Genomic DNA, 57,525 nt, shown 5'->3' with positions numbered 1-57,525 from the left:
ATCACGCAACGCTTCACGGACAAAGTCGATGGTAATCGGACGTCCGGTGAAATTCGCATTGGCGATAACACGGTTTAACGCTCCTTCCAGCTCACGCACATTCGAACGCAGTCGTTTTGCGATAAAGAATGCCACTTCGTCGGCCAGATGAATCTGGTGATCCTCTGCCTTTTTCATCAAGATGGCGACACGCGTCTCCAGCTCTGGTGGCTCGATTGCGACCGTCAAACCCCAACCAAAACGGGATTTCAGACGATCTTCCACGCCGTTGATCTCTTTTGGATAACGATCCGAGGTCAGAATAATTTGCTGGTTACCTTCTAATAGTGCATTAAAGGTATGGAAAAACTCTTCCTGCGAGCGCTCTTTGTTGGCGAAGAACTGAATATCATCGATAAGCAGCGCGTCGACACTGCGATAGTAGCGCTTAAACTCTTCAATCGCATTGTTTTGTAGTGCCTTAACCATATCTTGAACAAAACGCTCAGAGTGCATATACACCACTTTTGCGTTGGGTTTGTTGTCGACAATGGCGTTGCCTACTGCGTGCAAAAGGTGAGTTTTACCCAAACCAGTCCCGCCGTACAGGAACAGCGGGTTATAGGCCGCACCTGGGTTATCCGCTACCTGACGAGCCGCCGCGAGACCAAGCTGGTTTGATTTACCTTCAACAAAATTATTGAATTTATGCTTGATGTTCACGTTTGAGCGGTGATTGATATCAGAGACTTCTGCTTCATCATCCCAGGTTTTATGCACAGGCTGACGCGCTTGCAGCTGAGCTGGCGCAGACGATTCAGCCGCCACATCGGCTGCAGTTTTTACTGGCTTGGGAGCTGGAGGGGCAGAGACAGGCTTGCTGCCCACTTCAAAGCGGAGATTGGGCACGTCATTACCACAGTATTCTTTCAACAATCGATTAATACTGTTGAGGTAACGGTCACGGACCCAGTCCAAGACAAAGCGGTTTGGCGCAAATAGAGTCAGGGTGTTGTCATTTAGTTCAGCTTGTAGCGGTCTGACCCACATACTGAATTCGGTAGCGGGTAGCTCTTCTTGTAGTCGTTGCGAACATTGCAACCAAAGCGAAGATGACACGGTGCTCTCACTCTATTTATTTGAAATGGAAAAGATTGGTAATTTTACCTGTTGATAACCAAGATCGCCAGTAAATGATCGGTGATCCAGTGAATAAGATCTAAGTTATTCACAATTTTTTCGGTTAAATCGGCTTGATCCGCACAATTTGCCCTGAATTTACTCACAAACAGATACACAAAGCACAGATCTACCCACAAAACGGTCAACTTGATCTAACCTGTGTATAGATCCGTGACCAAGCTGTCATCGGTTTGGATCTAACGAGAATAGCAAGTGTCGAAAAAGCGTTCACTCAACCCCGAGTTTGTTATGGTTAATAACAACTAGTTATTTAACTTATCGACATGTTTGCCAGTAACATCCCACTCCACAAACCCAAGGAGTAGTAAAATGAAAAACTGGATTAAAGGCCTTCTAACCGCTTTAGCGCTTTCTGCAACCGTATCTCAAGCAGCATATGCTGCCACCGCACAAGAAGTGAAAGTCGGCATGTCTGGTCGCTACTTTCCATTCACGTTTGTAAAGCAAGACAAACTGCAAGGCTTTGAAGTCGACCTGTGGGACGAAATTGGTCGCCGCAATGACTACAAAGTTGAATATGTCACCGCGAACTTCTCTGGTCTGTTTGGTCTGTTGGAAACAGGACGTATTGATACGATCTCCAACCAAATCACCATGACCACTGAGCGTAAGGCAAAATACCTATTTGCTGACCCATATGTAATTGATGGTGCACAGATCACTGTTCGTAAAGGTAATGACAGCATTCAGGGTATCGATGACCTGGCTGGTAAGACCGTCGCCGTCAACCTAGGCTCTAACTTCGAGCAACTGCTGCGTAGCTACGACAAGGACGGCAAAATCACTATCAAAACCTACGACACAGGTATTGAACATGATGTCGCTCTTGGCCGCGCTGATGCATTTGTTATGGACCGCCTGTCTGCACTTGAGCTGATCAAAAAGACGGGTCTGCCTTTGCAACTGGCAGGTCAGCCATTTGAAACCATTGAAAATGCCTGGCCATTTGTGAACAACGAAAAAGGTCAGAAGTTGCAACAAGAAGTAAACGCAGCACTGGCAGATATGCGTGCAGATGGTACGCTAGCGACAATCTCTGAGAAGTGGTTTGGCGCAGACATCACTAAAAAGTAAGTGATCACTATTATTACGCCCACTACGCTAGGTAGTGGGCGTTTGTTTTTCTAGAAGTTTGGTAACGTTATGGGATTTGATTTTCAATACATGCTGGAACTGATGCCAATACTATTAAAGTATCTTGGCACCACGATGGAAATGGCAGTATGGGGACTGTTATTTTCACTGATCCTTGCGGTCGTCTTGGCGAATATTCGTGTTTTCAAGATCCCAGTACTTGATCAGCTTAGTCAGCTTTACATCAGTTTTTTCCGCGGCACGCCGCTGTTGGTACAGCTGTTCTTACTTTACTACGGTCTACCACAAATTTTCCCATGGATGGTAGGTCTCAATGCGTTCAGCGCCGCGGTTATTGGCTTGACCCTACACTTTGCCGCTTACATGGCAGAAAGCATTCGCGCCGCCATCATCGGTATCGATCGCAGCCAGATGGAAGCGAGTTTATCGGTCGGAATGACCACCAGCCAAGCAATGCGCCGGATTATTTTGCCTCAGGCAACCCGTGTCGCCCTGCCGTCTTTGATGAACTATTTCATCGACATGATCAAATCGACCTCATTGGCATTCACATTAGGCGTAGCTGAGATCATGGCCAAGGCGCAAATGGAAGCATCATCCAGTTTTCGCTTCTTTGAAGCCTTCTTAGCGGTAGCTCTGATTTATTGGGGTGTTGTGTTAGTGCTTACTCGCGTGCAATTGTGGGCTGAGCAAAGATTGAATAAGGCGTATCAACGATGATTAAACTGGAAAATATCCACAAACAGTTTGGCGATACAGAGGTGCTTAAAGGTATCGATATCGATATCAAGCAAGGGGAAATCATCGTGATTATCGGCTCGAGTGGTACCGGGAAATCAACGCTGCTGCGCTGCGTGAATTTTCTCGAGCAAGCCGATAAAGGCAAGATCACCGTGGATGACGTGGCGGTAGACTGTCAGAACCACAGCAAAGCGGAAGTACTAGCACTGCGCCGAAAAACAGGCTTTGTATTTCAGAACTACGCACTATTTGCTCATATGACTGCGCGTCAGAACATTGCCGAAGGCCTGATTACCGTAAAAGGCTGGAAAAAAGACCAGGCGCTTGAAAAAGCACAGCAAATTCTCGATGACATCGGTCTAGGAGATAAAGGGGATCAATACCCTGCTTCCCTCTCCGGTGGTCAACAACAACGTGTGGGTATTGGTAGAGCCATGGCGCTACAACCTGAGCTGTTGTTATTCGATGAACCAACTTCAGCACTCGATCCTGAGTGGGTTGGTGAAGTACTTAACCTTATGAAAAAACTCGCAACTCAGCATCAAACCATGCTGGTTGTAACCCATGAAATGCAGTTTGCTAAAGAGGTCGCAGATAGAGTGATCTTTATGGCTAACGGTCATATCGTGGAACAAGGGACGCCAGAGCAGATATTCAATGATCCACAGGATATCCAACTTAGAAAATTTCTAAATCAGGTAGGGATCTAATAATGATCCTTGCGCTCTGGCTCACAAAAAGTATAATTCGCCGGCTGGAATTGAAGTTGAACTGATTATTGACTCTTGACGAGTCAGTGATTACAATTCCGCCTCTTTGTTGAGAGGCGTCGGATTTCCTCTCTATCTCTATATAGAGAAAGAAGACGGGAAATATGTCCCACGCCGGGTTCAACGAGAACCTAAAACTACTGATCAGTAAAGGTAATAACCATGTCTAAACGCACTTTTCAACCTTCAGTTCTAAAGCGCAAGCGTACTCACGGTTTCCGTGCTCGCATGGCGACTAAGAACGGTCGTAAAGTAATTAACGCACGTCGTGCTAAAGGCCGTGCTCGCCTTTCAAAATAATCTTCTATTTTGAAAAAGCATGCCTTTATTCGGGAGTTACGCTTGTTAACTCCCGAGCATTACCAAAACGTATTTAAGCAAGCTCATCGAGCTGGCTCCCCCCATTTCACCATCATTGCTCGCAAGAACACACTATCACACCCTCGTCTTGGCCTAGCGGTTCCTAAAAAGCAGATTAAAACAGCTGTTGCCAGAAACCACTTTAAGCGTTTGGTTCGTGAAAGTTTTCGTAACAAACAACATGAGCTTCCAAGCAAAGATTTTGTTGTAATTGCCAAGAAGAGTGCGCAAACTCTAAGCAATGAAGAAATGTTCAAACTTCTAGATAAGTTATGGCATCGCCTGTCTCGCCCTTCGCGTGGTTAGCTATCGGACTCGTCTACCTCTATCGGTGGATAATCAGTCCTCTTATCGGACCTCGCTGTCGGTTCACCCCAACCTGTTCTCTTTACGCTATAGAAGCCTTGAAAGCTCACGGTTTTGTAAAAGGATGTTGGTTATCAGGCAAACGTCTATTAAAATGCCATCCTTTGAATGAAGGGGGATTTGACCCCGTACCACCAGTCCAAAAACAAGACAGAGATAAATAACGATGGATTCTCAACGTAATATTCTGTTAATCGGTTTGGCTTTGGTTTCTTTTTTGCTGTTTCAACAATGGCAATCGTATAAGAACCCAGCACCCGTTCCGACTCAGCAGACGCAAAGCAGTACTCTACCTGCGCCATCTTTCGCTGATGAACTAGATCCTGCACCAGGCCAAGGCCAGGCAGCATCAGAAAAAGTCATTACAGTGAAAACTGACGTACTAACGCTCGGTATCAATACCGTTGGCGGTGATGTAGTAACAGCAAACCTAAACGAGTACGCAACTGAGTTAGAATCTAGCGACCCGTTTGAGCTACTGAAAGACAGTCAAGGTCATCAGTTTATCGCACAAAGTGGCCTGGTTGGCCCTCAGGGCATCGATCTGAGCAGCACAAGTCGCCCAGCATACTCTGTATCGGCTGAGAGCTTCACTCTTGCTGACGGTCAGGACGAACTTCGTGTGCCAATGATCTTTGAAGCCAACGGCATCACTTACACTAAGACCTTTATTCTAAAACGTGGCAACTACGCGATTGATGTTGAATACGATGTAAACAACAACTCTGGCCAGAATGCGACGTTTGGTATGTATGCTCACCTTCGTCAAAACCTACAGGACAAAGGCGGTAGCATCACAATGCCAACTTACAATGGCGGTGCTTACTCAACTCAAGACACTCGCTATAAAAAGTACAGCTTCGAAGACATGCAGGATCGCAACCTGTCTCTTAACCTGACTGACGGTCAGGGCTGGGCAGCAATGATTCAGCACTACTTCGCTGCGGCATGGATCCCTCGTGAAGCACCAGGCACGAACCTTTACACTCGCGTGATTGGTAACCTGGGCGATATCGGTGTTCGCATGCCGAACACAACAATTGCCGACGGTCAAACCGCGACACTGAAAGCCACTCTTTGGGCCGGTCCAAAACTGCAAAACGAAATGGCCGAAGTCGCACCTAACCTAGACCTAGTTGTAGACTACGGCTGGTTATGGTTTATCGCGAAACCACTTCACACGCTACTGTCGTTCATCCAAGGTATTGTGGTGAACTGGGGTCTGGCCATCATCTGTCTGACCTTCCTGGTGCGTGGTGCGATGTACCCACTAACTAAAGCACAGTACACCTCAATGGCGAAAATGCGCATGCTACAGCCTAAGCTGCAAGCAATGCGTGAGCGTATCGGTGATGACCGCCAGCGCATGAGCCAGGAAATGATGGAACTGTACAAGAAAGAGAAAGTGAACCCACTGGGTGGCTGTCTGCCAATCTTGCTACAGATGCCTATCTTCATCGCACTGTACTGGGCACTGATGGAGTCGGTTGAGCTACGTCATTCACCATTTTTCGGCTGGATTCACGATTTATCGGCTCAGGACCCATACTACATCCTACCGCTATTGATGGGTGCAAGTATGTTCCTGATCCAGAAGATGAGCCCAACAACGGTAACGGATCCAATGCAGCAGAAGATCATGACCTTTATGCCGGTTATGTTTACTTTCTTCTTCCTATGGTTCCCATCAGGTCTGGTTCTATACTGGTTGGTATCGAACATCGTGACACTTATCCAGCAAACGCTTATCTATAAAGCGCTGGAAAAGAAAGGACTGCATTCTAAGTAGTCTCAACTGAGTAAATAGAATAAAAGGCGGCCTAAATGGTCGCCTTTTTCATTCACCATGATTACAATTTGGCTAAAGTACTGCGATTAGGCAACACAATGACTACAGATACGATTGTGGCTCAGGCTACAGCCCCAGGCCGAGGCGGCGTGGGTATTATCCGCGTTTCAGGACCTCTGGCTTCAGAAGTCGCACTGCAAGTGACGGGGAAAACATTAAAGCCACGTTATGCGGACTATCTTGCGTTTAAAGCACAGGATGGCAGCGAGCTGGATCAAGGCATTGCACTCTACTTCCCAAATCCACACTCCTTTACCGGCGAAGATGTACTGGAGCTTCAGGGCCATGGTGGTCCTGTCGTGATGGATATGCTAATTAAGCGCATCTTAACCATTCCTGGTGTACGCCCCGCAAGGCCAGGGGAATTTAGTGAGCGTGCGTTCCTGAACGATAAAATGGACCTGACTCAGGCTGAAGCCATTGCCGACCTGATCGATGCCAGTTCAGAAGAAGCGGCAAAATCAGCACTTCAATCCCTGCAGGGTCAGTTCTCAAAGCGTATTCAGGTGCTGGTGGAGTCATTAATACACCTGCGGATCTACGTTGAAGCTGCCATTGACTTCCCGGAAGAAGAAATCGACTTTCTTGCCGATGGCAAAGTCGCGGGTGATCTTCAGCAAATCATCGACAACCTGGACTCAGTCCGTAAAGAAGCCAACCAGGGTGCTATCATGCGTGAAGGCATGAAGGTGGTCATTGCCGGACGCCCTAATGCCGGTAAATCGAGCCTGCTCAATGCGCTGTCAGGCAAAGAATCGGCTATCGTCACCGATATTGCGGGGACCACACGTGATGTTCTGCGTGAGCACATCCATATTGATGGTATGCCACTGCACATCATTGATACCGCTGGCCTGCGTGATGCTTCTGACGAAGTGGAGCGCATTGGTATTGAGCGCGCCTGGGAAGAGATTGAGCAAGCAGACCGCGTCTTGTTTATGGTCGATGGCACCACCACTGACGCCACCGATCCTAAAGATATTTGGCCAGACTTTATTGATCGCCTGCCTCCGTCAATCGGCATCACAGTGATCCGCAATAAAGTTGACGAAACGGGTGAATCTCTGGGGATCTGTCATGTGAATGATCCGACATTGATTCGTCTGTCGGCACGCACGGGTGAAGGCGTCCCTGCTTTACGAGAACACCTTAAGGCCATTATGGGCTTTTCCGGCGCTAATGAGGGCGGCTTTATGGCCAGGCGTCGTCATCTGGATGCACTGGAGCGAGCAGCCGAACATCTTGATATTGGCCAGCAACAACTGGAAGGCTATATGGCAGGCGAAATCCTGGCAGAGGAACTGCGCATCACCCAGCAGCATCTGAACGAAATTACCGGTGAGTTCAGTTCTGACGATCTGCTTGGCCGAATCTTCTCTTCTTTCTGTATTGGTAAATAAGGAATATTAATGATTCACATTATTACGGGGAGTACCTTAGGTGGTGCGGAGTATGTGGGTGATCACCTTAGTGACTTGCTGGTAGAGCAAGGACTGGATACCACGATTCACAATCAGCCAGAACTGTCTGAAGTCGGTACCGATGGCATTTGGCTCCTGATCACCTCGACACACGGTGCGGGCGATTACCCAGATAACATTCAGCCATTTATTGCCGCTTTACAGAACACGCCGCCGCGTATGTCTGATGTAAAGTTTGCCGTTATTGGCATCGGAGACTCAAGTTACGACACCTTTTGCGCCGCAGGTAAACATGCGCACGCACTCCTGGAAGATATAGGCGCCACCCCACTGACCGACTGTCTGGAAATTGACGTCCTCAACGACCCGGTACCTGAAGATGCCGCTGAAAGCTGGCTCAATGAGCACATCGCTAAGTTTCAGTGAAATCCCCCTTACCATCAAAGCGGCATTCGCCGCTTTTTTTACGCCTGTGAGTAACTTCTAATAGCACAAACCGAGCAACTGAACATAAAATAACCACCTAGACTGTGGATAAAAGATGATCTTTCCGGTGAAAAACCTATATTTATCCAAAGAACAAGTTTGCGTCCACCCCAGCCCTGTGCATAAGTAGCCATTTTGATCCCAGATAATACAGCACTAGATCAACACTAGATCACAACAAACGATCTAAATAAGATCCATGGATTTGTTGATCATTTTCGACTTATCCACAGAGATCGTGGATCCTAATAATAGATCTAATAAAAGATCATATATATAGATCTTATCTTTATATTACTTATTTCTTAGATCCAAAAAGTGTGAAAACAGATTTTCTCACCCTAAGAAAAGCGGTAGAATACGTCTCCTTTTTGGTTTGTCTAATTTGTCGATTGAATACTGAGGTCGGTTCATGCTTTATCACGAAACATTTGATGTCATCGTAGTGGGTGGCGGACATGCAGGAACGGAAGCCGCACTCGCATCTGCTCGTACCGGGCAAAAAACACTACTGTTGACCCACAATATTGATACTCTGGGTCAGATGTCTTGTAACCCAGCCATTGGCGGTATTGGTAAAGGGCATCTGGTAAAAGAAGTGGATGCGATGGGTGGTCTGATGGCTGAAGCCATTGATCATGCCGGTATTCAATTTCGCACACTGAATGCTTCTAAAGGTCCTGCGGTACGAGCAACACGCGCACAAGCAGATCGTGCTCTGTACAAAGCGTATGTGCGTCACGCTCTGGAAAACACACCAAACCTGACGCTATTTCAGCAATCGGTCGATGATCTGATCGTTGAACAGGATCAGGTGCGTGGTGTTGTGACGGAAATGGGATTGAAGTTCCGTTCACGATCAGTTGTATTGACGGTTGGAACCTTCCTGGGTGGTAAGATCCACATTGGAATGGAAAGTTCTTCTGGTGGTCGAATGGGGGATCAACCTTCAATTGCTCTGGCTGCGCGTTTACGTGAATTGCCGTTCCGCGTTGATCGTCTGAAAACCGGCACACCACCGCGTATTGATGCCCGCAGTGTCGATTTTTCGGTACTGGAAGTGCAGCACGGTGATAACCCTACTCCTGTTTTTTCTTTCATGGGTAATCGTAGTCAGCACCCGACTCAGATTCCGTGCTTCATTACCCACACGAATGAATCTACGCATGAAGTTATTCGCAACAACCTCGATCGTAGCCCAATGTATGCCGGGGTTATCGAAGGCATCGGCCCGCGCTATTGTCCGTCGATTGAAGACAAGGTGATGCGTTTTGCCGATAAAAACAGTCACCAGATTTTTATCGAGCCTGAAGGGCTGACCACTCATGAATTATACCCAAATGGCATTTCCACCAGCTTGCCGTTTGATGTACAGGTCCAAATTGTTCGCTCAATGAAAGGCTTTGAGAATGCACATATTGTGCGTCCAGGCTATGCGATTGAGTATGATTTCTTCGATCCGCGTGATTTGAAGCAAACTTATGAAACGAAGTTTATCTCAGGTTTGTTCTTTGCGGGACAAATCAACGGCACAACCGGTTACGAAGAAGCGGCCGCCCAGGGTTTAATGGCTGGCCTGAATGCAAGCTTGTACTCTCAGGGTAAGGAAGGTTGGAGCCCACGTCGTGATCAGGCGTACATGGGTGTATTGATCGATGATCTTTCTACCATGGGGACAAAAGAACCTTACCGCATGTTCACTTCTCGTGCTGAATATCGACTATTGCTGCGTGAAGACAACGCCGATATTCGTCTGACCGAAAAAGCGCATGAGCTAGGTTTGATTAGCGAGCAGCGTTGGAGCCGCTTCAACGAGAAAATGAATAATATGGCCAACGAGCGCCAGCGTTTGAAAGAAACCTGGATTAACCCTAAGTCTGAAGGCGTCGATGCACTGAATGCCTTGCTGAAAACACCGATTTCACGCGAAGCCAGCGGTGAAGATCTGTTGCGTCGTCCGGAATTGAATTATGCACAGTTGACCTCACTGGAGGCCTTTTCACCCGCTCTGGAGGATCAACAGGCCAGTGAGCAGGTAGAGATCCAGGTGAAATACGAAGGCTATATCCAACGTCAACAAGATGAGATCACCAAGTCACTACGACATGAAAACACTAAGATCCCAGCCGATCTTGATTACAGTGACGTGCAGGGGTTGTCTAATGAAGTGGTGGCGAAACTGAGTGAGGCGAAGCCTGAAAGCATTGGTATTGCTTCTCGTATTTCCGGTATTACCCCAGCAGCCATATCTATCTTGTTGGTATATCTGAAGAAAAAAGGAATGCTGAAGAAAGGTGAAGCAGCGTGAGCAATAACTTAAGAGCAAAACTGGATCAACTGCTATCAGAGACCTCATTAGAGGTCTCCGACGTTCAAAGACAACAGCTGGTTGGTTATGTTCAACTTCTCGACAAGTGGAACAAAGCGTATAACCTGACCTCTGTGCGCCGACCTGAAGATATGTTGGTGAAACATATTCTGGATAGTATTGTTGTTAGTAGCCACCTGGAAGGTGAACGTTTTATTGATGTTGGTACCGGACCGGGGCTTCCGGGCATTCCGCTGGCTATCATGAATCCCGCGTATTCATTTACGCTGCTCGACAGCCTTGGCAAGCGAATTCGTTTCATTAAGCAAGTCGCCCATGAACTTAAACTGGAAAATGTCACACCAGTCCAATCTCGCGTCGAAGAATTTGACCCCGAAGGTGGCTTTGATGGAGTATTGAGTCGGGCTTTTGCGTCCATGACCGATATGGTCAACTGGTGCGAGCATTTACCAAAAGCGGAAAGTGGTCGCTTTTACGCATTAAAGGGTCAGCTTCATGATCAGGAAGTCTCAGAATTGCCAGCGTGGTGTTCTGTGATCGATATCAAACCTTTGCAAGTTCCTGAGTTGGAAGGTGACCGTCATCTTGTAATCTTATCCAAGAAGGGATAATGGAGAGGTTGTCGTGGGAAAAATTGTCGCTATTGCGAACCAGAAAGGTGGCGTTGGAAAAACAACAACGTGTGTAAATTTGGCGGCATCGATGGCTGCCACCAAACGTAAAGTCTTGGTGATAGATCTCGATCCGCAGGGTAATGCGACGATGGCCAGTGGCGTCGATAAGTATCAAGTAGAAACAACTGCTTACGATTTGCTGGTTGATGAGCTTCCTTTTGAACAGGTAGTTTGTGACAACACCTCTGGTCAGTTTGACTTGATTGCCGCGAACGGTGACGTTACCGCTGCAGAGATCAAACTGATGGAAGTGTTTGCTCGAGAAGTGCGCCTGAAACACGCACTTGCGCCAATCCGCGATAACTATGATTTCATCTTTATCGATTGTCCTCCCTCTTTGAACCTACTTACAATTAACGCAATGGCTGCTGCTGACTCCGTGTTGGTGCCGATGCAATGTGAATATTTTGCTCTTGAGGGACTGACTGCATTGATGGATACCATCAGCAAGCTGGCCGCGGTAGTTAATGAAAACTTGAAGATTGAAGGGTTACTTCGAACCATGTATGACCCTCGAAATCGACTCGCGAACGAAGTGTCTGAACAGTTGAAGAAGCACTTTGGCGATAAGGTTTACCGAACCGTTATCCCTAGGAATGTACGCCTCGCAGAAGCGCCAAGTCATGGCAAACCCGCGATGTATTACGATAAGTATTCAGCGGGTGCTAAAGCTTATCTTGCTCTGGCGGGTGAGATGTTACGACGCGAAGAAGTATTGGCTTAACGCTCTTAAGGAAAATCGATTCAATGTCCAAACGTGGTTTAGGAAAGGGGCTAGACGCGCTGCTGTCTACTAGCTCAATCGCAAGAGAAAAACAGCAGGTAGCCACTCAAAGTCAAACGATGTCTGCTGACGGAGATTTGGCAGAACTCTCAATCAATAGCCTGCGTCCAGGTATTTATCAACCTCGCAAAGATATGGCGTCAGAGGCGTTAGAGGAACTGGCTGCGTCCATTCAGTCGCAAGGCATTATTCAGCCTATCGTGGTACGAAGCGTGGGCCATGAGCAATATGAAATCATTGCAGGTGAGCGACGTTGGCGTGCCGCCAGACAAGCGGGCCTGAAAATGGTGCCGTGTCTGGTGAAAAATGTTCAGGATCGCGCTGCGGTAGCGATGGCGTTGATTGAAAACATCCAACGTGAAGATCTCAATGCCATTGAAGAAGCTCAGGCTTTAGAGCGACTGCAGGATGAGTTTGAACTGACTCACCAACAAGTGGCTGATGTCATTGGTAAGTCGCGTACAGCTGTCAGTAACTTGCTGCGTCTCAACCAGTTGGAGACGCCGGTCAAGAAACTGGTTGAGGATAAACTCCTTGATATGGGCCATGCTCGCGCTTTATTGGCTCTCGAAGGCGACGTTCAGTGTGAGTTAGCTGCAACGGTTGCTAAGAAACAACTGACGGTGCGCCAGACGGAAGATCTGGTGAAAAAGTGCTTAAAACCGAACTCTTCAGAGAAAAAACAGTCAGAAGACCGTGATGCAAAAGAAATTTCGTTGCGTTTAAGTGAAAAATTGGGGGCAAAAGTGTCTCTGGTTCGAAATGCAAGTGGAAAATCTAAAGTTACGATAAGTCTTGATGAACCTCACAAATTGGAGCAACTTATTGCCAAGCTTGAGAGCTAAATGAGATAATTGATGTAGGTCAATTATTTATAAATTGAAATTTTGTGCGAAAGTTATGGTTTTGTGAATAAAATAGCACCTTTTTGGTGCGGTTTGATTGCAATAAGTTTGTCGGAAAGTATAATTTTCGCGAATCTCCCAGCACAGTAGTAATTAGGTGCATTGTGGAAAAGTATATAGGTAAGAATACATGGTAGCAGTGCTAGCTAGGCCAGGACGAGAGCTCGCGAAGCGATTGTTACTGATCCAAGCCTGCGCGGTTACATTGGTAGCTGTTGGAATGGCAGTGGCTGTAAATGCTGAGTGGGGAATTTCAGCGCTCATTGGTGGTGGCAGTTTTGTTATCGCTAATGCGGTTTTTGCATTGTGTGCATTTTTGTTTAGTGGGGCGCGAGCAGCCAAAAAAGTTGCCGCATCGTTCTATGCAGGTGTGACTCTGAAAATCCTCATTACAGTGGCTCTATTCTCAATCGCTTACATGTATATTCAGGTGGAAGTGATTCCCTTGAATCTCACTTTTTTACTGGCCGTCTTAATTAACCTTATGGCACCAGTAATATTCGTTAACAACAAAAAATAGGATGAGTTATGGCTGCGCCAGGTGAAGCGCTAACATCGGCCGGATATATCACTCACCACTTAACCAACCTTTCTTTAGGAAGCCTTGGTCTAGTGGAGGAGACGAGTTTCTGGAACGTACATATCGATAGCCTGTTTTTTTCTGTGTTTACTGGCTTGATATTCTTAGGGGTATTTCGTTCAGTAGCTAAGAAAGCAACAGCTGGTGTGCCGGGCAAGCTGCAGTGTTTTGTTGAAATGATCGTGGAATTCGTTGACGACAACGTGAAAGAAACGTTTCATGGACGCAATGCGCTAATCGCGCCCTTAGCACTAACTATCTTCTGTTGGGTATTTTTAATGAACGTCATGGACTTAGTGCCAATTGACTTCTTACCTTACCCTGCAGAGCAGATGGGCATCCCTTACTTGAAAGTGGTACCTTCTGCTGATGTCAATATCACCATGGCTATGGCGCTAGGTGTTTTTGCTCTGATGATTTACTACAGCATCAAAGTAAAAGGTCTAGTTGGCTTTACAAAAGAATTGACGCTACACCCATTTAACAATCCAATCATGATTCCTTTCAACATGCTGATCGAAGTCGTGTCTTTGCTTTCAAAGCCACTGTCTCTCGGTATGCGTCTGTTCGGTAACATGTTTGCGGGTGAGGTGGTCTTCATTCTTTGTGCTGCAATGCTACCATGGTATTTACAATGGATGGGCTCACTACCATGGGCGATATTCCATATTCTGGTTATTACGATTCAAGCCTTCGTGTTTATGATGCTAACGATTGTTTATCTATCAATGGCACACGAAGACAGCGATCACTAATAAATTAACGCTTTTTATTTGGGCATATATTTTAAGCCAACAACTATAAATTGGAGATAGTAATGGAAACTTTACTGAGCTTTTCTGCAATCGCCGTAGGTATCATTATCGGTATGGCAGCATTTGGTACGGCGATCGGTTTTGGTCTTCTGGGTGGTAAATTCCTTGAAGGCGCAGCTCGTCAACCTGAAATGGCTCCGATGCTTCAAGTTAAGATGTTCATCATCGCAGGTCTACTTGATGCGGTTCCTATGATCGGTGTTGTTATCGCACTGCTATTCACGTTCGCGAACCCGTTCGTTGGTCAGCTAGGTTAATCAGCTTTTTCTCAGACAAGTTTCGGACTTGTCACCTGATTAAACTTTAGCTCGTCAATGAACCATTAGAGGGGTAGCTGTTGTGAATATGAACGCAACTCTGCTAGGTCAAGCAATCTCATTCGCACTATTTGTGTGGTTCTGCATGAAGTATGTATGGCCACCAATCATGAATGCGATTGAAGAACGTCAGAAAAAAATCGCTGACGGTCTTGTAGCGGCTGAACGCGCTGCAAAAGACTTGGATCTAGCACAAGCCAACGCTTCTGACCAAATGAAAGAAGCGAAGCGCACTGCAACAGAGGTCATTGAACAGGCAAACAAGCGTAAAGCGCAAATTATCGATGAAGCTCGTGAAGAAGCTTTGGCAGAACGCCATAAGATTCTTGCTCAGGCTGAAGCGGAAATTGAAGCTGAACGTAACCGTGCCCGCGATGAGCTGCGCAAACAAGTTGCAACTCTGGCTGTAGCTGGTGCTGAGAAGATTCTGGAGCGTACTATCGATAAAGATGCGCAGAAAGATATTCTCGACAATATTACTGCGAAACTTTAAAGCGAGGGGCGCATATGTCTGAATTGACTACAATCGCACGCCCCTATGCTAAAGCAGCATTTGACTTTGCGGTAGACAAGAAAGCACTAGACCAATGGGTTGAAATGCTAACTTTTGCCGCTGAAATTACCAAAAATGAAGACATCGCAAACCTGCTTACGGGTTCTGTGACAGCAAATAAAATTGCTGAAGTTTTTATTGCAGTTGGTGGTGAACAGTTTGATGAATTTGGTCAAAACCTAATTAAGGTGATGGCTGAAAATGGTCGACTAGCAGCCCTGCCTGACGTGTTAGCTGAGTTTCTTGCTCTGAAAAAAGAGTTAGAGAAACAAGTAGATGTAGAGGTTATCTCCGCATCTGAGCTAAGCGATGAGCAGCTTGCAGCGATCAGCGACAAACTTGAGAAGCGTCTAGAGCGCAAAGTTAAGCTGAATTGCAGTGTAGATGAGGCCCTACTTGGTGGGGTTATTATTCGAGCCGGAGATCTTGTAATTGATAACTCAGCACGCGGTCGTTTAAACCGCCTGAGTGATGCATTGCAGTCTTGATGGGGATTGGAGCATGCAACTTAATTCCACGGAAATTAGCGAACTAATCAAACAACGTATCGAATCTTTCGAAGTTGTGAGTGAAGCTCGTAATGAAGGTACTATCGTATCGGTAAGCGATGGTATCATTCGCATTCACGGCCTAGCGGACGTGATGCAAGGTGAAATGATTGAATTACCGGGTGGCCGTTTTGCACTAGCACTTAACCTTGAGCGTGACTCGGTTGGTGCGGTAGTAATGGGCCCATATGCCGACCTTAAGGAAGGCATGAAAGTAACAGGTACTGGTCGTATTCTTGAAGTTCCAGTTGGTCCAGAATTGCTTGGTCGTGTTGTAAACACACTGGGTGAGCCAATTGATGGCAAAGGTCCAATTGAAGCGAAATTGACGTCGCCAGTAGAAGTGATTGCACCTGGTGTAATCGACCGTAAATCGGTTGATCAGCCAGTACAAACTGGTTATAAGTCAGTTGACTCTATGATCCCAATCGGTCGTGGTCAGCGTGAGCTTATCATCGGTGACCGCCAGATCGGTAAAACGGCGATGGCGATCGATGCAATCATCAACCAGAAAGATTCTGGTATCTTCTCTATCTACGTAGCGATTGGCCAGAAGGCTTCTACTATCGCAAACGTAGTACGTAAACTGGAAGAGCACGGTGCACTAGCAAACACTATCGTTGTTGTCGCGTCTGCATCTGAGTCTGCTGCACTGCAATACCTGGCACCATACTCAGGTTGTGCAATGGGTGAGTACTTCCGTGATCGTGGTGAAGACGCTCTGATTGTTTATGATGATCTATCTAAGCAAGCGGTAGCTTACCGTCAGATCTCTCTACTTCTAAAACGTCCACCAGGCCGTGAGGCATTCCCGGGTGACGTATTCTACCTCCACTCGCGTCTACTAGAGCGTGCTGCTCGTGTAAATGAAGAGTACGTAGAGCGTTTCACTAACGGTGAAGTGAAAGGTAAGACTGGTTCTTTGACTGCTCTTCCTATCATCGAAACTCAAGCTGGTGACGTATCTGCATTCGTACCGACAAACGTAATCTCGATTACCGATGGTCAGATCTTCCTACAAACTGAAGCCTTCAACGCGGGTGTTCGTCCGGCGGTTGACCCAGGTATCTCAGTATCTCGTGTAGGTGGTTCAGCACAGACTAAGATCATTAAGAAGCTATCAGGCGGTATTCGTACTGCACTAGCGGCTTATCGTGAACTAGCGGCATTCGCACAGTTCTCATCTGATCTAGATGAAGCAACTAAGCGTCAGCTAAGCCACGGTCAAAAAGTTACAGAGCTAATGAAGCAGAAGCAATATGCTCCAATGTCTGTATTTGACCAAGCGCTAGTTATCTTTGCTGTTGAGCGCGGCTATCTGGAAGATGTTGAAATCAACAAGATTCTAGACTTCGAAGCAGCGCTTCTATCGTATGCTCACAGTCACTATGCTGATCTTGCTGCAGAGATCAACACCACGGGTGCTTACAACGATGAAATCGAAGCTCAGCTTAAGAAACTGGCTGACGATTTCAAAGCAACTCAGACTTGGTAATTGGTGGGTGACCTTTTGGTCACCACTTATGGAGAGTAACGATGGCCGGCGCAAAAGAGATACGTAATAAAATCGGTAGTGTGAAAAGCACTCAGAAAATTACGAAAGCGATGGAAATGGTAGCAGCTTCAAAAATGCGTCGTTCGCAAGACGCGCGTGAAGCTTCTCGTCCATACGCTGAAACTATGCGTAAAGTGATCGGTCATTTGGCTAACGCAAACCTAGAGTACCAACATCCGTACCTAGAAGAGCGTGAAGCCAAGCGTGTTGGTTATGTCATTATTTCTACTGACCGCGGTCTCTGTGGTGGCTTGAACATTAACCTGTTCAAGAAAGCTATCTTAGAGATGCAGGATTGGAAAGATAAAGGTGCTGAAATTGACTTGGCTATTATTGGCTCAAAGGCAACAGCATTCTTTAACAACAGCGGCGCAAAGGTAGCGGCACAGGTGTCAGGATTGGGCGATGACCCAAGTCTTGAAGACCTAATCGGTACTGTTGGCGTCATGCTGAAGAAATATGACGAAGGCGAATTGGATCGCCTGTACGTAGTGTATAACCACTTTGTGAACACTATGATTCAGGAACCAACGATCGATCAATTGCTACCTCTGCCTAAATCTGACAGTGAAGAGATGCAGCGCGAACATTCATGGGGCTACATTTATGAGCCTGAGCCAAAACCACTACTAGACGCACTATTGCTTCGTTATATCGAATCTCAAGTGTATCAAGGTGTGGTAGAGAACCTTGCTTGTGAGCAAGCGGCTCGAATGATTGCAATGAAAGCTGCAACGGATAATGCGACCAACTTGATTGAAGATCTAGAGCTTGTGTACAACAAGGCGCGTCAAGCGGCTATCACACAAGAACTATCAGAAATCGTTGGCGGCGCAGCTGCGGTTTAAGCTTAGGTAAAACGAAATAGATTAGAGGATTAACGATGGCTACAGGTAAGATCGTACAGATCATCGGTGCGGTAGTCGACGTAGAGTTCCCACAGAGTGACGTACCAAGTGTATACGATGCTCTAAACGTAACGGACTCTAAAGAGCGTCTTGTTCTTGAAGTTCAACAACAGCTAGGCGGTGGCGTAGTTCGTTGTATCGTAATGGGTAGCTCTGATGGTTTACGTCGTGGCGTAACAGTAGAAAACACAGGCGCGCCAATCTCAGTACCAGTAGGTACTAAGACGCTTGGTCGTATCATGAACGTACTCGGTGATGCGATTGATGAGTGTGGTGAGATCGGTGCAGAAGAAAGCTATGCGATTCACCGTGAAGCGCCAAGCTATGAAGAGCAATCAAATGAGGTCGCGCTTCTAGAAACGGGTGTTAAAGTAATCGACTTGGTTTGCCCATTCGCTAAGGGTGGTAAAATCGGTCTATTCGGTGGTGCAGGTGTAGGTAAGACCGTTAACATGATGGAGCTTATCAACAACATCGCACTACAACACTCAGGTCTATCCGTATTTGCGGGTGTAGGTGAGCGTACTCGTGAAGGTAACGACTTCTACTTTGAGATGCAGGAAGCGGGCGTTGTAAACGTTGAGAATCCTGAAGAATCAAAAGTAGCAATGGTTTACGGTCAGATGAACGAGCCACCAGGTAACCGTCTGCGTGTTGCACTGACTGGTCTAACAATGGCAGAGAGGTTCCGTGACGAAGGTCGTGACGTACTACTGTTCGTTGATAACATCTACCGTTACACGCTTGCAGGTACAGAGGTATCGGCACTTCTAGGTCGTATGCCATCTGCGGTAGGTTATCAGCCAACTCTTGCAGAAGAGATGGGTGTACTGCAGGAGCGTATCACGTCAACGAAAACGGGTTCTATCACGTCTGTACAGGCGGTATACGTACCTGCGGATGACTTGACTGACCCGTCTCCAGCAACTACGTTTGCGCACTTGGATGCAACGGTTGTACTTAACCGTAACATCGCTGCAATGGGTCTATACCCAGCGATCGACCCACTAGATTCAACATCTCGTATGCTTGATCCTCTAGTTGTTGGTCAGGAGCACTACGATGTAGCACGTGGTGTGCAGCAAACGCTGCAACGCTATAAAGAGCTGAAAGACATCATCGCGATCCTAGGTATGGACGAGCTATCTGAAGAAGATAAGCAAGTCGTATCTCGTGCTCGTAAGATTGAGCGTTTCCTAACTCAGCCTTACCACGTAGCGGAAGTATTTACTGGCGACCCTGGCATCTACGTACCTCTTAAAGAGACTCTACGTGGCTTCAAAGGTCTACTAGCTGGTGACTACGATGACATTCCAGAGCAAGCGTTCATGTACTGCGGTACGATTGACGATGCTATCGAGAATGCGAAGAAGCTATAAGGCTAATTAGGAGGCGATATGGCAGCAATAACCTTTCACCTAGACGTAGTAAGCGCAGAGAAAAAACTTTTCTCAGGTCGTGTTGAAACGTTCCAGGTGTCCGGTAGCGAAGGTGAACTTGGTATCTTCCATGGTCACACACCGCTGCTGACCGCTATCAAGCCTGGTATGGTGCGTATCGTGAAACAGCACGGCCACGAAGAGTTCATATATGTCTCTGGTGGTATTGTTGAAGTTCAGCCTGGCACAGCGACTGTGCTGGCTGATACCGCAATCCGTGGTGAAGAACTAGACGCAGCAAAGGCGGAAGAAGCCAAGCGCAAAGCTGAGGAGCATATCCAGAATCAGCATGGCGACATGGACTTCGCGCAAGCGGCCAGTGAACTGGCTAAAGCCATTGCTCAGCTTCGAGTGATCGAACTGACAAAAAAACGTCGTTAATTCAGTTCAACTGAATTAACCGCGATGAAAAAGGCGACCATTGGGTCGCCTTTTTGCTTAATTTTTAATAGAAATTTATCCAATCCAATTAACACTTCCTTTATTGACCGCTAGAATGACCATAGATTAAATAACGTCAATGGTTTGATAATAATGAAATTCAGTGCAGTTGTTCTTGCTGCGGGGAAAGGAACCCGCATGTATTCTAATAAGCCCAAAGTGTTGCACACTCTGGCAGGTAAGCCGATGGTCAAGCATGTCATCGATACGTGTGAAGGTTTAGGCTCTCAAAATATCCACCTAGTGTATGGTCACGGTGGCGACCTTATGAAGTCGGCTCTTGAGCAAGAAACAGTGAACTGGGTACTACAGGCTGATCAACTTGGTACTGGTCATGCGGTTGATCAGGCGTCTCCACACTTTGCAGATGACGAGAAAGTACTGGTGCTATACGGTGATGTGCCATTGATCTCTGAACAAACCATTGAAAACCTGCTAGAAGCACAGCCGACAGGCGGTATCGCTTTATTAACTGTTGTTCTGGATAACCCAATGGGTTACGGCCGTATTGTGCGCAAGAACGGCCCTGTGGTGGCGATCGTTGAGCAAAAAGATGCGACTGAAGAGCAGAAGCTGATTAAAGAGATCAACACCGGTGTGATGGTGGCAACCGGTGGTGACCTGAAGCGTTGGCTGTCTGGCCTTAGCAATGATAATGCTCAAGGTGAGTATTACCTGACAGACGTGATTGCCGCGGCTCACAATGAAGGTCGTGCGGTAGAAGCCGTTCACCCGGCCAACCCGATTGAAGTTGAAGGGGTCAATGACCGTGCACAACTGGCCAGACTTGAGCGTGCCTTCCAGTCGATGCAAGCGCAGAAACTGCTTGAACAAGGAGTGATGCTTCGTGATCCGGCCCGCTTTGATCTGCGTGGTCAGCTACAGTGCGGTATGGACGTTGAAATTGATGCGAACGTGATTATCGAAGGCAGCGTCACCTTGGGTGATAACGTCGTCATCGGCACAGGCTGTGTGCTGAAAGACTGTGAAATCGACGACAACACGCTAGTGCGTCCATACAGTGTCATTGAGGGTGCAACCGTGGGTGAAGAATGTACGGTTGGTCCATTTACCCGTCTTCGTCCTGGTGCAGATCTGCGTAATGACTCACATGTTGGCAACTTCGTTGAAGTGAAAAATGCTCGTTTGGGTGAAGGATCCAAAGCGAACCACCTGACTTATCTAGGGGATGCTGAAATTGGTCAGCGTACCAATGTTGGTGCTGGTGTGATTACCTGTAACTACGATGGTGCGAATAAGTTTAAGACCGTCATTGGTAATGATGTATTTGTTGGCTCTGACAGTCAGCTGGTGGCACCAGTTACTATCGCTGATGGTGCTACGATTGGCGCTGGCACTACCTTGACCAAAGATGTCGCAGCGGGTGAGTTAGTGATCACTCGCGCAAGAGAGCGCAAGATCACAGGCTGGCAGCGTCCGGTTAAGAAAAAATAACCTTAAATGGTAACTAGAAAGGGTCTTATTGAGGCCCTTTTTTTGTGTCTGATTAATGGCTGGGGATGGCGATGCGTTTTTCCAGCCAGCGAACGGCCTGCGACACCAACAGAATCAACAACAAGTATTCCAGCACCAGAAACGTGTAGATTTCCAAAGGTAAGTACTCGTTAACCACCAGCTCATTGGCACGGCGGGTGAGATCGCTCAACCCGATGACGCTCACCAGAGATGACATCTTGAGAATGTAAACAAACTGATTGCCAAGTGGTGGTAATATCTGCCTAAAAGCCTGCGGTAGAATCACCAGTCGCATTTTTTGCCAGTAGTTCAGTCCCAGCGACTCCGCCGCTTCATGTTGCCCACGCATGATGGCCTGGATACCGCCTCGGAATACCTCCGCCATAAAGGCACTTTCTGCGATAGTAAGTGCTATCACGCCTGCCCAAAAATGGTTTAATGAGATGTCCAGCAGGGTCGGCATGCCATAGTAAACCCACAGCAATAATACCAGTACCGGGATCGACCGTATGACCTCTACATAGAGGCGATTGATAGCTCGTAGCCAGGGGTTTGAAGACAGCGCAGGGAAAGCAACCATCAGGCCCAGTAGCATGGCGAACAACATACTGAGTAGTGATACATAGATAGTATCTTCGAAACCCGCCAGCAAAAAGCTTAGGTTCGTTTTGCCCTGTTCGGTGCCCGGATCAAGTACATACCAGCCCCACTGGTAATCAGAGCAACCTCCCAGAAATGGCAGGCATAAAATGACTGTAACTATTCGGTGGCTCACAAACGTCCCTATTTTTTCCTGAAAATTCCATCTGTTACTGCTATGTTATCAAAGGTTATACATCGAATGTTTACTATTTTTAGGGATTAATCAATGAAGAAGTGGATTCTCGGTTTTATTATTGCTTTGCTTTCTATTGGTCAGGTGGCGGCAGAGACCAGTCGCTTGCAAAAGATCCTCGACTCTGGAGTTCTTCGCGTGGGCACCACCGGTGACTGGAACCCCATGACCATGAAAGATCCGGCGACAAACTCTTACCGCGGTTTTGATATTGATGTCACCACGGAGCTTGCCAAAGATCTGGGCGTCAAAGTGGAGTATGTGGCTACGGACTGGAAAACATTGGTGAATGGTGTCATTGCTGACAAATACGACATGACAGGCAGTGCCTCGCTTAACATGTCACGTGCCAAGGTGGCCGGCTACAGTCAGCCTTATTTTTACCTCGCATTTGTACCTGTGGTGCAGAAGAAAGATCTGGATAAGTTCTCTGATTGGGGAGATTTTGATAAGCCAGAGGTAAGAGTGGCGGCAACACTGGGAACCGTTCAGGAAAAAATGGTCAAAGACTTCTTTCCGCAGGCACAGCACATCGTGATTGAGGCGCCCGCTCGTGATTTTCAGGAGCTTTTAGCCCGTCGAGCAGATGTCTCTGTAACTTCTAACGTCGAGGCGGCCACGCTGGTGACCAAGTTCAGTCAATTGGCGATTGTGCCGGTGAAAGAGCCACGTAAGCCAACTCCAATCTCCATGCTACTGCCACAAAATGATCAGGTCTGGATAAATTATGTCAATCACTGGGTTGAGTTGAAAAAGACCCAGGGCTTCTTTGAAGCCACGGCAGCTAAGTGGGGCTTAAAGAGCCTCTAGTCGATGGAATGGAAAAGGGCGACCATGTCGCCCTTTATTTTAGCTTATTCGTCACTGACCACGCGAGAGTTGTCCGGTAAGGTCAGTTCGCGGGTGAGAGCCGGGGTCGCGATGAGATAACCGAGCCACATCAGCACCAGACAGCCTAATATGACATACCCCACCGCCGACTGAGCGACTACGGCGAAGCCCGCAACAATGGCGCTTGCCAGACTACTGACACTGACTTGCAGACTGTTTTGCAGACCCGCTGCTGTCGCAGAGCAATGCGGCGCACTGGATAGCGCGCGGTTGACCACAATCGGGTAAAGGGCACCGTTGGCGATGGCCAGCAAACAGAAAGGAGCCAGTATGGGCCAAACGCTGCTTAACTGCCACTGGCAAGCGACAAATACCAGCAGGATTGCGACAGTTTCCAGTCCCAGCAGTTGTCTTAGTACCGCTTCATCGCCCAGTTTCGCCACCAGTTTTTTTCCTATGTAACCGCCAAGCATGAACGCAACGGTTTGCGGGATAAAGCTCAGACCAATATCTTTGGCCGAATAACCGAGCTGACTCATGATTTCCGGCATGCCGGTCAGGTAAGCGAAGAACGCCGCGGAGGCCACTGCATACATCATGACGTTGCCAAGATACTCGCGCGAACGGATCAGACTGTTAAGATCGGCCGATACCGAAGAGCGTTGTTTGTCTGAACGGCTGCGATCTTCCATTGACAGGGTGATCACCGCTAAAAGTACACCGGTGATAGCCAGGACAACAAAGATACTGTGCCAACCCCAGATCTCGGTCAGTAATACACCTAGTTGCGGTGCCAAAGCCGGAGAGAGGGCGACCAATGGCATGATGGTGGCAAAAATCTGCTGACTGGTCCGCTTGTCAAACTTGTCGATAACCATCGACTGCCAAATCACGGCTGGGGCGCAAACACCGACAGCCTGCAACAAACGCAGTGACAACAGCTGCCATACTTCCTGGCTCCAGGCGAGCCCGACAGAAGCAACACTGAAAATAGCTAAGCCGGCAAACAGGGTGTTACGGTGACCATAACGGTCACTAGCGAGTCCCCACAACAACTGGCCCAGACCCATCCCGACTAAAAATACGGTAAGAGAAAGCGCGACCTGCTCCGGGCCGGTGGCAAAATCCTGCTCTATCAGCTTAAAGGCGGGTAAATACATATCCGTGGCAATAAAGCCCAACATAGACAGAGCAGAAAGATAGATAAGTTGAATTTTGGTGATTTTCATTGTTATTCCTTGAAATAATTTCACAGGAATGGATTGGCGCCAGCCCATACTGCTGATGAGTTGTATTCTATTTTTGGAAACTGGAAAAATAAAACGCTATATTTTGTAGTTATCTATCAAAAAATTTGAAAGCAAAAATAGTTATGTATTCTCGATCCTCTCTGGAGATGTTGGATGTGGTTGCTCGTCTGGGCAGTTTTAGTGCAGCGGCAGACGTTCTGCATAAAGTGCCCTCTGCGATCAGCTACAGTGTGAGACAGATAGAGCAGGAGCTTGGCGTGGCTTTGTTTAACCGTCTACCTCGCAGGGTGGAACTGACGCCTGCAGGGCAAGTATTTATGGCACAGGCCCGTCAGATGTTACGCCAGATGGATGAAGTGACACATCAAACTCGCCGGGCAGCATTAGGCTGGCAAAGTAGCTTAAAGCTGACTCTGGATAATGTTGTCAGAGTCGACAAACTGTCTGATTTGATTGAAAATTTTTATAAGCAGTTTGAGTTTGCTGAGCTGCAGATCAACATGGAAGTGTACAACGGTGCCTGGGAGGCCATTTCTGAGCAGCGCGCCGATATCGTAATAGGAGCGACGTCAGCGGTGCCCGTCGGTGGTGAATACGGGGTCAAGAAAATCGGTAGCCTGGACTGGGCGCTGGTCATGGCACCCTGTCATCCCTGTGCTTGCCACACGCGACTGGATGAGGCCTTTGTGAGTCAGTTTCCGGCCATTTGCATCGATGATACCTCGCGGGTACTACCCAAGCGGCATACCGAACACTATCCTCAGCAGCGGCGCTTATTGCTGCCTAACTGGTTTACGGCAATTGAGTGTCTGAAAAAAGGGGTTGGGATCGGTTACATGCCCCGACATATAGCACAACCACTCATTGACTACGGTCTGCTAGTGGAGCGGCAACTGGTGGACTCCCAGTTATCAAGTGAGTGTTGTCTGGTGTGGAGAAAGCATGATAATCACAACCTGCTGGAGTGGATGCTGGACTATTTGGGCGATGAAGATAAGTTGTATCAGGACTGGCTCAAAGAATAATGGGAAGCTCAGGCTTCCCATCTGTTGGTCTCAGTCTCAGGACAAGAAGAACTTGTAGGATGGATTGTCCGTTTCATCCTTGCACTGATAGCCCAATTCTCGCAGGTGCGCCGAAAATTCATTCAAATCACTGTCTTCCAGTTCAAAACCACATAGCACGCGGCCATAATCCGCCCCCTGATTTCGGTAGTTGAACAGGCTGATATTCCAGTGAGTACCGAGTGTGCTCAGGAACTTGAGCAGCGCACCTGGGTACTCTGGAAACTCGAAGCTGTATAGACGCTCTTTCAGCGGCTTTGACGGTCTGCCACCAATCATATAACGGATATGCAGCTTCGCCATTTCATCATCGGACAAATCGACTACCGGATAACCGCTGGCTCGCAGATCACTGATAATACCTTCGAGCTCTTCCTGTCCACCAACTAGCCGGACACCGACAAAGATGTTAGCCAGCTGATCATCGTTGTAGCGGTAGTTAAACTCGGTAACAGCACGACCACCAATGATGTTGCAAAACTCGAAGAAAGCGCCCTGACGCTCTGGAATCGTGACAGCCAGAATGCCTTCACGCTTTTCACCCAGCTCACAGCGCTCAGAGACATAACGCAGACCGTGGAAATTGGTATTGGCACCGGAGAGCACAGTACCAAGCTGTTTGTCTTTCAGTTCATTTTGTTCCGCGAACTTTTTCAGCCCCGCCAGTGCCAGCGCTCCTGAGGGTTCGGCAATGGCGCGGGTGTCTTCAAAGATATCTTTGACCGCCGCGCAAATTTCATCGCTTGAGACAGTAATGTGGCCATCAATGTACTTCTGGCACAGCCTGAAGGTTTCTTGACCGATGATTTTCACCGCAACGCCGTCGGCAAACATGCTGACCTGATCAAGTGCGATAGGCTCACCTGCGTCCAGTGCGGCTTTCAGGCAGGCTGAATCTTCCGGCTCGACAGCAATGACCTTGATTTCCGGCATCAGCTGTTTTACCAGTACCGCTACGCCTGCGGCCAGACCACCACCGCCAACGGGAACAAAAATATAGTCCAGATGACCATTTTGCTGCAGCATTTCCATCCCTATGGTTCCCTGGCCTGCGATCACCAGTGGGTGATCGAAGGGAGGGACAAAGGTGTATCCATGCTCTTGTGACAGGCGCTCAGCTTCGGCTTTAGCTTCATCAAAGTTGCTGCCGTGCAGCACTACATGACCACCAAAGCCACGCACCGCTTCAACCTTGATATCCGGGGTGGTTTTTGGCATCACAATGGTGGTGTTGATGCCCAGTTTGGTGCCCGACAGCGCCATCCCCTGCGCGTGGTTACCCGCGGAAGCCGCAATCACACCAGCGTTTTTCTGTGCGTCACTCAGGTTGGCTACCATATTGTAGGCACCGCGTAGCTTAAACGAGTGTACCGGTTGGCGATCTTCACGTTTAATCTGAACCTGATTACCAATGCGGTTACTCAGTCTGGGCATGTCCTGAAGTGGCGTGACGGTTGCCACTTCATAGACCGGAGCTCTCAGTATCTGACGCAGATAGTCTGCGCCAGAAACGGGATGATTATCAGCATCGCTCATCAGCATTAACCCTCGAGCTTGGACTTATCACGAACCGCGCCTTTATCGGCACTGGTTGCCAGATTGGCATAGGCTTTCAGCGCCAGCGATACGGTACGTTCACGATTCGCTGGTTTCCAACCCAACTCGTCCTGTTGAGCGCGACGTGCCGCCAGTTCGTCTTCTGTCACTTCAAGGGTAATCGTACGGTTTGGAATGTCGATGTTGATCAGATCCCCATCTTTCACTAAGCCTATGGTACCGCCGTTTGCCGCTTCCGGTGAGGCGTGGCCGATAGACAAACCGGATGTACCACCGGAGAAGCGACCATCAGTAAGCAGCGCACACTCTTTGCCCAGTCCCATTGATTTCAGGTAGGTTGTTGGATACAGCATTTCCTGCATACCTGGGCCGCCTTTAGGGCCTTCATAGCGAATCACGACGACGTCACCCGCTTTTACTTTGCCGCCTAAGATGCCGTCTACAGCGTCTTCCTGGCTTTCAAATACGACTGCTGGTCCCTGGAATTTTAGAATGCTCTCATCAACCCCTGCTGTCTTGACGATACAGCCGTCCAGGGCGATATTTCCTTTCAGTACGGCGAGGCCACCGTCCTGACTGTAGGCATTCTCTTTGGTGCGGATACAACCATTTTCACGGTCGTCATCAAGGGTGTCCCAGCGACAATCTTGTGAGAAGGCTTGCGTGGTACGAATACCCGCAGGGCCGGCGCGGTAGAAGGATTTCACTTCTTCCGAATCCGTCAGCATGATGTCGTACTGAGCCAGTTGCTCTTCCATTGTCAGACCAAGTACCGTTTTTGTTTGGTTGTTCAATAGACCTGCGCGGTTAAGCTCACCTAGGATACCGATAACACCACCCGCGCGGTGTACGTCTTCCATATGGTACTTAGGCGTTGAAGGGGCCACCTTACAAAGGTTTGGCACGCGGCGAGACATCTGATCGATATCTTCCATATCAAAGTCGACTTCACCCTCTTGCGCCGCGGCAAGTAGGTGAAGAACCGTGTTAGTAGAGCCGCCCATGGCAATATCTAGCGCCATTGCGTTTTCGAATGCTTCTTTGCTGGCGATATTACGCGGCAGCGCTGAGGCATCATCTTGTTCGTAGTAGCGTTTGGTGAGGTCAACAATGCGTTTACCGGCGTTCTTAAACAGCACTTCACGATCCGCGTGCGTCGCCAGCAGAGAGCCGTTACCAGGCTGAGATAAGCCCAGAGCTTCGGTCAGACAGTTCATCGAGTTAGCGGTAAACATACCAGAGCAAGAGCCGCATGTTGGACAAGCGGAGCGCTCGACCTGCTCACTCTGCTCATCAGAGACTGTTGGATCGGCACCCTGGATCATCGCATCCACCAGATCCAGTTTGATGATCTGATCAGACAGCTTGGTTTTACCCGCTTCCATAGGACCACCAGAAACAAAGATCACTGGGATATTCAGGCGCATTGAAGCCATTAGCATTCCCGGAGTGATCTTATCGCAGTTGGAGATACACACCATCGCGTCAGCACAGTGCGCATTAACCATGTACTCAACCGAGTCTGCGATCAGTTCGCGAGAAGGCAGCGAGTAAAGCATACCGCCGTGACCCATCGCGATACCATCATCCACAGCGATGGTATTGAATTCTTTAGCGATACCGCCAGCTTGTTCTATTTCTTGTGCCACTAACTGACCCAAGTCTTTCAGGTGCACGTGACCTGGTACAAATTGAGTAAATGAGTTCACTACGGCAATGATTGGTTTGCCGAAATCTTCTTCTTTCACGCCAGTGGCGCGCCAGAGCGCACGAGCACCAGCCATATTGCGACCATGAGTTGTGGTGGCTGATCTGTATTTAGGCATTGTACTACTTCCTTATTTTGCTGATGCTGGTTTCTGTTCTGGGTATACGTAATCGAGCCAGCCCCACTTATCTTCAATGGTGCCGTTGAATAGGCCAAAATACGCGTCTTGCATCACTTTCGTGATAGGGCCGCGTTTGCCTTCACCGACCTCGATTTTGTCGATGGTGCGTACCGGGACGATCTCGGCGGCAGTGCCAGTCATAAAGACTTCGTCTGCAAGATATAGCGCTTCGCGGGCAATGTTTGCTTCACGCACTTCATAGCCCATGTCTTTGGCCAGAGTCATAATTGAGTCACGAGTGATGCCCGGCAGGATTGCGCTGGTGGCTGGCGGGGTAGTGATTACGCCATCTTTAACCACGAAAATGTTTTCACCGGCGCCTTCGGAGAGGTAACCGTCAACGCTGAGAGCGATGCCTTCATCGTACCCATGACGACGCGCTTCACCACCTACAAGCAGCGATGACAGGTAGTTACCGCCCGCTTTTGCTGCGGTTGGTATGGTGTTAGGTGCTGCACGGTTCCAGCTGGAGATCATGGCATCGACACCATTGGCCAGTGCTTCTTCACCCAGGTAGGAGCCCCATGGGAAGGCCGCGATGATTAGCTCCATCTGCGTGCCTTCTGGTGGGCAGACGCCCAGACCTACATTGCCAACAAAGCCAAGCGGACGGATATAGGCAGACTCAAGCTTGTTCTGACGCAGTGTTTCACGCGTTGCTTCCATGATTTCCTCTTCGCTAAATGGAATAGGGAAGCGGTATATCTTGGCAGAATCTTTCAGGCGCTTGGCGTGCTCTGGATGACGGAATACCACGGGACCATTTGGTGTGTTGTAGCAGCGTACCCCTTCAAAAACAGATGTACCGTAGTGCATTGCGTGAGTTAAGACGTGAACGTTCGCCTCAGCCCATGGAACCATCTCACCATTAAACCAAATAAAATCTGCTGTGTTCTTAGCCATTTAGCATTCCTTCCTTATGCACTTTGTTCTTGTAGGTTGTGATTGGTCAGCTCGTTATGTTTCAGCTCTGTCACTTCAACGGTTCGAATATCCCAAAGCTTTTCGATTTGGTTGATCAGGGTGGTGATAGGGCGATCGCTATCCACAATGATCTCGACACTGGCAATCTTACTTTCGTGGTTTTGTGTGGCCGCCACTTGTTTGATGATAAAGCCACGGTGGCGAATGACGCGTAGAACGCGCTCTAGCAAGACAGGTTTGTCATCGGCTTTGATGTCTAGTAGATATCTGTCCATTAGGTATTCTCCAGCATGTCACTATTTGAGGCGCCCGGTGGAACCAAAGGCCATACGTTTTCTTCTTCATCGATCAGAACGTGAAGCATATAGGAGGTCTTGCTTTCAAGCATCTCTTTCAGTGCAGGCTCGACTTCTTCCTTGCGTGTGATGGTTTTTCCAGGGATGTCGAACGCTTTCGCCAACATCACGAAGTCCGGGTTGTCATCCAGGATAGTTTCGCTGTGTCTGCCATCAAAAAACAGTGATTGCCACTGCCTTACCATACCAAGACGCTGGTTATTTAACAGTACAATTTTCACTGGGATCTGACGGCGTTTAAGCGTACCGAGCTCTTGCACATTCATCATGAATGAGCCGTCACCGGTAATCAGTACCGATTGGTCATCAGGACGTCCTACTGCCGCGCCCATCGCCGCTGGCAGACCAAAGCCCATAGTGCCGAGACCCGCTGAGGTTATAAAGTTCTCAGGCAGTCTTGGCTGAATGTGCTGAGCAGCCCACATCTGGTGCTGACCAACGTCGGTAGAGACGATGGAATTCTCTGGCATCATGTCCGAGAGCTGTTTTAGCAGCAGCGGGGCAAATATCAGATCGCCTGGGTGGTCGTAGCGCCACTTGAAGCCGCTGCGCAGGCTCTCACTGTGATGTGCCCATGCGTTGATGTCTTTTGATAGCTCAAGCTGAGGCAAGATCACATTGATATCACCACGTAGCGCCGCATGCGCCTCACGCAGTTTATTGAACTCGGCTGCATCGATATCGATGTGAATCACCTTAGCGTGCGGTGCGAACGTATCTAGCTTACCGGTCACACGGTCGTCAAAGCGCGCACCGACCACGATGAGTAGGTCACACTCTTGCACCACCAGGTTGGCGGCTTTGGTACCGTGCATACCGAGCATGCCCAGATAGTGAGGGTCGTGTCGGTCAATCGTGCCTAGCCCCTTAAGCGTGCTGACACTTGGCATAGGGTTGATGCGAAGGAACTCGCGAACGGAATTGGTGGCTTTGGCCAGTTGAACACCGCCACCGACATATAAAACCGGGCGGGAACTCTCATCCAACAATTGCTGAGCCAGTTTGAGTTGCGCTTCGCAGGCGACAGGAATAGCCGGCGGGGTGAAGGAAGGCAATACTTCTACCGGAGCATTAGCAAGTTGGACATCCTTAGCGATATCGACGATGACCGGACCTGGTCTGCCTGTTTTGGCAACTTCAAATGCTTCGGCCAATGTTGGGGCCAGATCTTCAATATCGGTAACCAGATAGCTGTGTTTGGTACAGGAGAGGGACATGCCGATCACATCCATTTCCTGGAAGGCATCAGTACCGATATGTGAACTGGCGACTTGGCCAGTGATAGCAACGAGAGGGATAGAGTCGAGGAAAGCGTCGGCAAGGCCGGTTACGAGGTTGGTAGCGCCAGGGCCGGAAGTGGCCATACACACAGCGACATCTTTGGTGGCTCTTGCCATTCCTATGGCGGCCATGGCTGCGCCTTGTTCGTGTCGGCAAAGGATGTGTTCCACACCACCATCATATAAGGCATCGTAGATTGGCATGATGGCTCCACCAGGGTAACCAAACACGGTCTTGATGCCCTGTTGTTTCAATGCGGCTACAACTAATTCAGCACCTGTCATTATAGCCTCCTTGATTGTCACGTTTGTTGTCGTGACGGATTGTCGTTCGACTGCACATTGTGTGCTCCCATTTTTCCTGTCATTTCCGCCTGTCGAGGCTTTAATGAGTGATCACTATCAAATTTGTATTTCGAGTTTGTAAAAAAACCCCCGGACTTTTCAGTGCGGGGGTTTTCTGAATCTCGTGGTTATTTTCCGCCCACATGCCCCCGTGCGGTACCAATCAGGACCACAATAATCAGGCTAATCAGAGTGTGAGAGTGAGCGTTAAAAGTCATTATCTTGTTTATAAATCGTTGTATTGGTTCTAACGAAAATGTTTGCGTCACTAGTGGTATCACAAATTTCTGTTACCTGACAAGCAAAAAATCATACTTTTTTCACATTTACTCAGCATTAAATGTCGCTGTATAACATGGTCTATATATAAAACTCTGACTTTTAACCGCCAAAGTGAGAGAAGTTGGAGGAAAAAAAGGATTTTATGGGATTATCGATTATTTATAGCCGTGCCAGTGTTGGTGTCGAGGCTCCTCAAGTCACCGTAGAGGTTCATATTAGCAATGGTATGCCAGGCTTTACACTGGTTGGACTTCCCGAGACGACAGTGAAAGAATCTAAGGATCGGGTGCGCAGTGCGATCATCAATTCTCGCTTTCAGTTTCCGGCTAAGAGGATCACGGTGAATCTGGCGCCCGCTGACCTGCCCAAAGAAGGGGGACGATTCGATTTGCCCATCGCTTTGGGGATCCTGGCAGCTTCCGATCAATTGCCACACGATAAACTGATGGCTCATGAGTTTATTGGTGAGCTTGCGTTGTCGGGAGAGTTACGCGTGGTCAAAGGGGTACTGCCGGCGGCCCTGGCGGCGAATAAAACTCAGCGTTGTCTGCTGGTGCCGGAAGGGAATGGCGATCAGGCTGCCTTAGTGGGAAAAGACAAGCACAAGTCAGCGTCGGGTTTGCTGGATGTCTGTGCCTATCTGATGGGACAACAGGCTCTGTCACTGGTGACCTCTAAGCCTCGGCGTCCCCTGCCTGAGTCTTCCTATCGTGATCTTCAGGACATTATTGGTCAGCAACAGGGTAAGAGAGCGCTAGAGATCGCCGCTGCGGGCAATCACAATCTTTTGTTTTTGGGGCCACCCGGCACTGGAAAAACCATGCTGGCGTCACGACTGTGTGATTTGTTGCCTGAGATGAGCGAACAAGAAGCGATGGAAACGGCCTCGGTTGCCTCGCTGACGCAGCAGGAAATCAACGAAGAGAACTGGAAAATACGCCCTTTTCGTGCTCCTCATCACTCCAGCTCCATGGCGGCATTGGTCGGAGGTGGCTCTATTCCCAGGCCCGGAGAGATTTCTCTGGCCCATAATGGTTTGCTGTTTCTGGATGAAATGCCGGAGTTTGAGCGCAAAGTTCTCGATTCTCTGCGAGAGCCACTTGAATCAGGAGAGATCATTATTTCCAGAGCACAGGGCAAAACCCGGTTTCCGGCCAGGTTTCAGTTGGTGGGGGCACTCAATCCGAGCCCTACGGGGTATTATGAGGGGGATCAGGCTCGAACCAATCCACAGCTCATACTGCGCTATTTGAGCCGCTTGTCAGGTCCATTGCTGGACCGGTTTGATATGTCGATAGAGATCCCTGCATTACCCAAAGGGACTTTATCTGAGGGGGGAGAGCGGGGAGAGGCGACGAAAGTGGTGAAGCAGCGGGTATATGTGGCACGCGAAATGATGTTGGCTCGGTCCGGAAAGGTGAATGCCTTGTTGCAGAGTCGCGAAATAGAGCAGTACTGCCAGCTGCAAAAGCCCGATGCTGAGTTTCTGGAGAATGCATTGCATCGTCTGGGGCTGTCGATACGGGCCTACCACAGAATCATCAAAGTGGCCCGAACCATCGCGGACTTAGCGGGAGAGCCCGGTATTAACAGAGCCCACCTTGCAGAGGCGCTCGGCTATCGGGCTATGGACCGGCTACTTAAGCAACTCAGTGCCCAAGCAGTTTAGAACGCATAGTTCATGCCGACCGTGGTGATCCAATCCGCAGATTCATAAAATGCGATTGAGGAATCAGTGGCATTGTAGCCTGACAGTGAAATCAGTGATAAGGCGTCGATATTCCAGAGTGACAGGTATTCATAGGCCAGAAATGCGCTGTATTTTTCATCGATGCGTCCACTGCGGTTGAAGATGACATCGTGGCCGCGAAACTCATGGTTCATGTAGCTGAGTGTGGTGGCAAAACTGTGTTGGTTATAGGCAAAAAGTGCCGTCAGTTCTGCGCCGGCACCCTGATTTCTGACGGCTCGACCTTTGGCATCATCAATCAGGTAGATCAAGGATGGAAACAGAGTCCATGCGTCGCTTATGGGCAGGGTATAAGAGCCCTTTGCGTAGTAAAACTGGCTATTGCGATCATAGTGGTGGGTGTCAGAGGCCGTAATGTTAGTTGCTGAGCGTTCTTCTGAAATCAGTCGGGTACCGTAGGCCATATCAAGAGTGAATGGAGATCCTGCGATGCTCTCTATCTGTATACGAAACGCGTCACCACCGGCTTCTGATAGTTCTAGATCGGTTGCACCGACATACGGATTCTTCCAGATAGGCTCACCCACCAAGGTCGGAAGATAAGAAACGCTCCATATCGAGCCGTCCTGCAATTGTTGACGATAGCCGCCTTCCATAACAAAGGTGCCTACGGCGATGTCGTTGCGAGAGGTACCCAAAAACCACTGTTTGTCTTGCTGTGCACCAAACGTGTATGTGAGAGTGCCTAATGGCAGCCAGAGCTCATCGTGCGCCTCCTGACTAAAAATGACGCCAGGGTGATCGCCACTTACAAGATTGGCCTTTTCTCCCACTTGGGCATGACTGACGGAAATCTCGCCACTGAAGCCATTTGCTGGCGACAGAGCCGCAAAACAGAAGGGGCTGTGCAGGAGGAAAGAGAGAACCGTTAAATAGGTCATTTTTGGCGTCATGGTACATCCGTTGTTTAGCTCTTTGGTGTGCTTCCGGGACTCAATTTTGCTATTCCGCCGTTGGAGCACACTGTCGGGGAGCATACTCTAGCGATAAAAAATGGCTTAACAAACTGTGTTGTTAAGCCACATATTATTGAACTCAATGGGTGGATGATTGACCTATTAAAAGCTCCAGTTCACGCCGACCGCGCTGATCCAGTTTTTTTCATCGTAGAAAGTGATATTAGAATCGCTGTCGGTCACGCCAGCAAAGGCCACCAGAGAGACATTGTTGGAGTAAAAGATCCCCGGATACTCGTAGGCAAGAAATGCCTTCCACTCATTATCGGCGCGGGTCGTGTTGTCAAACAGCGGGTTGGCGGAATCGTACTGACGGTTCAGGTAGGTCAGTGTCAATGCAAACTGATGATTGCCCGCTGACATAAACGAAGAGAGCTCAGCACCGTAAGACTGATTTTTCATGGCGCTGCCCTGTGCGTCCTGTTGAATATAAATAAGCGAAGGATACAGCATGACGCCTTTGCTCACAGGCAGCATCATCTTGAACTTGCCATAAAGGATATCGGCGTTTCGATTTAGCAGTTGCTGTTGCTGCTCGGTCAGAGAAGAACCGGCGCCTGAGCGCTCTTCATCCACTTCCTTTTTACCATAGGCGAGATCGACGCTGAATAGCGAGCCGGCGATGTTGTTGAGCTGAAGACGATACGCAGTGCCTTTCTCGTCAGTGGTGCTTCGTGCGGTGTTGAGCAAATAGGGGTCCTGCCAAACTTCCCCTTCAAGAATGGTCGGTAGCAATGACAGACTGATTTTAGTGCGGTCGGCAAACTGATAACGGTAGCCTGCTTCCAGCGCCAGCGTACCCACTGCGATGTCGGCTCGTGATGTACCTATAAACAACTGGTGGTTGGAGGCCTGACCAAAGGTATATTGCAAGTTGCCCAGTGGTAGCAGCAACGCACTGCTGTCTTGCTGTGCTTCACCGGTGTAGGTCCGGTAATCATCATCAGTGTTGGATAAGTTTGAGGTTTTACTGGCGTAGGCGGCATTTAAGGCGATTTCGCCGCTAAATCCATTACTTTCTGATAACTTAGCGGTTGCCGTCTGGGAGACGAGTGCGAGAGCTAAGATTGTGACATTCCATGCCTGCTTCATAACTGTTCCTTATCACATTCTGAATATCGGGGTAACGTATGTAATTATATGTTTATGTTATGTTATTGGTTCAGCATAGGCGTGTTTTTTATGAGTTACAACACAAATCAGACCAATGATAAAACCATTGCACATGGCAAATCGCCTTGTACAATTAACCGCCATCAAATTGTCACAAATACATCATAGATAGTGGGTTATGCTTGGATACCTTCTTTTTATAATTAGTGCCTCGCTTGTAATTATTAATACAGCATTTTGTTCGATTCCCATCCTTGGTTTTGGGCTACTGAAGTTGTTGTTTCCAGTCCGTCCTTTACAGAAGTTGTGTACCGCGCTGGCCAACCGTTTTATGTGGCTTTGGGCGACGATTAATCATGGCATTCTGCATCTGGTTAATCCAAAGGTAGAGTGGCAGATTGAGGGCATGGAGTCCCTAAGGAAGGATGGTTGGTATCTCATGATCAGCAATCATCTGAGCTGGACCGATATCGTGGTATTGTGCAGTGTCTTTAAAGACCGCATCCCTATGCCGAAGTTTTTTCTGAAACAACAATTGTTGTATGTTCCTTTTGTTGGCATGGCGTGCTGGGCCCTTGATATGCCATTTATGAAGCGTTATTCACGCGAATACCTGATCAGACATCCCGAGAAACGTGGACAAGATCTGGAAACCACGCGTCGCTCTTGCGCCAAGTTTAAGGACACACCTACAACAGTGGTCAATTATGTTGAGGGAACCCGTTTTACGGCGCAAAAGCAGAAAAGCAGTCGCGCAGGTTATCAGTACCTGTTGCAACCCAAGTCTGGCGGTATTGCTTATACATTGGCAGCCATGGGCGATCAGTTTGAAAACATAATTGATGTAACGCTGGCCTATCCTGAGAACACTGACCAGCCCTTTAAAGCGGTACTGATGGGTAAGATGAAACGTATTGTTGTTAAGGTGCGAATCCTGCCCGTTGATGAGAAAGTGTTGGGGGACTACTTTAACGACAAACCCTACAAACGAGAGTTTCAGCAATGGTTAGGGGAAGTCTGGCAGCAAAAAGATGAGACCTTGAAAGACATTCATTCAAAGTAAAAAAACCGAGCCAGTGGAGTACCCCCCAGGAGCTCGGTTTTTTATTGGGGAAAGATTACTTTTTCAACAGGAAGTTAACCAGTTCAAAGTACTCTTCCAGAGACTGGATGCTGCCTGCTTCGACCTGATATTTATTATTGACGATCACTGCTGGTACCCCAGTTAACCCGCTGTCTTTGAACTGCTTGTCAAAGCGGCGAACCATAGAGTCGACGGCAAAGCCATTAAAGGTCGCATCAAACTTTTTCGCGTCTACGCCTTCATCCAGAAAGATTTGACGCAGTTCGTCGTCATTACGCGGTGGCTTGTTCATGTTGTGAATGCGATTAAACAGCACGGGCACCATCTTGTCTTCTACTTTGAGCGCGACCATCGTAGCGTAAGCTTTGCTCATCGACATACCCATGTTTCCGCCCATGAAAGATACGTGGTTTTTCTGGAATTTGGCCTCTGCTGGGATCTTTTTCTTTAATTGAGCAATGATAGGCTCAAAACTATTACAGTGCGGGCAATAGAATGAGAAATACTCAGTAACCACTGGTTTGGAAGATTTCTCAAGCTCAAGGACTTTGTAGTGGGTGCCTTCTTGGAATTGTGCTGCATTGACTCCCAGGCTGACCATAAGCGTCGCAAACAGTGCGATGATTCTTTTCATTATTTTCTCCATGTATAAAACCAAATCCTAGTGAGGACGATGGGTAGTTTGTCACCACTGGGGCTGTAAAGAAAGGGGCTTCTCATTCAGAGCCGCTATCTGTTCTTTAAATCCGAGAACCTGGCCTTCCCAGTATTTAGCATCATTGAACCAGGGAAATGCCTGTGGAAAGGCCGGATCTTGCCAGCGTTTTGCCAGCCAGGCCATATAGTGCACCATACGTAGACCGCGCAAAGGTTCAATAAGTTTCAACTGATTGGTAGGTAACTCACTGAATTCTTGATACCCCTCCAGTAATACGTCCAGTTGCATCAGTTTATCCTGACGTTCACCGTTTAGTAGCATCCACAAATCCTGAATAGCGGGACCGTTACGTGCATCGTCCAGATCGACGAACAAGGGACCGTCGCGCCAAAGGATATTTCCCGGGTGGCAGTCGCCGTGCAAACGGATCGTGTCCGAAGGTTGCCAGTGGGTTTCGATTTGCGAAATTAACATATCAAGATCGTTAAAAAACGCATTTTCCAGATGTGCGGGGATAAAGTTTGAGGCCTGTAACAGCTGTCTTGGTTGGTAAAGATATTCATCCAGGCCTATGGTAGGGCGGTGGACAAAGGGTTTGCTGGCCCCGACTTTGTGGATGCGTCCCATAAAGCGTCCCACCCACTCCAACTGCTCCAGATTGTCCACTTCAAATTGTCGCCCGCCCTCACTGGCAAACAGGGCGAACAAGTATCCCTGATATTCGTGAATTGTGTGGCCATTGATATTTAGCGGGGCGGATACCGGGACCTCATGTGCCAGCAGTTCGTGGGCAAATTCGTGTTCTTCCTGAATTTGTGCTTTGGTCCAGCGTTGCGGGCGATAGAACTTGACCACGTAGCGTTTTCTGTCTTCGTCGGTAAACTGGTACACCCGGTTCTCGTAGCTGTTGAGCGCTAGCAGGCCTGACTCGGCTCTGATCCCGATGCTCTCCAGGGCATACCACATGAAGTCCGGGGTTAAGGCGTCAAAGTTAAACGCTTTATCTGTCATTTTGATACCAAAAGGGCTCATTACTGAGCCCTTTCCTGTTATGAATCACCCAAGCTCTGTCAGAGCTTCTTAATAAATCGACTTTCTACCTGTAAGGAGAAATCATTACTGTCCCTCAGTATAAACTGAATTGTCGAGACAGGTGAACTGAGTTGCTGCGGATCGGCACCAAGGCTCATCGGTAGGTTAAACACCTCACCAGGCTCGACGATAATCGTTTGTCGGCCATACCAGGTCGCTCCCTCAAGGCCAGACACACTCAGTGAGTATTTCTGCTCGGTTTGGGTTTTATTGATGATTTTCAGGGTGTAGGTGTTTTCAACCAGACCATCGCTGTTGACGCGGAACAACTGATTGCGATCCCTAAGGACACTCAGTCCTGCTGGGTCGACGGCTGAGACCTGAACAAAGAACAAGGCTATCATGACCAACAGTACCGCGCCGTAACCGAGCAGCTTGGGACGCATCACTTTGGTATGTTTACCCGAAAGGCGGTGCTCTGTGGTATAGCTGATCAGGCCTTTCTTATAGCCCATTCGATCCATGGTTTTATCACAGGCATCAATACAGGCTCCGCAGTTGATACACTCGTACTGCAACCCGTCGCGAATGTCGATGCCTGTTGGGCAAACCTGAACACAGAGATCGCAGTCGATGCAGTCGCCGAGGCCGAGTTTTTGCGGATCGGCCTTTCGTGAGCGAGGGCCTCTGGTTTCTCCACGTTTGCTGTCATAGCCAACAATAAACGTGTCCTTATCGAACATGGCCGACTGGAATCGGGCGTATGGGCACATGTGAATACACATTATAGAGCGCATCCAACCGGCATTGGCATAGGTACAGGCGGCAAAAAACAGCACCCAGAATACCGGCCAGAAATTGGCGTTGAAGGTAAAGAAGTCACTGACCAATGCGCCGATAGGCACAAAGTAACCGGTGAAGGTGAATCCTGTAGCCAGTGCAATGGCGAGCCAGGCAATGTGCTTGAGTGTTTTACGCATTAACAGGTTACTGGTGAGCTTACCACTGTCTTGTTTGCGCCTCTTATTTGCACTGCCTTCAAGTTTTTCCTCGAACCAAATGTACATGAAGGTCCAGACTGTTTGTGGGCACAAGTAGCCACACCAGACCCGACCAAGGAAGGTAGTGATAAAGAACAGACCGAAGGCAGCTACCATAAACAGCAGCGCTAATAATGTGAGATCTTGCGGGTAAAGGGTGGTACCAAAAAAGTTGAATTGCTGGTTACCGATATCCAGCAACACCGCTTGCCTCTCACCATAAGGAATCCATGGCACCAGAGCAAATAACAACAGCAGAAACCATCCGCCATAGCGCCTCAGTTTCTGAAATGTGCCTTTACTCTCGCGCACATAGATGCGATTACTGGGGTTAAACCGGTCACCACCACCTTTATGGGTTTTCGGGTTGAACGTTTTAGGCGTGATGTCCTTAACGTCGATTTTGTCCTGACTCATGTGAGACTGTCCTTCTTGGGCTGACGGTGCGTTTAAGACGCACTCTATCTTTTCCGACATTGCTGTATAACGCGATACTATTCAGTACGCAGTATTAAAACCCAAGGATTATAACCTTGATAACAAATTCATTTCTTTAAGGCTATCAACCTTTAACAACAAAATCGGTTCAAGCTCATATAAAAAACGACCCTTAAAGGGCCGCTTTTATAACCAGTGGTTATTTGATGATTCCACGCGCCTTGAGCAGTGCGGTTTTGAAATCGTCTTCCTGATCTTTGGCTAAGCCGGGAATCATGTCTTCTTTCTGGCTGTTGCGCATTTTTAGGTGATAAATGAGAACATCGTCAGTGAGCTCCTCGAGTTTGCCTTCGTATCCGGCTTCCTTTGACAGCTTTACGATAAATTCCAGCAGGTTAAGATCAGAATCTTTCTGCCATTCAGGATGAATAAGCTCGATAAGCTCATTTACGCGGTGACACTTCATAACTTTCTCCACAAAATTTATAGGAATTTTTGAGTAAAAGTACCAAATATAATAGCTAATACCAATATGTGGGGAAATTTGACACAAAAAAAAGCGCAGGAACATCTGCGCTTTTTATTATGCTGCTTTAACAACTCTGGTTGGAGCCGGTGCCAAGAGAACACTTTTTTCAACAAGCGTCATCGAAGGAGCGACTTTTTTTGCGACCGGTGCAGAAACGAAACCACTGCGACGACGCATGAACGCACTGCGGTTTGCCGAGTACGAAAACCTGACGGGTGTTGGGCGCATTTTGTTACCTAACAAGTCAGGCAATTCCATTGCCAATCTAATGGCCTGATTGCTTATGAGTACACCGAAGTGAACTTCAGTATCGCTCTTTTTTGACTTATGCCACTCCAAATAAACAATCAGGAATACCGATATGCATGCATATCACGCATAGAATACCACCAACTTTGTGTGGATACGATAGATTGTGGGAAATATTTGCTCATTATTTATCCAGAATATTTGTGCATCGCGTATTTGTTTTCTCAATCAATTTGCGATAAAACGGTAACACTCTCTTGGGATATAAATGGGTGTGCGTATGTCTTTTTTTAAGAAAACCTTAGCGAGCTTTGGGATTGGTGCTGCGCGTGTAGATTCCGTGTTACACCAGGAATTTCTCTATCCGGGCGCAACTGCCAAAATAACCATTCATGTCTATGGTGGTAACACGGCTCAGACGGTGGATAACATTCATCTCAGGTTATGTTGCCGTTATATCGATGAGGTGGCCCGTAGTAACCACGATAACAGTAATCAGCCCGGGGCTCCGAAAAAACGAGTGGCCAAAACGTTTGAACTACAGACCTGGACCCTGCCGTACGCCTTTACCATTGAGCCCGGAGAAACTCGCGATTTTGAGGTTGAGCTTGAAGTGCCATGGAACACACCAGTAACAATTGGTGATTCGAAGGTGTGGCTGGAAACGGGGCTGGATATAGCGCTGGCTGCAGACCCCACAGATAAGGATATGCTCACAGTAAGACCGGACCCACTGGTAGATGGCATTTTCACGGCCCTTGAAGAACAGGGACTGCGTATCAGACAGGTGGAATGTGAAGCGGCGAAAGGGTTTGCTATGCCATTCGTTCAGGAGTTTGAGTTTGTTCCTACCACGGGACCTTATCATGGTCGCTGGCGGGAACTGGAAATCATTGCTTACCGCAGTGAGGACGAGCTGAAGTTGTGGTTTGAAATCGACAGAAACAAAGAAGGTATGAAAGGGATGCTATCGAGCCTGATTGGTCTGGGGCAACTGAAGCGAGAAATGAGCCTACCAGGTTCGTTGTCCGCCAAAGAGGCGGGTACACAGGTACTGGCCTACTTGGAACAAACGACCTGAATTTTAGCTAACACGTGTTCGCTCAATGTGTCATACTCTTAGTTCTTATGTGAGTCTGAGAGTGTGCGCTTATGTCTAAACCCTCACCCAACTACAGCCAGAGAGAAGAGTGGGCCAACAGTATTACCCATGGTATCGGGGTGCTGTTGTCCATTATTGGCCTGATACTGCTGCTGGATAAGTCGTTTCTGGTCAATGCAGACACTTTGACTATCACCAGTATGAGCTTGTATGGCGGCAGTATGATTACCCTGTTTCTCGCCTCGACGCTTTATCATTCGGTGCCACACCCACGCAGTAAGCGATGGCTGAAAACGTTTGACCACTGTGCGATATTCCTGTTGATAGCTGGCAGCTATACGCCGTTTATGCTGGTCAGTCTGAGGACGCCACTTGCTGTTGGGTTGATGGCCGTGATCTGGTCTTTGGCGGCTATTGGTATCGTCATGAAGCTGTTTTTTGTCTACCGCTATAAGCGTGCTTCGTTAATCACCTATCTGGTGATGGGTTGGCTGTCACTCATTGTGATTTATCAGCTGGCAAAACATCTTGATGGTGCCGGATTGATCCTACTGGCACTTGGCGGGGCGATTTATACCCTGGGAGTTGTGTTTTACACCAATAAGCGCATCCCATACAACCACGCCATTTGGCACCTTTTTGTGCTAGGCGGGGCTGCATGTCACTTCTTTGCCGTCTATTGGTACGTTAACCCAGTATAGTATGACCTGAGGGGAGATCATGGTGTCTTAGCGACGCCAGAAAGCAGGAAAGAAAAGTACCAGCAGCGTTAGGATCTCTAAGCGTCCCATTAGCATGCCAAAACTCAGAAGCCACTTGGCCGCGTCTGGAAGAGGCGCAAAATTACCCGTAGGACCAATCACAGAGCCCATCCCCGGGCCAACATTTGCGACCGCAGTGATCGCGCCAGAGATACTGGTGACCGGATCCAGACCCATCGCACTCAAGCCAGCTGCGATAACAATGATGGTCACAAAGAACATCAGTACAAAGGCCACCACCGAACGAACGATATCATCGTTCACCGGACGATGATTGTAGCGCTGGACAAACACGCCAGAAGGATGAATCAGCTTCATCATCTGTTTGTTGAGCAGCGTGACGGCGATTTGGAACCGGAAAATCTTGATGCCCCCGGAGGTGGACCCAGAACAGGCCCCAATCATCATCATAAAGGCAAATATGACTGAGGGTAGTGGTCCCCAGGCGGTAAAGTCTTCCAGACCAAAACCGGTGGTGGTCACCACTGACACAATATTGAACATGGAAACGCGAAATGCATCGTCCAGTGCGTACCCATCCTCAAAAATTAGCCACAATGCTACGAGCGTACTGGCTATCAGGAACAAGTAACCAAACCCGCGAACCTGAGCATCTCTGAACAGTATTTTTGGATCCCGTTTACTTAATGCCGCGACAAACAGCAGAAATGGCAATCCACCGAGGAACATAAACACCGTGCCAACCCAATGCGCCCCTTCAGAAAAGTGATTCATCGAACCATCTGAGGTGGAATAGCCGCCAGTAGAAAGGGTGGTAAACGAGTGATTGATGGCATCAAACAGGTTCATGCCTGTGGCAATGTAGCCCAATAGGCATAAACCCGTCAGTACCAGATAAACCAGCACGATATTTTTGGCCACCGTTTTTGCCCGTGGGCTACTTTTGTCCGACCAGTCGGAAGATTCGGTCTGGAACAGTCGCATCCCCCCCACGTTGAGCATCGGCAAAATGGCCACCGCCATGACAATGAAACCGATGCCGCCTAACCATTGCAGGATTGAACGCCACAACAAAATGCTGGGTGCCATGTCATCAAGTCCACTGAGCACAGTCGAGCCCGTGGTAGTAATGCCAGACATGGTTTCAAAATAGGCATCGGTGAAACTGATGTGGTTAATAAACACGAATGGTAGTGCCGCAAAAGCACTGGCAATGGTCCAGACCAGACTGGTGATCAGGAACATATCGCGAACACTAAGCTTAAAGTGTTGAGTCCGGCCTACGGAGAGACAGATAAAGGCAGCGAAGTGCGTGATAGCGACTGCCAGGCCAAAGTCGAGAAAACCATCGGTACCCGTGACGAAGGCCACCAAAGTGGGCACATACATGAACAGGGCTAGCTTTGAGAGTACTAACCCTATAACAAAGGAAACCGGTCGTGTGTTAACCATGGTGGTGCCTTACAGGAAGAACGCACTTGGCTGGAACAGCGCCTCGACATCAGGCACATATTTTTTATCTACCAGGAACATCACCACGTGGTCATCCTGAGCGATGACGGTGCGATCATGGGCGATCAGCACTTCTTCACCACGAACAATGGCACCTATCGTAGTGCCCGGTGGCAGTTTGATATCACCAATCGCCTTACCAACCACTTTCGAGGTGGTTTCATCTCCGTGAGCGATGGCTTCGATGGCTTCCGCTGCTCCGCGACGCAAAGACGATACGTTGACAATGTCGGCACGGCGAACGTGGGTGAGCAATGCTGAAATAGTGGCTTGTTGTGGAGATATGGCCACATCTATGGTACCGCCCTGTACCAGATCGACGTAAGCACCACGCTGGATCAGTACCATGACCTTTTTTGCCCCCATTTTTTTCGCCAGCATCGCTGACATGATGTTGGTTTCATCTTCGTTGGTGAGGGCAATGAATACATCCACCTGATCGATGTTCTCTTCGGCCAGCAACTCCTGGTCCGCGGCATCGCCACAGAACACAATAGTGTTTTCCAGTTCTTCAGACAGCTTCTCAGCACGCTGGTAGCTGCGCTCAATCAGTTTGACACTGTAGGTTTGCTCCAGGCGTTTGGCGAGGCTGGCCCCGATGTTACCGCCACCGACGATCATAATACGGCGATACGGCTTTTCGAGGCGCTGCAGTTCACTCATTACTGAGCGAATATGATTGCTGGCGGCGACAAAGAACACTTCATCGTCGGCTTCGATGATGGTGGTGCCCTGCGGACGAATCGGCCTGCCCTGACGGAAGATTGCCGCAACCCGGGTATCAATGTGTGGCATGTGCTCACGAAGGGTGGAAAGGGCATTACCCACCAGAGGGCCGCCATAGTAGGCTTTAACAGCCACTAGGCTGACGCGTTCATCGGCAAAACTGACCACCTGAAGAGCGCCCGGGTATTGGATTAGACGTTCAATGTAACTGGTCACCAACTCCTCTGGGGCAATCAGATGGTCGACTGGGATAGCTCCAGAGTTGAACAGATTTTCTTTCTCAATCAGGTATTCCCGAGAGCGAATTCGCGCTACACGGTTAGGAGTGTTGAAGAGCGAAAAGGCGACCTGACAAGCCGCCATATTGGTTTCGTCCATGTTGGTGACCGCCACCAACATATCGGCATCTTGTGCACCAGCTTCACGTAGTACGTCAGGGTGACAGGCATAGCCATTGACGACACGCAAATCATACTTATCTTGCAACTCTCGCAGACGGTCGCTGTTGCGATCGACGATGGTGATGTCGTTGTTCTCGCCCACAAGGTTCTCTGCGAGTGTGCCACCAACTTGACCGGCCCCAAGAATGATGATTTTCATAACATTTCGCTCTTCTGATTGTTTCGACTCAACGAGTCACTAGCATAGCTATCAACGAGTTAGCATTCTACGCCTTTTTTAACACCGCGTAATAGAATCCGTCCATATCCTGTTCTCCAGGAAGAATCTGACGGCCCGGGTTATCAGAGTCTGATCCGATTAACTGGGCATCCGCGGTACGCGCCATAAAGGCTTTAACCTGTTCGGCATTTTCTTGCGGCGTAATAGAACATGTTGCGTATACCAGTGTTCCGCCGACTTTGAGCTGCTGCCACATGGCATCAAATATTTCACGCTGCAGACTGGCCAGAGCATCAATATCATCCGCTCGGCGCAACCACTTGATATCAGGGTGTCGACGAATTACACCCGTCGCTGAACATGGGGCATCCAATAGAATGCGATCGAACTGTTCACCCTGCCACCATTGTTCTGGTGTTCTCGCATCACCACACACCACTTTTGCCTGCAAATTGAGGCGCTTCAGGTTGTCGTGTACTCGCTTGAGTCGAGTATCATCACAGTCGATGGCCACCACCTGGCTGTCCTGAGTGCGTTCCAGAATATGGGCAGTTTTTCCTCCAGGTGCAGCGCAGCAGTCGAGGATAAGCTCACCATCTTGCGGTTGCAGATAGTTGATCGAGAGTTGAGCGGCTGCGTCCTGAACTGACACCCAGCCTTTTTCAAAGCCTGGCAATTTTGTCACGTCACACGGGGCGGCCAATTTTAGGGCATCTTGAGCTTCAGGGTGAGGGGTGGAATCTATGCCTTCATTTTTGAGAAGCGCCTGATAGTCGTCACGGCTGTGGTGCTGGTGGTTCACGCGCAACCACATAGGCGCTTTGGTGTTGTTGGCCTCAACAATCGCTTGCCATTGTTGTGGATAGCTTTCCTGTAGTAGCTTGAGCAACCAACTAGGGTGACCGTATTTTCCAGCATTGTGGCTGACGGAAATCTCATCAAGTTGTTCTTGGTTACGTTGGTAGTTGCGCAGTACCGCATTGATGAGGCCGCGAAGTTTTGGGCCCTTTAGTGTTTTGGTTGCTTCGACTGTTTCTCCCACTGCCGCGTGAGCAGGAATGCGCATGTAGCCAATTTGATAGATGCCGACCAGAATCAGGTGATGAAAAACGCGCTGCTTACCTTTGAGGGGTTTATCCATCAGCTCTGAAGCAACGGACTCCAAACGAGGCAATATGCGCAGCGCACCAAAACAAATCTCTTGCAATAACGCTTGGTCTCTAGGTTTTACTTGTTGCTGTCCTAATGGAAGGGCGCTTGATAGAGATTGACCTTTATCAACCACTTGGAAAAGGATATTGGCCGCAGCAGCGCGAACATTCATGTTGGTTACCTAAATTTTTATCGACATTAAAAATAAAATAAGGCCCGCACTCAATGTGCTGGCCCTAACTATCAATGAGCATCTGCGTTTCTAGCCTAGAACGCTACCCACTTCAAACCAGCTGGCTTTTGAATTCAATACATCGCTTACTGGCATGGCTTTTTTACCCGGTATTTGAATTTGCTCTAATACCAAGGTGCCTTGACCAGTTGCTACGTAAATTCCTGTTTTATCAGCCTTAAGAATAGTCCCAGCCACTGACTCTGTCGCATTGGCTTCTACGCGTGATTGCCAAACTTTGATGTTGTTCTCTTCTACCGAAAAGAAGCTCATTGGCCACGGGTTAAAAGCGCGCACGCAGCGTTCAATAAACGCAGCGCTCTGGCTCCAGTCGATCTTCGCTTCGTCTTTGCTCAGTTTGCTGGCGTAGTTGGCTTCATCGTCATTCTGCTTCACTGGCAATGCGCTGCCATCAGCAATATCACTCAGACAGTCGACCAGCGCCTCTGGACCTAGCTCAGCGAGCTTGTCATACATCGTGGCACTGGTGTCCGATGCTTCAATTGGTAATGTGGCGATTTTCAGCATATCCCCGGTATCCAGACCAATGTCCATTTGCATGATGGTCACGCCTGTTTCGCTGTCTCCGGCCCAAATTGAGCGCTGGATTGGCGCAGCACCACGCCAGCGAGGCAAGATGGAGCCGTGAACGTTAATGCAGCCGAGCTTTGGCGTATCCAGTACGACTTGCGGCAACAGCAGTCCGTACGCCACCACCACCATAATGTCAGCATTCAGATCTTTCAGTGCTTGTTTGGCTTCATCCGACTTAAAATTTTCTGGCTGATACACCGGGATATCGTGCTCAAGGGCGATGTTTTTTACCGGGCTGGCCGTCAGTTTCTTGCCGCGCCCTGCAGGACGGTCGGGCTGAGTATAAACGGCGATAACCTCATGCTCCGAAGACAATAACGCCGCCAGGTGACGGGCGGCGAAGTCTGGAGTACCGGCAAACACAATGCGTAATGATTGGCTCACGGAAACCTCTCTTAGATATTATTGTTGCTTAGCGTTAAAGCGCTTAATTTTCTCTAGCTTGTCTTTGATGCGTTTACGTTTCAGAGGGGAAAGGTAATCGACAAACAGTTTGCCCTCTAGATGGTCCAGCTCGTGCTGTACACAAATGGCCAGCAGATCGTCGGCTTCAAAGGTGAATTCCTTACCATCACGGTCTAGCGCTTTAACGGACACTTCAGCGGCACGTGGCACCAAAGCGCGCGCACCAGGAACGGATAAGCAGCCTTCTTCAATACCATCATCTCCGCGCTTGTCGGTGATTTCAGGGTTGATTAGCACCATCGGTTGGTCGCGAGTATCTGAAATATCAATCACAACAATTCGCTGATGAAAGTCAACTTGGGTTGCTGCAAGGCCAATTCCCTCTTCGTCATACATGGTTTCAATCATGTCATCGACGACTTTTTGGATTTCCGGCGTTACGGCTTCAACGGGCTTAGCGACCGTTCTTAGGCGATCATCCGGGAAAGTTAATACTTGTAATACAGACATATACACTCAAAATGTTGAACTGTGCCGAATAGGCATGGGTTTCGTTGGTTCAATTCTAGACATTTTCGCCGCTAAATGACAGCATCGCATGAAACAAAGCGAAGGATTGCGGTCGATGAGACAGGGAAAACGGCGACTATTGAGAGTTTTATTTCTTGTGTCGGTGGCGTTGTATCCGTTATCAGGCCTGACTAAAGCCCCTCTCAGTCTCAACAACAATGTTCCTCACACCTATACCGTGGTCAAGGGCGACACCTTATGGGAAATCGCCAGCCTGTATTTGCGCTCTCCCTGGCGCTGGAATGAATTGTGGGGCAATAACCCACATATCCAGAATCCGCACCTTATCTATCCGGGAGATACCCTCACACTGACATGGGTAAATGGTCAGCCGCAGTTATCTCGAAAGCCGTGGATGAAGCTGTCCCCGGCAATCAAATCACGCACAAAGATGCCCATAGGCGCAGTAGCGCCTGAGGTGGCTGCCCGCTATATCACGCAGAATGTACTGATGACCGAAGCGCAGCTCGACCAGTATCCTCGTATCGTAGGATCGAGCCGCGGTCTGGAGTTCGTTTCTCAACATGATGAGATTTACATCGACTATCAGGGACAGGTGCAGCAGTGGGTGATCTACCAAAAGGGGGAGTCATACCATGCTGAAGATAGCATGGTGACCCGTTGGCGGCTGAAGCCTGTGGCTTTTGCTCGCTCTGACAGGTTGCAGGATCAGGTGACGGTGCTGCATCTCACCGAGTTTGTTCATGAACTTAAAGTGGGAGACATTGCGATGCCTAAAGCAATTATCGAAGAGTTCGGTGCACAGGCGCATTTCTCTCCCAAGCCAGGGCCTGCGCTGGATCAGCTGAGAATTTTAGGACTGCTCGATTCGCTTTATTTTGCTGTGCAGGGGCAAAGTGTGGTGTTAAATGCTGGCGCAAGCTCAGGCATTGAAGCGGGCAGCAGTTATAAGCTCCAACGGTACAGTAATGAGTTTCGGTTCTCCACAGGACAAGTCGGTTTGAGCAAAAGTAACATGGGTAGCCCGGAACTCGATTTGCCGGTTTTCGACATTGGTCAGCTTATGGTGATTCGTGTTTATGACCATTTCAGCATCGCGCTGATCACTGATGCCAGAGAGCCGATTTCTCCTCAAACGATATTGTCGGCAGCGACAGAAACGAACGACCATGGATGAGCAAGAACTCCTCGCTTGGCTTCGATTGTCATTGTGTCCGGGGATTGGGGCGATCACCTTTGAGAAGCTTTGCGCTATCGATGCTCCAACCAATATCATTGGTTATTCTGAGCGGGAACTGTCTGATACGGGTTTAAAATCGGCACAGGTTCAGTTTCTCAAGCAGCAATCATTAGCCATGGCGGAGCAAGCCTTACACTGGGGAGAGCAGAGTGGACAGATAATTTTCACGGCTGAACACCCAGATTACCCATCGTTGCTGAAGCAAACCCGTGGGTACCCTCCAGTCTTGTTCGTACGTGGAGACCCTGCCTTGCTGTCTGCACCGCAAATAGCCATGGTGGGTAGTCGGCATGCCACCATTGAAGGTCTTGAGACCGCAAAGCGATTTGCCAGGCAGTTTGCCGAGCAAGGATATTGTGTGACCAGTGGTCTGGCGCTGGGCATCGATGGTCATGCCCATCAGGGTGCGCTGGACGTGCTGGGGAACACCATCGCCGTGTTGGGCGCTGGTCTGGACTGCATTTATCCCGCCCGTCATAAGCACTTGGCTGCCAGAATCGCGGAGCAAGGGGCCTTGGTGAGCGAGCATTTACCCTGGATAACACCTCGTCCTGAGTATTTCCCGAGGCGCAACCGGGTTGTCAGCGGCTTGTCACTAGCAGTGTTAGTGGTTGAAGCCACCGAGAAGAGTGGTTCCCTGATTACTGCGAAGTGTGCCGCCGATCAGGGGCGGGACGTGTTTGCGATTCCAGGCCCCATTCAACATGGCTTTCACTCGGGTTGCCATTCGCTGATCAGGACCGGTGCGTGCTTAGTGCAGTCAGCAAAAGAAGTACTCGATGAAATAGAATCGGTTCCCAACTGGTCTAAAAAAGTACAGCCGACACTTTTTAACCAAGTTATTGATAAAGAAGAATTGCCATTTCCGGAACTGTTGGCTAACGTAGGAATAGAGGCAACGCCAGTTGATATTTTGGCGCAAAAGACCCATATTCCTGTGCATGAAGTCATGCAACAGTTATTAGAACTCGAATTATTGGGTCATGTTGTTGCTGTAAATGGTGGTTATGTTGTTAAGGGGAGACGCTAGCTATGATGATGGACATACTGATGTACCTGTTCGAAACCTACGTGCATAGCGATGCTGATCTGCAGGTAGACCAGGACGAGCTTGAGGATGAACTGCTGCGTGCGGGCTTCAAGCAAAAAGATATCTATAAAGCACTGGAATGGCTGGAGGATCTGGCAGAACTGCAAGATACCGATAAACGTTCTGCCATCACGACCAGTGCCGCAACCTCGACGCGCATATACACAGCGAAAGAGATGGCCAGACTGGATGTGCAAAGTCGTGGACTGTTACTGTTTCTGGAACAAATTGGCGTACTGACAACCGAAACACGAGAAATGGTGATCGACCGTGTTATGGGGTTAGAGACCAACGAGTTTGAGCTTGATGACCTGAAATGGATCATTTTGATGGTTTTGTTCAATGTTCCAGGCAACGAAAATGCGTACACTCTCATGGAAGAACTTATCTACACTGCCGAACGGGGTGTGATTCACTAAGTGGTGATAACCCAGAGTGCTAATTTGAGATTCCCATGAGTGGTAAAATAGACAATCAACTTTTCTCGGCTCATGAGCACGCCTTAGATCATGAGCCTTGCCCGCAATGCCAGCAAGGTCAATTGTTGCTTAAAAACGGCAAACACGGCCCGTTTCTGGGTTGCAATCAATATCCGAGCTGCGATTACATCAAACCGTTGCATCAAAATGATGGTCATATCATTAAGGAACTGGGGGTGCCATGCCCCGAGTGTGGCAGTGAACTGCTGCTCCGTCAGGGTCGTTTTGGAATGTTTATAGGTTGCAGTGGTTATCCCGAATGTCACTTCATTCAATCACCGAATCAGCAGGAGCCCCCTGAGAAAACGCAAGAGATCTCTGCCGCTTGCCCTGAGTGCCGCAAAGGGTCATTGACGGAGAGAAAGTCGCGGTTTGGCAAAGTGTTTTATGCATGTGACAGTTACCCTAAGTGCAAGTTTGCCGTCAACCATCTCCCTGTTGCGGGCAGTTGCCAGTATTGTGGTTTCAGCTTGCTGGTGGAAAAGAAAAAAGCCTCGGGTGTGGTTTATGAGTGCGCTTCGAGGCGCTGCCAAAAGATTCAGGAATAGAAAAACGGCTCCGTGTTGGAGCCGTTTTTTTTTGCGCGTTATCGTTGGACTACAGTGCCTGTGCGGCAGGTTTTAACGCCGGAAAAGCGTCGTCGTCGAGCAGATCGGCAAGTTGCAGTAATCGCTGTTTCAAGGCTGCGGTGTTCTCTGCACACACATTGATGTGACCCATTTTGCGACCCGCACGTTTCTCTTTGCCGTACCAATGGACATGACAACCCGCTAGGGCATGAACCTCATCAGGTACTGAGTCTTCACCAAGAATGTTGACCATAGAAGTCGCTCTGACTGCATGAGTCGAGCCTAGTGGCATGTCGCATACAGCACGCAGATGATTTTCAAACTGACAGGTATCAGCACCCTGCTGAGTCCAGTGACCGGAGTTATGCACGCGAGGTGCAATCTCGTTGACCAGCAGTTGTCCGGCAACGTCAAAAAACTCCAGAGCCAGAACGCCAACGTAATCCAGAGATTCAGCCACGGCGGTAAACATCTGAGCCGCCTGCGCCTGCAATACAGGCTCATCAATTGCCGTTGACAGCGTCAGGACGCCATTGGTGTGCACATTTTCAGCTAATGGGTAAATGGCGATGTCACCGTTTCGGTTACGGGCCCCGACAAGGGAGACTTCACGTTGAAATGGAACAAACTCTTCGGCAACGATGGCCTGACTGTCAGAGTCGGCGATGCACTGTTCCATTTCACTCCAGATGGCTTCTACGTCATCGAGATCTTTCAGACGCCACTGCCCCTTGCCATCGTAACCACCCAGTGCGCTTTTCAATACCATGGGTAAACCAACACGTTCAATCGCCAGTTCAAAGTCTGTTCTTGTTTCGATCACGGCATATTTGGCGTTTTTCACACCGGCATTGTCCAGCAACGCTTTTTCGATACGACGATCACCGCCTGCCTTGATAGCATCAGTCGAAGGCAGGAACTTACCACTGGCTTCGCAAACAGCCAAAATATCGTGGGGGATATGCTCAAATTCAGCCGTGATGACGTCGGCCTGAGCAATCGCCTGCTGCAGACCACTCCCCAGAATCTCTAACGTCAGTGGGTGAACGATATTCTCACTGCGAACGTCAAATGCCGAGATGTTGATGTTCAGTGGTGCACCAGCCAAAGACATCATACGGGCTAACTGGCCAGCTCCGAGAACCAAAACGTGTTTCATAATTAGTCCTCTGCAGGATCAGGGTTCGCAAGAACGGTTTCGGTTTGTTGGCTGCGGAAGGCTTCCACTTTTTCCATCACTACTTCATCGTGAACGCCAATAATCTGTGCCGCAAGAATACCAGCATTGGCAGCGCCGGCTTCACCGATGGCCAGTGTGCCAACCGCAATGCCTTTTGGCATCTGTACAATAGACAGCAGTGAATCCATACCTTTTAGTGCTCGGCTTTGTACCGGAACACCCAACACTGGAACACTGGTGAAAGCGGCTGCCATACCAGGAAGGTGCGCTGCGCCACCGGCACCCGCAATGATCACTTTGATGCCGCGCTCTTTCGCAGAAGTCGCGTAGTCCGCAAGCAGTTGTGGTGTACGGTGAGCAGAAACAACTTTGGTCTCATAATCCACACCAAACTGGTCTAGCATTTCTGCCGCTAATTTCATGGTTGGCCAGTCTGATTTAGAACCCATAATAATGCCGACTTTCATCCTGTGCTCCTTCAAAGCTTGTGCGATTGGACTAATTTGCGCGCATTATACGAGGATTTTTTTCTAAGGAAAACGTTTGCGTGAGTGAATTTTGTGTTTTTTTCTGGATTCTCTCGCTGCTTTTGAGCATAGTGCCGATGAAATGTAAAAAAATTGTTTAGGTTTTAGTAAAAGGAAGGTTCGGTGGATAATTTTCAAAGTACAGTTGCGGCACTCCAATCCGGTGAAGTGATTGCTTATCCAACGGAGGGAGTATTTGGTGTGGGCTGTGACCCAGACGATACTCAGGCTATTGAAAAGCTATTGGCGGTCAAGGAGCGTCCTGTAGAGAAAGGGCTCATCCTGATCGCGGCGAATTATGACCAGTTACGTCCCTACATTGATGAGAGCCAATTGACGGATGAGCAGCTTGAAAACGTAAGGCAAACCTGGCCAGGCCCTTATACCTGGATAATGCCGGCTAGCTCACGAGTTTCATCCTGGCTAAGTGGTGCGTTTGATACCATAGCCGTTCGTGTCACGGATCATGCATTGGTTCAGAAACTGTGTTTGGCCTATGGCAAACCCATCACATCGACCAGTGCCAATCTTTCGGGCATGCCTTCCTGTATGACGACTGACGAAGTGAAGCAGCAGTTAGGCGATCGATTGACGGCGATCCTCGAAGGAGACACGGGCGGTCGTGACAAACCGAGCGAGATACGTGACGCCCGTTCTCAGCAAGTATTACGACAAGGGTAAGGAGTCTCCAGTGCAACAAGTGGACAAGCATCAGGTCAAAGCGTTTTTGCTGCAATTGCAGGATGAGATTTGCCATAAGCTCGAACAAGAAGATGGTGGTGCGACGTTTCAGCAGGATGAGTGGCAGCGAGAGCAGGGTGGTGGTGGCCGCAGCCGGGTGTTGAAAGATGGTCATGTATTTGAACAGGGCGGTGTGAATTTCTCACACGTCTTTGGCGATAAGATGCCTGCGTCAGCCACGGCACATCGACCTGAACTGGCGGGTCGTAAATTTGAGGCGATGGGTGTTTCGCTGGTCATCCACCCTAAAAATCCCTACATTCCTACCTCGCATGCCAATGTACGCTTTTTTATTGCAGAGAAAGAGGGTGAAGCGCCAATCTGGTGGTTTGGTGGTGGATTCGATCTCACGCCGTTTTATCCTTTTGAAGAAGATTGTCAACATTGGCATAACGTAGCGAAGACGATTTGCACGCCTTTTGGGGTCGATGTCTACCCAGAGCATAAAAAATGGTGTGACGATTACTTTTTCCTTCCTCATCGCAATGAGACTCGTGGTGTCGGTGGCTTGTTCTTTGACGACCTCAATCAATGGGGCTTTGAGCGCTGCTTTGCCTATATGAAGTCGGTCGGTAATGGTTACACAGAAGCGTACTTGCCGATCGTACAAAAACGCAAGCAGACTGAATTTGGAGAGCGCGAGCGTCAGTTCCAGCTATATCGTCGTGGTAGGTACGTGGAGTTTAATCTGGTGTATGACCGTGGCACGCTATTTGGGCTGCAGAGTGGTGGACGGACGGAGTCTATCTTGATGTCCATGCCACCGTTGGCGCGCTGGGAATACAGCTACCATCCAGAATCAGGAACGCCCGAAGCCTTGTTGTATTCCGACTATCTGAAACCCAGAGACTGGTGATCCTTGGCTCATTACTTGGCGAATGTGTGTCGAAGTGTTAGTGTCAGGCTAATTACTTTGGCACACAGCAGGCAAGGACATGAGTAAGCCCGATCAATACGTTGTATTTGGAAACCCTATCTCGCAAAGCAAATCCCCTTATATTCACACCCTCTTTGCAAGACAAACGTCACAAAACCTTGAATATGGACGCCTGCAACCTGAGCCGGGTGAGTTTATTCAGGCGGCAGAGTCATTTTTCCAGAATGGCGGCAGAGGTTGCAATGTCACTGCGCCCTTTAAAGAGGATGCATTCAAAATGGCTGACCGCTTGACGGAACGGGCGCAATTGGCTGGTGCGGTGAATACCTTAAAGAAGCTCGACGATGGTGAAATTATCGGTGACAACACCGATGGTGAAGGCTTCGTTCAAGATCTGTTGCAACATCAGGTTCAGCTTGAAGGTGCTTCTATACTGATTATTGGTGCTGGTGGCGCGGCACGAGGTGTACTTAAACCATTACTGGATCAGCAACCCGCATCTATCACCATCACCAACCGTACTTTTGAGAAAGCAGAGCAGCTGGCTACTCTGTTTAAAGAGTTTGGCCCAATTGGTGCGGTACCTATGAATGAAGTTGGCTGTGCTTATGATGTTGTCATTAATTCATCCTCAAGCAGCCTGTATAAACAGCTTCCCGATATTAGCAATGCTATTTTTGGCGAGCATACGGTGAGCTATGACATGGCCTATGGGCAAGGCTTAACGACGTTTAATCAATGGGCCAAAGAATCGGGGGCACGATTTGCCTACGATGGTTTAGGTATGTTGGTGGGGCAGGCTGCAGAGAGCTTTATGTTATGGCGTGGCTTAAGGCCAGGAACCAAGCAGATCTTACGCGAGCTTAGAAAAAACTTAGAAGGGTAATAAAGTGAATCAGTCTATTCTTTTTTCTGATCAGCTAGCGTGGAATGACGAGCTGGCGATGGTGGAGTTTCAGGCTCATCAATCGGGTATGTTGATTGTCTGCTTGGTTGGTGTGGGCAAACTTGCTGAGCTGTCAAATACAGAAAACGTCGATAAAGCCAAAGCATTAGAGGTCTTTGAGCAGGTACGCTTCGATATTGAAGAGTTAGCAGAAAGCCTCATTGAGGATGAAGCTTTCGATGAGCAAGGTCGTATTGTTCTCGATTAACGAATGACTTTAACGTCCACCATGTAATCGTTTTTGTTCTGCACGTAGTTGTTTGCAGAGCGAACAAGAAAGGCTCTTTCTTTATCCGTTAGAGGACGAGCCTGTTTTACAGGACTGCCCACATATAGATAGCCGCTTTCTAACTTTTTATTAGGCGGAACCAGTGAACCTGCGCCAATCATCACATCGGACTCAATAATCGCACCGTCGAGTACGATGCTGCCCATGCCGACAAGTACGCGATCCTTGATTGTGCACCCGTGTAACATCACTTTATGTCCAATGGTCACATCACTGCCAATTATCAAAGGATAACCTTCAGGGTTTTCCGCATTCTTGTGCGTGACGTGCAAAACACTGTTGTCCTGAATATTGGTGCGGTCACCAATGATAATGTGGTTTACATCGCCGCGAGCAGCAACCAGCGGCCAGACACTGGCGTCTTTGCCTAAGCGCACATCGCCGACAATAACGCTGGTTTCATCTATATAGACAGAATCATCAAGTTGAGGTGAGATTCCTTTGTAACTACGAATTGAAGTCATAACAGTCTCTAAATCTAGGTATCAAGGCTATTCTGGTGCCATATTTCTGCAATTTACAGCCCCAAAGGGCAAAAAATAATCATCCGGAGAAAAAAAGCAAAAAAAATGCATTTAGGGTCTTGCCAACGTGATTTCGATCTCTATAATGCCCCCTCGCTGACACGGGAACGCAAGCGAAAGTTCGCACTGAGTCAGAAGGCTTCAAGCTTCTAAGAAGCTTAGCAAAATAAGTTGAAAAAAGTGGTTGACACGACAACTTATCTCGCTAAAATGGCCGTCCGTTTCGAGGGAAGCTCGAAACAAGCTCTTTAACAATATAAACCTATCAATCTGTGTGGGCACTCGTTGATGATAATCAAAATTAGATTCTTCGGAATCAAATTTGGTTTCAATGAACTGAGTGACCAATTCAAGTCGCAAGACTTGGCACAGTCAATTCATTATCGTTCTGTTGGAACGATAATAGCTTT

Annotated in this window: 59 protein-coding genes and 1 pseudogene (1 of these 60 only partly in view); 37 read left to right on the top strand and 23 right to left on the bottom strand. The window is 48.6% G+C overall.

Translation table 11 applies throughout. The features are described from left to right. Window positions 1-1,098 carry the 5' portion of a chromosomal replication initiator protein DnaA gene (gene dnaA / locus C4S60_RS17845; protein WP_038224178.1) on the bottom strand. The gene continues 309 nt to the left of window position 1, outside the view, so the window shows 1,098 of its 1,407 coding nt (coding positions 1-1,098); it begins with the start codon at window positions 1,096-1,098; the stop codon falls past the left edge of the window. Between the two features lie 393 nt (window positions 1,099-1,491). On the opposite strand from dnaA, the gene C4S60_RS17840 reads away from it, so the two are divergent. From C4S60_RS17840 to glmU, 23 genes are all read left to right on the top strand, one after another. Next, entirely contained in the window at window positions 1,492-2,256 is a 765-nt protein-coding gene (locus tag C4S60_RS17840; protein WP_103881713.1) for an amino acid ABC transporter substrate-binding protein, read from the top strand. 69 nt (window positions 2,257-2,325) lie between these two features. Continuing rightward, window positions 2,326-2,997: an amino acid ABC transporter permease gene (locus tag C4S60_RS17835; RefSeq protein WP_103881712.1), complete on the top strand. Its 672-nt coding sequence runs from the start codon at window positions 2,326-2,328 to the stop codon at window positions 2,995-2,997. Further along, window positions 2,994-3,728, top strand: a complete 735-nt coding sequence (locus C4S60_RS17830) for an amino acid ABC transporter ATP-binding protein (protein WP_103881711.1) — start codon at window positions 2,994-2,996, stop codon at window positions 3,726-3,728. Before C4S60_RS17835 ends, C4S60_RS17830 begins: the two co-directional genes overlap by 4 nt. 222 nt (window positions 3,729-3,950) lie before the next feature. Further along, a complete protein-coding gene (rpmH, locus tag C4S60_RS17825) occupies window positions 3,951-4,088 on the top strand; it encodes a 50S ribosomal protein L34 (RefSeq protein ID WP_004400210.1) in 138 nt (45 codons plus the stop codon). A gap of 9 nt (window positions 4,089-4,097) precedes the next feature. Continuing rightward, entirely contained in the window at window positions 4,098-4,454 is a 357-nt protein-coding gene (gene rnpA / locus C4S60_RS17820; RefSeq protein WP_103881710.1) for a ribonuclease P protein component, read from the top strand. Further along, window positions 4,421-4,678, top strand: a complete 258-nt coding sequence (yidD, locus tag C4S60_RS17815) for a membrane protein insertion efficiency factor YidD (protein WP_081836355.1) — start codon at window positions 4,421-4,423, stop codon at window positions 4,676-4,678. The genes rnpA and yidD overlap by 34 nt, the downstream gene beginning before the upstream one ends. 2 nt (window positions 4,679-4,680) lie before the next feature. After that, window positions 4,681-6,303, top strand: coding sequence for a membrane protein insertase YidC (yidC, locus tag C4S60_RS17810; protein ID WP_103881709.1), 1,623 nt, complete (start codon window positions 4,681-4,683; stop codon window positions 6,301-6,303). A 98-nt stretch (window positions 6,304-6,401) separates the two neighbouring features. Continuing rightward, window positions 6,402-7,763, top strand: coding sequence for a tRNA uridine-5-carboxymethylaminomethyl(34) synthesis GTPase MnmE (mnmE, locus tag C4S60_RS17805; RefSeq protein WP_103881738.1), 1,362 nt, complete (start codon window positions 6,402-6,404; stop codon window positions 7,761-7,763). A 9-nt stretch (window positions 7,764-7,772) separates the two neighbouring features. After that, window positions 7,773-8,210 (top strand): FMN-binding protein MioC, encoded by a 438-nt coding sequence (mioC, locus tag C4S60_RS17800; RefSeq protein ID WP_103881708.1) that lies wholly within the window; start codon window positions 7,773-7,775, stop codon window positions 8,208-8,210. A 472-nt stretch (window positions 8,211-8,682) separates the two neighbouring features. Further along, entirely contained in the window at window positions 8,683-10,578 is a 1,896-nt protein-coding gene (gene mnmG, locus C4S60_RS17795) for a tRNA uridine-5-carboxymethylaminomethyl(34) synthesis enzyme MnmG (RefSeq protein ID WP_103881707.1), read from the top strand. After that, a complete protein-coding gene (gene rsmG / locus C4S60_RS17790) occupies window positions 10,575-11,210 on the top strand; it encodes a 16S rRNA (guanine(527)-N(7))-methyltransferase RsmG (protein ID WP_103881706.1) in 636 nt (211 codons plus the stop codon). The genes mnmG and rsmG overlap by 4 nt, the downstream gene beginning before the upstream one ends. Before the next feature lie 13 nt (window positions 11,211-11,223). Beyond that, window positions 11,224-11,997: a ParA family protein gene (locus tag C4S60_RS17785; RefSeq protein ID WP_103881705.1), complete on the top strand. Its 774-nt coding sequence runs from the start codon at window positions 11,224-11,226 to the stop codon at window positions 11,995-11,997. Window positions 11,998-12,020: 23 nt separating this feature from the next. Then, complete coding sequence (locus C4S60_RS17780) at window positions 12,021-12,902, top strand: ParB/RepB/Spo0J family partition protein (protein WP_103881704.1); 882 nt, start codon at window positions 12,021-12,023, stop codon at window positions 12,900-12,902. Window positions 12,903-13,092: 190 nt separating this feature from the next. Continuing rightward, complete coding sequence (locus C4S60_RS17775; RefSeq protein WP_088876467.1) at window positions 13,093-13,482, top strand: F0F1 ATP synthase subunit I; 390 nt, start codon at window positions 13,093-13,095, stop codon at window positions 13,480-13,482. Window positions 13,483-13,490: 8 nt separating this feature from the next. Beyond that, window positions 13,491-14,297, top strand: coding sequence for a F0F1 ATP synthase subunit A (gene atpB, locus C4S60_RS17770; RefSeq protein ID WP_006073067.1), 807 nt, complete (start codon window positions 13,491-13,493; stop codon window positions 14,295-14,297). 62 nt (window positions 14,298-14,359) lie between these two features. Next, window positions 14,360-14,614, top strand: a complete 255-nt coding sequence (gene atpE / locus C4S60_RS17765) for a F0F1 ATP synthase subunit C (RefSeq protein WP_006073065.1) — start codon at window positions 14,360-14,362, stop codon at window positions 14,612-14,614. A gap of 82 nt (window positions 14,615-14,696) precedes the next feature. Continuing rightward, a complete protein-coding gene (gene atpF, locus C4S60_RS17760) occupies window positions 14,697-15,167 on the top strand; it encodes a F0F1 ATP synthase subunit B (RefSeq protein WP_103881703.1) in 471 nt (156 codons plus the stop codon). Between the two features lie 14 nt (window positions 15,168-15,181). Continuing rightward, on the top strand, window positions 15,182-15,715 hold the full coding sequence (gene atpH, locus C4S60_RS17755; protein WP_103881702.1) for a F0F1 ATP synthase subunit delta: 534 nt from the start codon (window positions 15,182-15,184) through the stop codon (window positions 15,713-15,715). A gap of 13 nt (window positions 15,716-15,728) precedes the next feature. Next, entirely contained in the window at window positions 15,729-17,270 is a 1,542-nt protein-coding gene (gene atpA / locus C4S60_RS17750; protein ID WP_103881701.1) for a F0F1 ATP synthase subunit alpha, read from the top strand. A 41-nt stretch (window positions 17,271-17,311) separates the two neighbouring features. After that, a complete protein-coding gene (atpG, locus tag C4S60_RS17745; RefSeq protein ID WP_103881700.1) occupies window positions 17,312-18,178 on the top strand; it encodes a F0F1 ATP synthase subunit gamma in 867 nt (288 codons plus the stop codon). 35 nt (window positions 18,179-18,213) lie between these two features. Then, window positions 18,214-19,617 (top strand): F0F1 ATP synthase subunit beta, encoded by a 1,404-nt coding sequence (gene atpD / locus C4S60_RS17740; RefSeq protein ID WP_103881699.1) that lies wholly within the window; start codon window positions 18,214-18,216, stop codon window positions 19,615-19,617. A gap of 18 nt (window positions 19,618-19,635) precedes the next feature. Then, window positions 19,636-20,058, top strand: coding sequence for a F0F1 ATP synthase subunit epsilon (locus C4S60_RS17735; RefSeq protein WP_006073053.1), 423 nt, complete (start codon window positions 19,636-19,638; stop codon window positions 20,056-20,058). A 153-nt stretch (window positions 20,059-20,211) separates the two neighbouring features. Next, the gene (gene glmU, locus C4S60_RS17730) at window positions 20,212-21,573 is read left to right on the top strand and encodes a bifunctional UDP-N-acetylglucosamine diphosphorylase/glucosamine-1-phosphate N-acetyltransferase GlmU (RefSeq protein ID WP_103881698.1); all 1,362 of its coding nucleotides are present in this window, start codon (window positions 20,212-20,214) and stop codon (window positions 21,571-21,573) included. Between the two features lie 52 nt (window positions 21,574-21,625). On the opposite strand, the gene C4S60_RS17725 is transcribed toward glmU, so the two are convergent. After that, the gene (locus C4S60_RS17725; RefSeq protein WP_103881697.1) at window positions 21,626-22,369 is read right to left on the bottom strand and encodes an amino acid ABC transporter permease; all 744 of its coding nucleotides are present in this window, start codon (window positions 22,367-22,369) and stop codon (window positions 21,626-21,628) included. Window positions 22,370-22,462: 93 nt separating this feature from the next. Here C4S60_RS17725 and C4S60_RS17720 point away from each other — a divergent pair, with 93 nt between their 5' ends. Further along, a complete protein-coding gene (locus C4S60_RS17720) occupies window positions 22,463-23,239 on the top strand; it encodes a transporter substrate-binding domain-containing protein (protein ID WP_103881696.1) in 777 nt (258 codons plus the stop codon). Window positions 23,240-23,283: 44 nt separating this feature from the next. On the opposite strand, the gene punC is transcribed toward C4S60_RS17720, so the two are convergent. Continuing rightward, window positions 23,284-24,489: a purine nucleoside transporter PunC gene (gene punC / locus C4S60_RS17715; protein ID WP_103881695.1), complete on the bottom strand. Its 1,206-nt coding sequence runs from the start codon at window positions 24,487-24,489 to the stop codon at window positions 23,284-23,286. Window positions 24,490-24,632: 143 nt separating this feature from the next. Between punC and punR the strand changes: the two genes are divergently transcribed. Then, window positions 24,633-25,535 carry a DNA-binding transcriptional activator PunR gene (punR, locus tag C4S60_RS17710; protein WP_103881694.1) on the top strand — a complete coding sequence of 301 codons (903 nt, stop codon included), beginning with the start codon at window positions 24,633-24,635 and terminating at the stop codon, window positions 25,533-25,535. Window positions 25,536-25,571: 36 nt separating this feature from the next. Here punR and ilvA read toward each other — a convergent pair whose 3' ends face one another. Genes ilvA through ilvG form a run of 5 tightly spaced genes read right to left on the bottom strand, consistent with a single transcriptional unit; the run spans window position 25,572 to window position 31,865 of the window. After that, on the bottom strand, window positions 25,572-27,110 hold the full coding sequence (ilvA, locus tag C4S60_RS17705; protein ID WP_103881737.1) for a threonine ammonia-lyase, biosynthetic: 1,539 nt from the start codon (window positions 27,108-27,110) through the stop codon (window positions 25,572-25,574). A 5-nt stretch (window positions 27,111-27,115) separates the two neighbouring features. Continuing rightward, on the bottom strand, window positions 27,116-28,957 hold the full coding sequence (gene ilvD, locus C4S60_RS17700) for a dihydroxy-acid dehydratase (RefSeq protein ID WP_103881693.1): 1,842 nt from the start codon (window positions 28,955-28,957) through the stop codon (window positions 27,116-27,118). Window positions 28,958-28,969: 12 nt separating this feature from the next. Further along, on the bottom strand, window positions 28,970-29,923 hold the full coding sequence (locus C4S60_RS17695) for a branched-chain amino acid transaminase (protein ID WP_103881692.1): 954 nt from the start codon (window positions 29,921-29,923) through the stop codon (window positions 28,970-28,972). 14 nt (window positions 29,924-29,937) lie between these two features. Next, complete coding sequence (gene ilvM / locus C4S60_RS17690; RefSeq protein ID WP_103881691.1) at window positions 29,938-30,219, bottom strand: acetolactate synthase 2 small subunit; 282 nt, start codon at window positions 30,217-30,219, stop codon at window positions 29,938-29,940. Next, on the bottom strand, window positions 30,219-31,865 hold the full coding sequence (ilvG, locus tag C4S60_RS17685) for an acetolactate synthase 2 catalytic subunit (protein ID WP_103881690.1): 1,647 nt from the start codon (window positions 31,863-31,865) through the stop codon (window positions 30,219-30,221). The genes ilvM and ilvG overlap by 1 nt, the downstream gene beginning before the upstream one ends. Window positions 31,866-32,349: 484 nt before the next feature. Here ilvG and C4S60_RS17680 point away from each other — a divergent pair, with 484 nt between their 5' ends. Continuing rightward, window positions 32,350-33,876, top strand: coding sequence for a YifB family Mg chelatase-like AAA ATPase (locus C4S60_RS17680; protein ID WP_103881689.1), 1,527 nt, complete (start codon window positions 32,350-32,352; stop codon window positions 33,874-33,876). Here C4S60_RS17680 and C4S60_RS17675 read toward each other — a convergent pair. Together C4S60_RS17675 and C4S60_RS17670 are read right to left on the bottom strand one after the other, a co-directional pair. After that, a complete protein-coding gene (locus tag C4S60_RS17675; protein ID WP_160111381.1) occupies window positions 33,873-34,850 on the bottom strand; it encodes a DUF2860 family protein in 978 nt (325 codons plus the stop codon). The genes C4S60_RS17680 and C4S60_RS17675 overlap by 4 nt on opposite strands. 165 nt (window positions 34,851-35,015) lie before the next feature. Then, a complete protein-coding gene (locus tag C4S60_RS17670; RefSeq protein ID WP_103881687.1) occupies window positions 35,016-36,005 on the bottom strand; it encodes a DUF2860 domain-containing protein in 990 nt (329 codons plus the stop codon). A 199-nt stretch (window positions 36,006-36,204) separates the two neighbouring features. Between C4S60_RS17670 and C4S60_RS17665 the strand changes: the two genes are divergently transcribed. Further along, entirely contained in the window at window positions 36,205-37,089 is an 885-nt protein-coding gene (locus C4S60_RS17665) for an acyltransferase (RefSeq protein ID WP_103881686.1), read from the top strand. A 55-nt stretch (window positions 37,090-37,144) separates the two neighbouring features. On the opposite strand, the gene C4S60_RS17660 is transcribed toward C4S60_RS17665, so the two are convergent. From C4S60_RS17660 to C4S60_RS17640, 5 genes are all read right to left on the bottom strand, one after another. Then, window positions 37,145-37,744: a thiol:disulfide interchange protein DsbA/DsbL gene (locus C4S60_RS17660; RefSeq protein ID WP_103881685.1), complete on the bottom strand. Its 600-nt coding sequence runs from the start codon at window positions 37,742-37,744 to the stop codon at window positions 37,145-37,147. Between the two features lie 51 nt (window positions 37,745-37,795). After that, window positions 37,796-38,779, bottom strand: coding sequence for a serine/threonine protein kinase (locus C4S60_RS17655; protein ID WP_103881736.1), 984 nt, complete (start codon window positions 38,777-38,779; stop codon window positions 37,796-37,798). 59 nt (window positions 38,780-38,838) lie between these two features. Beyond that, entirely contained in the window at window positions 38,839-40,257 is a 1,419-nt protein-coding gene (gene ccoG / locus C4S60_RS17650; protein WP_103881684.1) for a cytochrome c oxidase accessory protein CcoG, read from the bottom strand. A 220-nt stretch (window positions 40,258-40,477) separates the two neighbouring features. Further along, window positions 40,478-40,744: a YihD family protein gene (locus C4S60_RS17645; protein ID WP_103881683.1), complete on the bottom strand. Its 267-nt coding sequence runs from the start codon at window positions 40,742-40,744 to the stop codon at window positions 40,478-40,480. A 117-nt stretch (window positions 40,745-40,861) separates the two neighbouring features. Beyond that, window positions 40,862-41,065: a hypothetical protein gene (locus C4S60_RS17640; protein ID WP_103881682.1), complete on the bottom strand. Its 204-nt coding sequence runs from the start codon at window positions 41,063-41,065 to the stop codon at window positions 40,862-40,864. 271 nt (window positions 41,066-41,336) lie between these two features. Here C4S60_RS17640 and C4S60_RS17635 point away from each other — a divergent pair, with 271 nt between their 5' ends. Together C4S60_RS17635 and trhA are read left to right on the top strand one after the other, a co-directional pair. Beyond that, window positions 41,337-42,137 carry a sporulation protein gene (locus C4S60_RS17635; protein ID WP_103881735.1) on the top strand — a complete coding sequence of 267 codons (801 nt, stop codon included), beginning with the start codon at window positions 41,337-41,339 and terminating at the stop codon, window positions 42,135-42,137. 71 nt (window positions 42,138-42,208) lie between these two features. Beyond that, entirely contained in the window at window positions 42,209-42,859 is a 651-nt protein-coding gene (trhA, locus tag C4S60_RS17630) for a PAQR family membrane homeostasis protein TrhA (protein ID WP_103881681.1), read from the top strand. A 27-nt stretch (window positions 42,860-42,886) separates the two neighbouring features. Here trhA and C4S60_RS17625 read toward each other — a convergent pair whose 3' ends face one another. From C4S60_RS17625 to def, 5 genes and pseudogenes are all read right to left on the bottom strand, one after another. Further along, entirely contained in the window at window positions 42,887-44,332 is a 1,446-nt protein-coding gene (locus tag C4S60_RS17625; RefSeq protein WP_103881680.1) for a TrkH family potassium uptake protein, read from the bottom strand. A gap of 9 nt (window positions 44,333-44,341) precedes the next feature. Beyond that, window positions 44,342-45,724: pseudogene (trkA, locus tag C4S60_RS17620) on the bottom strand (Trk system potassium transporter TrkA); the annotation flags it as partial. A gap of 61 nt (window positions 45,725-45,785) precedes the next feature. Further along, window positions 45,786-47,063 (bottom strand): 16S rRNA (cytosine(967)-C(5))-methyltransferase RsmB, encoded by a 1,278-nt coding sequence (rsmB, locus tag C4S60_RS17615; RefSeq protein WP_103881678.1) that lies wholly within the window; start codon window positions 47,061-47,063, stop codon window positions 45,786-45,788. 90 nt (window positions 47,064-47,153) lie between these two features. Continuing rightward, window positions 47,154-48,101, bottom strand: coding sequence for a methionyl-tRNA formyltransferase (gene fmt / locus C4S60_RS17610; RefSeq protein ID WP_103881677.1), 948 nt, complete (start codon window positions 48,099-48,101; stop codon window positions 47,154-47,156). Window positions 48,102-48,119: 18 nt separating this feature from the next. Beyond that, window positions 48,120-48,632, bottom strand: a complete 513-nt coding sequence (gene def, locus C4S60_RS17605; RefSeq protein ID WP_103881676.1) for a peptide deformylase — start codon at window positions 48,630-48,632, stop codon at window positions 48,120-48,122. Window positions 48,633-48,747: 115 nt separating this feature from the next. On the opposite strand from def, the gene C4S60_RS17600 reads away from it, so the two are divergent. From C4S60_RS17600 to C4S60_RS17585, 4 genes are read left to right on the top strand one after another with little or no spacing between them, the layout of a single operon-like run. After that, a complete protein-coding gene (locus tag C4S60_RS17600) occupies window positions 48,748-49,830 on the top strand; it encodes a LysM peptidoglycan-binding domain-containing protein (RefSeq protein WP_160111380.1) in 1,083 nt (360 codons plus the stop codon). Further along, window positions 49,823-50,923: a DNA-processing protein DprA gene (dprA, locus tag C4S60_RS17595; protein ID WP_103881674.1), complete on the top strand. Its 1,101-nt coding sequence runs from the start codon at window positions 49,823-49,825 to the stop codon at window positions 50,921-50,923. Before C4S60_RS17600 ends, dprA begins: the two co-directional genes overlap by 8 nt. A gap of 2 nt (window positions 50,924-50,925) precedes the next feature. Further along, window positions 50,926-51,402 carry a DUF494 family protein gene (locus C4S60_RS17590; RefSeq protein ID WP_103881673.1) on the top strand — a complete coding sequence of 159 codons (477 nt, stop codon included), beginning with the start codon at window positions 50,926-50,928 and terminating at the stop codon, window positions 51,400-51,402. 35 nt (window positions 51,403-51,437) lie between these two features. Continuing rightward, entirely contained in the window at window positions 51,438-52,010 is a 573-nt protein-coding gene (locus tag C4S60_RS17585) for a DNA topoisomerase family protein (RefSeq protein WP_103881672.1), read from the top strand. A 49-nt stretch (window positions 52,011-52,059) separates the two neighbouring features. Here C4S60_RS17585 and C4S60_RS17580 read toward each other — a convergent pair whose 3' ends face one another. Both C4S60_RS17580 and purE read right to left on the bottom strand, forming a co-directional pair. After that, window positions 52,060-53,190, bottom strand: a complete 1,131-nt coding sequence (locus C4S60_RS17580) for a 5-(carboxyamino)imidazole ribonucleotide synthase (RefSeq protein WP_103881671.1) — start codon at window positions 53,188-53,190, stop codon at window positions 52,060-52,062. A 2-nt stretch (window positions 53,191-53,192) separates the two neighbouring features. Continuing rightward, a complete protein-coding gene (gene purE / locus C4S60_RS17575; RefSeq protein ID WP_103881670.1) occupies window positions 53,193-53,678 on the bottom strand; it encodes a 5-(carboxyamino)imidazole ribonucleotide mutase in 486 nt (161 codons plus the stop codon). Between the two features lie 183 nt (window positions 53,679-53,861). Here purE and tsaC point away from each other — a divergent pair, with 183 nt between their 5' ends. The 4 genes from tsaC (at window position 53,862) to C4S60_RS17555 (ending at window position 56,510) form a co-directional block, all read left to right on the top strand. Next, a complete protein-coding gene (gene tsaC, locus C4S60_RS17570; RefSeq protein WP_103881669.1) occupies window positions 53,862-54,419 on the top strand; it encodes an L-threonylcarbamoyladenylate synthase type 1 TsaC in 558 nt (185 codons plus the stop codon). A gap of 10 nt (window positions 54,420-54,429) precedes the next feature. After that, window positions 54,430-55,335, top strand: a complete 906-nt coding sequence (gene hemF / locus C4S60_RS17565) for an oxygen-dependent coproporphyrinogen oxidase (RefSeq protein ID WP_103881668.1) — start codon at window positions 54,430-54,432, stop codon at window positions 55,333-55,335. Window positions 55,336-55,414: 79 nt separating this feature from the next. Continuing rightward, window positions 55,415-56,242: a shikimate dehydrogenase gene (gene aroE / locus C4S60_RS17560; RefSeq protein WP_103881667.1), complete on the top strand. Its 828-nt coding sequence runs from the start codon at window positions 55,415-55,417 to the stop codon at window positions 56,240-56,242. A 4-nt stretch (window positions 56,243-56,246) separates the two neighbouring features. Next, a complete protein-coding gene (locus tag C4S60_RS17555; protein WP_103881666.1) occupies window positions 56,247-56,510 on the top strand; it encodes a DUF1488 family protein in 264 nt (87 codons plus the stop codon). On the opposite strand, the gene C4S60_RS17550 is transcribed toward C4S60_RS17555, so the two are convergent. Next, complete coding sequence (locus C4S60_RS17550) at window positions 56,507-57,055, bottom strand: gamma carbonic anhydrase family protein (protein ID WP_103881665.1); 549 nt, start codon at window positions 57,053-57,055, stop codon at window positions 56,507-56,509. The genes C4S60_RS17555 and C4S60_RS17550 overlap by 4 nt on opposite strands. Window positions 57,056-57,525 lie beyond the last annotated feature (470 nt).

It is taken from the genome of Vibrio hangzhouensis, from assembly GCF_900107935.1.
Classification (GTDB): Bacteria; Pseudomonadota; Gammaproteobacteria; order Enterobacterales; family Vibrionaceae; genus Vibrio; species Vibrio hangzhouensis.
The sequence above is the reverse complement of the archived record's forward strand: the minus strand, read 5'-3'. Positions and strand labels throughout refer to the sequence as shown.

Coding starts and splice junctions, on each gene's coding strand:
- atpE (WP_006073065.1), top strand. CDS start 14,360: ATGGAAACTTTACTGAGCTTTTCTGCAATCGCCGTAGGTATCATTATC.
- atpH (WP_103881702.1), top strand. CDS start 15,182: ATGTCTGAATTGACTACAATCGCACGCCCCTATGCTAAAGCAGCATTT.
- C4S60_RS17680 (WP_103881689.1), top strand. CDS start 32,350: ATGGGATTATCGATTATTTATAGCCGTGCCAGTGTTGGTGTCGAGGCT.
- atpG (WP_103881700.1), top strand. CDS start 17,312: ATGGCCGGCGCAAAAGAGATACGTAATAAAATCGGTAGTGTGAAAAGC.
- C4S60_RS17665 (WP_103881686.1), top strand. CDS start 36,205: ATGCTTGGATACCTTCTTTTTATAATTAGTGCCTCGCTTGTAATTATT.
- trhA (WP_103881681.1), top strand. CDS start 42,209: ATGTCTAAACCCTCACCCAACTACAGCCAGAGAGAAGAGTGGGCCAAC.
- mnmG (WP_103881707.1), top strand. CDS start 8,683: ATGCTTTATCACGAAACATTTGATGTCATCGTAGTGGGTGGCGGACAT.
- C4S60_RS17675 (WP_160111381.1), bottom strand. CDS start 34,850: ATGACGCCAAAAATGACCTATTTAACGGTTCTCTCTTTCCTCCTGCAC.
- C4S60_RS17670 (WP_103881687.1), bottom strand. CDS start 36,005: ATGAAGCAGGCATGGAATGTCACAATCTTAGCTCTCGCACTCGTCTCC.
- C4S60_RS17585 (WP_103881672.1), top strand. CDS start 51,438: ATGAGTGGTAAAATAGACAATCAACTTTTCTCGGCTCATGAGCACGCC.
- yidC (WP_103881709.1), top strand. CDS start 4,681: ATGGATTCTCAACGTAATATTCTGTTAATCGGTTTGGCTTTGGTTTCT.
- atpB (WP_006073067.1), top strand. CDS start 13,491: ATGGCTGCGCCAGGTGAAGCGCTAACATCGGCCGGATATATCACTCAC.
- mioC (WP_103881708.1), top strand. CDS start 7,773: ATGATTCACATTATTACGGGGAGTACCTTAGGTGGTGCGGAGTATGTG.
- aroE (WP_103881667.1), top strand. CDS start 55,415: ATGAGTAAGCCCGATCAATACGTTGTATTTGGAAACCCTATCTCGCAA.
- C4S60_RS17780 (WP_103881704.1), top strand. CDS start 12,021: ATGTCCAAACGTGGTTTAGGAAAGGGGCTAGACGCGCTGCTGTCTACT.
- rpmH (WP_004400210.1), top strand. CDS start 3,951: ATGTCTAAACGCACTTTTCAACCTTCAGTTCTAAAGCGCAAGCGTACT.
- rsmB (WP_103881678.1), bottom strand. CDS start 47,063: ATGAATGTTCGCGCTGCTGCGGCCAATATCCTTTTCCAAGTGGTTGAT.
- C4S60_RS17835 (WP_103881712.1), top strand. CDS start 2,326: ATGGGATTTGATTTTCAATACATGCTGGAACTGATGCCAATACTATTA.
- ilvA (WP_103881737.1), bottom strand. CDS start 27,110: ATGAGCGATGCTGATAATCATCCCGTTTCTGGCGCAGACTATCTGCGT.
- C4S60_RS17775 (WP_088876467.1), top strand. CDS start 13,093: ATGGTAGCAGTGCTAGCTAGGCCAGGACGAGAGCTCGCGAAGCGATTG.
- def (WP_103881676.1), bottom strand. CDS start 48,632: ATGTCTGTATTACAAGTATTAACTTTCCCGGATGATCGCCTAAGAACG.
- C4S60_RS17635 (WP_103881735.1), top strand. CDS start 41,337: ATGTCTTTTTTTAAGAAAACCTTAGCGAGCTTTGGGATTGGTGCTGCG.
- atpA (WP_103881701.1), top strand. CDS start 15,729: ATGCAACTTAATTCCACGGAAATTAGCGAACTAATCAAACAACGTATC.
- C4S60_RS17735 (WP_006073053.1), top strand. CDS start 19,636: ATGGCAGCAATAACCTTTCACCTAGACGTAGTAAGCGCAGAGAAAAAA.
- C4S60_RS17550 (WP_103881665.1), bottom strand. CDS start 57,055: ATGACTTCAATTCGTAGTTACAAAGGAATCTCACCTCAACTTGATGAT.
- C4S60_RS17830 (WP_103881711.1), top strand. CDS start 2,994: ATGATTAAACTGGAAAATATCCACAAACAGTTTGGCGATACAGAGGTG.
- C4S60_RS17640 (WP_103881682.1), bottom strand. CDS start 41,065: ATGGAATTGCCTGACTTGTTAGGTAACAAAATGCGCCCAACACCCGTC.
- C4S60_RS17580 (WP_103881671.1), bottom strand. CDS start 53,190: ATGAAACACGTTTTGGTTCTCGGAGCTGGCCAGTTAGCCCGTATGATG.
- purE (WP_103881670.1), bottom strand. CDS start 53,678: ATGAAAGTCGGCATTATTATGGGTTCTAAATCAGACTGGCCAACCATG.
- punC (WP_103881695.1), bottom strand. CDS start 24,489: ATGAAAATCACCAAAATTCAACTTATCTATCTTTCTGCTCTGTCTATG.
- ccoG (WP_103881684.1), bottom strand. CDS start 40,257: ATGAGTCAGGACAAAATCGACGTTAAGGACATCACGCCTAAAACGTTC.
- ilvG (WP_103881690.1), bottom strand. CDS start 31,865: ATGACAGGTGCTGAATTAGTTGTAGCCGCATTGAAACAACAGGGCATC.
- C4S60_RS17645 (WP_103881683.1), bottom strand. CDS start 40,744: ATGAAGTGTCACCGCGTAAATGAGCTTATCGAGCTTATTCATCCTGAA.
- glmU (WP_103881698.1), top strand. CDS start 20,212: ATGAAATTCAGTGCAGTTGTTCTTGCTGCGGGGAAAGGAACCCGCATG.
- atpD (WP_103881699.1), top strand. CDS start 18,214: ATGGCTACAGGTAAGATCGTACAGATCATCGGTGCGGTAGTCGACGTA.
- ilvD (WP_103881693.1), bottom strand. CDS start 28,957: ATGCCTAAATACAGATCAGCCACCACAACTCATGGTCGCAATATGGCT.
- yidD (WP_081836355.1), top strand. CDS start 4,421: ATGGCATCGCCTGTCTCGCCCTTCGCGTGGTTAGCTATCGGACTCGTC.
- C4S60_RS17660 (WP_103881685.1), bottom strand. CDS start 37,744: ATGAAAAGAATCATCGCACTGTTTGCGACGCTTATGGTCAGCCTGGGA.
- mnmE (WP_103881738.1), top strand. CDS start 6,402: ATGACTACAGATACGATTGTGGCTCAGGCTACAGCCCCAGGCCGAGGC.
- C4S60_RS17600 (WP_160111380.1), top strand. CDS start 48,748: ATGAGACAGGGAAAACGGCGACTATTGAGAGTTTTATTTCTTGTGTCG.
- punR (WP_103881694.1), top strand. CDS start 24,633: ATGTATTCTCGATCCTCTCTGGAGATGTTGGATGTGGTTGCTCGTCTG.
- C4S60_RS17720 (WP_103881696.1), top strand. CDS start 22,463: ATGAAGAAGTGGATTCTCGGTTTTATTATTGCTTTGCTTTCTATTGGT.
- C4S60_RS17695 (WP_103881692.1), bottom strand. CDS start 29,923: ATGGCTAAGAACACAGCAGATTTTATTTGGTTTAATGGTGAGATGGTT.
- C4S60_RS17655 (WP_103881736.1), bottom strand. CDS start 38,779: ATGACAGATAAAGCGTTTAACTTTGACGCCTTAACCCCGGACTTCATG.
- C4S60_RS17590 (WP_103881673.1), top strand. CDS start 50,926: ATGATGATGGACATACTGATGTACCTGTTCGAAACCTACGTGCATAGC.
- ilvM (WP_103881691.1), bottom strand. CDS start 30,219: ATGGACAGATATCTACTAGACATCAAAGCCGATGACAAACCTGTCTTG.
- C4S60_RS17625 (WP_103881680.1), bottom strand. CDS start 44,332: ATGGTTAACACACGACCGGTTTCCTTTGTTATAGGGTTAGTACTCTCA.
- C4S60_RS17840 (WP_103881713.1), top strand. CDS start 1,492: ATGAAAAACTGGATTAAAGGCCTTCTAACCGCTTTAGCGCTTTCTGCA.
- dprA (WP_103881674.1), top strand. CDS start 49,823: ATGGATGAGCAAGAACTCCTCGCTTGGCTTCGATTGTCATTGTGTCCG.